This window comes from Amycolatopsis sp. A133, assembly GCF_031082405.1.
Taxonomy (GTDB): Bacteria; Actinomycetota; Actinomycetes; order Mycobacteriales; family Pseudonocardiaceae; genus Amycolatopsis.
In genome coordinates, this window is the sequence record NZ_JAVHJU010000003.1 from 283762 (window position 1) to 341432 (window position 57671).

General features: G+C 73.9%; 45 protein-coding genes and 1 tRNA gene (2 of these 46 only partly in view). 31 read left to right on the forward strand and 15 right to left on the reverse strand.

The annotated features are described in order from the left end of the window. The 3 genes from Q5425_RS04175 to Q5425_RS04185 form a co-directional block, all read left to right on the forward strand. Window positions 1-1848, forward strand: the 3' portion of a protein-coding gene (locus Q5425_RS04175) for an MMPL family transporter (RefSeq protein ID WP_308670732.1). It extends 216 nt beyond the left edge of the window; 1848 of the gene's 2064 nt are visible here — the last part of the coding sequence; its start codon lies off the left edge, out of view; its stop codon occupies window positions 1846-1848. Between the two features lie 88 nt (window positions 1849-1936). Then, window positions 1937-2935, forward strand: a complete 999-nt coding sequence (locus tag Q5425_RS04180) for an RNA polymerase subunit sigma-70 (RefSeq protein WP_308670733.1) — start codon at window positions 1937-1939, stop codon at window positions 2933-2935. A gap of 14 nt (window positions 2936-2949) precedes the next feature. Beyond that, on the forward strand, window positions 2950-3393 hold the full coding sequence (locus Q5425_RS04185; protein ID WP_308670734.1) for a DUF6069 family protein: 444 nt from the start codon (window positions 2950-2952) through the stop codon (window positions 3391-3393). A 381-nt stretch (window positions 3394-3774) separates the two neighbouring features. On the opposite strand, the gene Q5425_RS04190 is transcribed toward Q5425_RS04185, so the two are convergent. The 3 genes from Q5425_RS04190 to Q5425_RS04200 form a co-directional block, all read right to left on the reverse strand. Continuing rightward, a complete protein-coding gene (locus tag Q5425_RS04190) occupies window positions 3775-4173 on the reverse strand; it encodes an ATP-binding protein (RefSeq protein WP_308670735.1) in 399 nt (132 codons plus the stop codon). A 312-nt stretch (window positions 4174-4485) separates the two neighbouring features. Further along, window positions 4486-5652 (reverse strand): VanZ family protein, encoded by a 1167-nt coding sequence (locus tag Q5425_RS04195; RefSeq protein ID WP_308670736.1) that lies wholly within the window; start codon window positions 5650-5652, stop codon window positions 4486-4488. Window positions 5653-5936: 284 nt separating this feature from the next. Further along, window positions 5937-6131, reverse strand: coding sequence for an antitoxin (locus tag Q5425_RS04200; protein ID WP_308670737.1), 195 nt, complete (start codon window positions 6129-6131; stop codon window positions 5937-5939). Window positions 6132-6324: 193 nt separating this feature from the next. On the opposite strand from Q5425_RS04200, the gene Q5425_RS04205 reads away from it, so the two are divergent. The 4 genes from Q5425_RS04205 (at window position 6325) to Q5425_RS04220 (ending at window position 10798) form a co-directional block, all read left to right on the forward strand. Further along, window positions 6325-6774, forward strand: a complete 450-nt coding sequence (locus tag Q5425_RS04205; protein WP_308670738.1) for a PPOX class F420-dependent oxidoreductase — start codon at window positions 6325-6327, stop codon at window positions 6772-6774. 114 nt (window positions 6775-6888) lie between these two features. Then, window positions 6889-8601 (forward strand): sulfatase, encoded by a 1713-nt coding sequence (locus Q5425_RS04210; protein WP_308670739.1) that lies wholly within the window; start codon window positions 6889-6891, stop codon window positions 8599-8601. 421 nt (window positions 8602-9022) lie between these two features. After that, window positions 9023-10150, forward strand: coding sequence for a S1 family peptidase (locus Q5425_RS04215; protein ID WP_308670740.1), 1128 nt, complete (start codon window positions 9023-9025; stop codon window positions 10148-10150). A 102-nt stretch (window positions 10151-10252) separates the two neighbouring features. After that, a complete protein-coding gene (locus tag Q5425_RS04220; protein ID WP_308670741.1) occupies window positions 10253-10798 on the forward strand; it encodes a dihydrofolate reductase family protein in 546 nt (181 codons plus the stop codon). Here Q5425_RS04220 and Q5425_RS04225 read toward each other — a convergent pair. The 3 genes from Q5425_RS04225 to Q5425_RS04235 are packed head-to-tail and all read right to left on the reverse strand — an operon-like array spanning window position 10795 to window position 12930. Next, window positions 10795-11385 (reverse strand): TetR/AcrR family transcriptional regulator, encoded by a 591-nt coding sequence (locus Q5425_RS04225; RefSeq protein WP_308670742.1) that lies wholly within the window; start codon window positions 11383-11385, stop codon window positions 10795-10797. The genes Q5425_RS04220 and Q5425_RS04225 overlap by 4 nt on opposite strands. A gap of 4 nt (window positions 11386-11389) precedes the next feature. Continuing rightward, window positions 11390-12259: an alpha/beta fold hydrolase gene (locus Q5425_RS04230; RefSeq protein ID WP_308670743.1), complete on the reverse strand. Its 870-nt coding sequence runs from the start codon at window positions 12257-12259 to the stop codon at window positions 11390-11392. 38 nt (window positions 12260-12297) lie between these two features. Beyond that, complete coding sequence (locus tag Q5425_RS04235) at window positions 12298-12930, reverse strand: NAD(P)H-binding protein (protein WP_308670744.1); 633 nt, start codon at window positions 12928-12930, stop codon at window positions 12298-12300. A gap of 396 nt (window positions 12931-13326) precedes the next feature. Here Q5425_RS04235 and Q5425_RS04240 point away from each other — a divergent pair, with 396 nt between their 5' ends. Continuing rightward, window positions 13327-13836 (forward strand): VOC family protein, encoded by a 510-nt coding sequence (locus Q5425_RS04240; RefSeq protein ID WP_308670745.1) that lies wholly within the window; start codon window positions 13327-13329, stop codon window positions 13834-13836. On the opposite strand, the gene Q5425_RS04245 is transcribed toward Q5425_RS04240, so the two are convergent. Then, window positions 13833-14258, reverse strand: coding sequence for a DoxX family protein (locus Q5425_RS04245; RefSeq protein WP_308670746.1), 426 nt, complete (start codon window positions 14256-14258; stop codon window positions 13833-13835). The genes Q5425_RS04240 and Q5425_RS04245 overlap by 4 nt on opposite strands. A gap of 432 nt (window positions 14259-14690) precedes the next feature. Here Q5425_RS04245 and Q5425_RS04250 point away from each other — a divergent pair, with 432 nt between their 5' ends. The 14 genes from Q5425_RS04250 (at window position 14691) to Q5425_RS04315 (ending at window position 44272) form a co-directional block, all read left to right on the forward strand. Further along, a complete protein-coding gene (locus tag Q5425_RS04250) occupies window positions 14691-15380 on the forward strand; it encodes a TetR/AcrR family transcriptional regulator C-terminal domain-containing protein (protein WP_308670747.1) in 690 nt (229 codons plus the stop codon). Continuing rightward, on the forward strand, window positions 15377-16498 hold the full coding sequence (locus Q5425_RS04255) for an FAD-dependent monooxygenase (RefSeq protein WP_308670748.1): 1122 nt from the start codon (window positions 15377-15379) through the stop codon (window positions 16496-16498). Before Q5425_RS04250 ends, Q5425_RS04255 begins: the two co-directional genes overlap by 4 nt. Then, window positions 16495-17175: an alpha/beta hydrolase gene (locus tag Q5425_RS04260; RefSeq protein ID WP_308670749.1), complete on the forward strand. Its 681-nt coding sequence runs from the start codon at window positions 16495-16497 to the stop codon at window positions 17173-17175. Before Q5425_RS04255 ends, Q5425_RS04260 begins: the two co-directional genes overlap by 4 nt. 17 nt (window positions 17176-17192) lie before the next feature. Beyond that, window positions 17193-18458: a helix-turn-helix domain-containing protein gene (locus tag Q5425_RS04265; protein WP_308670750.1), complete on the forward strand. Its 1266-nt coding sequence runs from the start codon at window positions 17193-17195 to the stop codon at window positions 18456-18458. A 103-nt stretch (window positions 18459-18561) separates the two neighbouring features. Next, the gene (locus tag Q5425_RS04270) at window positions 18562-18792 is read left to right on the forward strand and encodes a hypothetical protein (protein ID WP_396135124.1); all 231 of its coding nucleotides are present in this window, start codon (window positions 18562-18564) and stop codon (window positions 18790-18792) included. A 546-nt stretch (window positions 18793-19338) separates the two neighbouring features. After that, the gene (locus Q5425_RS04275; RefSeq protein WP_308670780.1) at window positions 19339-22782 is read left to right on the forward strand and encodes a beta-ketoacyl synthase N-terminal-like domain-containing protein; all 3444 of its coding nucleotides are present in this window, start codon (window positions 19339-19341) and stop codon (window positions 22780-22782) included. Window positions 22783-22839: 57 nt separating this feature from the next. Beyond that, window positions 22840-26298, forward strand: a complete 3459-nt coding sequence (locus Q5425_RS04280) for an amino acid adenylation domain-containing protein (RefSeq protein WP_308670752.1) — start codon at window positions 22840-22842, stop codon at window positions 26296-26298. After that, window positions 26295-31610 (forward strand): polyketide synthase, encoded by a 5316-nt coding sequence (locus Q5425_RS04285; RefSeq protein ID WP_308670753.1) that lies wholly within the window; start codon window positions 26295-26297, stop codon window positions 31608-31610. The genes Q5425_RS04280 and Q5425_RS04285 overlap by 4 nt, the downstream gene beginning before the upstream one ends. A 10-nt stretch (window positions 31611-31620) precedes the next feature. Next, entirely contained in the window at window positions 31621-34611 is a 2991-nt protein-coding gene (locus Q5425_RS04290) for an amino acid adenylation domain-containing protein (RefSeq protein ID WP_308670754.1), read from the forward strand. Beyond that, entirely contained in the window at window positions 34608-40007 is a 5400-nt protein-coding gene (locus tag Q5425_RS04295) for a non-ribosomal peptide synthetase (RefSeq protein ID WP_308670755.1), read from the forward strand. Before Q5425_RS04290 ends, Q5425_RS04295 begins: the two co-directional genes overlap by 4 nt. Next, on the forward strand, window positions 40004-41266 hold the full coding sequence (locus Q5425_RS04300; protein ID WP_308670756.1) for an ATP-grasp domain-containing protein: 1263 nt from the start codon (window positions 40004-40006) through the stop codon (window positions 41264-41266). Before Q5425_RS04295 ends, Q5425_RS04300 begins: the two co-directional genes overlap by 4 nt. Beyond that, complete coding sequence (locus tag Q5425_RS04305) at window positions 41263-42534, forward strand: ATP-grasp domain-containing protein (protein WP_308670757.1); 1272 nt, start codon at window positions 41263-41265, stop codon at window positions 42532-42534. Before Q5425_RS04300 ends, Q5425_RS04305 begins: the two co-directional genes overlap by 4 nt. A gap of 272 nt (window positions 42535-42806) precedes the next feature. Then, window positions 42807-43655 (forward strand): TauD/TfdA family dioxygenase, encoded by an 849-nt coding sequence (locus tag Q5425_RS04310; RefSeq protein WP_308670758.1) that lies wholly within the window; start codon window positions 42807-42809, stop codon window positions 43653-43655. Continuing rightward, window positions 43652-44272: an NAD(P)H-dependent oxidoreductase gene (locus Q5425_RS04315; protein ID WP_308670759.1), complete on the forward strand. Its 621-nt coding sequence runs from the start codon at window positions 43652-43654 to the stop codon at window positions 44270-44272. The genes Q5425_RS04310 and Q5425_RS04315 overlap by 4 nt, the downstream gene beginning before the upstream one ends. A 32-nt stretch (window positions 44273-44304) precedes the next feature. Here the strand turns inward: Q5425_RS04315 and bla are convergent, their stop codons facing one another. After that, the gene (gene bla / locus Q5425_RS04320) at window positions 44305-45210 is read right to left on the reverse strand and encodes a class A beta-lactamase (protein ID WP_308670760.1); all 906 of its coding nucleotides are present in this window, start codon (window positions 45208-45210) and stop codon (window positions 44305-44307) included. Between the two features lie 108 nt (window positions 45211-45318). Between bla and Q5425_RS04325 the strand changes: the two genes are divergently transcribed. Further along, on the forward strand, window positions 45319-46188 hold the full coding sequence (locus Q5425_RS04325; RefSeq protein WP_308670761.1) for a LysR family transcriptional regulator: 870 nt from the start codon (window positions 45319-45321) through the stop codon (window positions 46186-46188). Then, window positions 46185-47087, forward strand: coding sequence for a serine hydrolase (locus tag Q5425_RS04330; RefSeq protein WP_308670762.1), 903 nt, complete (start codon window positions 46185-46187; stop codon window positions 47085-47087). The genes Q5425_RS04325 and Q5425_RS04330 overlap by 4 nt, the downstream gene beginning before the upstream one ends. A 171-nt stretch (window positions 47088-47258) precedes the next feature. On the opposite strand, the gene Q5425_RS04335 is transcribed toward Q5425_RS04330, so the two are convergent. After that, on the reverse strand, window positions 47259-47825 hold the full coding sequence (locus Q5425_RS04335; protein ID WP_308670763.1) for a cysteine hydrolase family protein: 567 nt from the start codon (window positions 47823-47825) through the stop codon (window positions 47259-47261). A gap of 51 nt (window positions 47826-47876) precedes the next feature. On the opposite strand from Q5425_RS04335, the gene Q5425_RS04340 reads away from it, so the two are divergent. After that, entirely contained in the window at window positions 47877-48167 is a 291-nt protein-coding gene (locus Q5425_RS04340; protein ID WP_308670764.1) for a hypothetical protein, read from the forward strand. Here Q5425_RS04340 and Q5425_RS04345 read toward each other — a convergent pair. Beyond that, window positions 48164-48376 carry a DUF2795 domain-containing protein gene (locus tag Q5425_RS04345; protein WP_308670765.1) on the reverse strand — a complete coding sequence of 71 codons (213 nt, stop codon included), beginning with the start codon at window positions 48374-48376 and terminating at the stop codon, window positions 48164-48166. The genes Q5425_RS04340 and Q5425_RS04345 overlap by 4 nt on opposite strands. A gap of 58 nt (window positions 48377-48434) precedes the next feature. Beyond that, a complete protein-coding gene (gene selD, locus Q5425_RS04350; protein ID WP_308670766.1) occupies window positions 48435-49427 on the reverse strand; it encodes a selenide, water dikinase SelD in 993 nt (330 codons plus the stop codon). Window positions 49428-49481: 54 nt separating this feature from the next. On the opposite strand from selD, the gene Q5425_RS04355 reads away from it, so the two are divergent. From Q5425_RS04355 to Q5425_RS04365, 3 genes are all read left to right on the forward strand, one after another. After that, window positions 49482-49576: transfer RNA gene (locus tag Q5425_RS04355), tRNA-Sec, on the forward strand. Then, window positions 49576-50859, forward strand: coding sequence for an L-seryl-tRNA(Sec) selenium transferase (gene selA, locus Q5425_RS04360; protein WP_308670767.1), 1284 nt, complete (start codon window positions 49576-49578; stop codon window positions 50857-50859). Before Q5425_RS04355 ends, selA begins: the two co-directional genes overlap by 1 nt. Beyond that, entirely contained in the window at window positions 50850-52574 is a 1725-nt protein-coding gene (locus tag Q5425_RS04365; RefSeq protein WP_308670768.1) for a SelB C-terminal domain-containing protein, read from the forward strand. Before selA ends, Q5425_RS04365 begins: the two co-directional genes overlap by 10 nt. Here Q5425_RS04365 and Q5425_RS04370 read toward each other — a convergent pair. Then, window positions 52571-53410 carry a helix-turn-helix transcriptional regulator gene (locus tag Q5425_RS04370; RefSeq protein WP_308670769.1) on the reverse strand — a complete coding sequence of 280 codons (840 nt, stop codon included), beginning with the start codon at window positions 53408-53410 and terminating at the stop codon, window positions 52571-52573. The genes Q5425_RS04365 and Q5425_RS04370 overlap by 4 nt on opposite strands. A gap of 128 nt (window positions 53411-53538) precedes the next feature. Here Q5425_RS04370 and Q5425_RS04375 point away from each other — a divergent pair, with 128 nt between their 5' ends. After that, entirely contained in the window at window positions 53539-54312 is a 774-nt protein-coding gene (locus tag Q5425_RS04375; protein WP_308670770.1) for an SDR family NAD(P)-dependent oxidoreductase, read from the forward strand. On the opposite strand, the gene Q5425_RS04380 is transcribed toward Q5425_RS04375, so the two are convergent. From Q5425_RS04380 to Q5425_RS04390, 3 genes are all read right to left on the reverse strand, one after another. After that, window positions 54303-55181, reverse strand: coding sequence for an alpha/beta hydrolase (locus Q5425_RS04380; RefSeq protein WP_308670771.1), 879 nt, complete (start codon window positions 55179-55181; stop codon window positions 54303-54305). The genes Q5425_RS04375 and Q5425_RS04380 overlap by 10 nt on opposite strands. 67 nt (window positions 55182-55248) lie before the next feature. Then, window positions 55249-55431, reverse strand: coding sequence for a CsbD family protein (locus tag Q5425_RS04385; RefSeq protein ID WP_308670772.1), 183 nt, complete (start codon window positions 55429-55431; stop codon window positions 55249-55251). 87 nt (window positions 55432-55518) lie between these two features. Next, a complete protein-coding gene (locus tag Q5425_RS04390) occupies window positions 55519-56784 on the reverse strand; it encodes a cation:proton antiporter (RefSeq protein WP_308670773.1) in 1266 nt (421 codons plus the stop codon). A gap of 195 nt (window positions 56785-56979) precedes the next feature. Here Q5425_RS04390 and Q5425_RS04395 point away from each other — a divergent pair, with 195 nt between their 5' ends. Next, window positions 56980-57315 carry a hypothetical protein gene (locus Q5425_RS04395; protein WP_308670781.1) on the forward strand — a complete coding sequence of 112 codons (336 nt, stop codon included), beginning with the start codon at window positions 56980-56982 and terminating at the stop codon, window positions 57313-57315. Between the two features lie 39 nt (window positions 57316-57354). Continuing rightward, window positions 57355-57671, forward strand: partial view of a cytochrome P450 gene (locus tag Q5425_RS04400; RefSeq protein ID WP_308670774.1) — the 5' end (the start) only. It continues 1015 nt past the right edge of the window; 317 of the gene's 1332 nt are visible here — the first part of the coding sequence; it begins with the start codon at window positions 57355-57357; its stop codon lies beyond the right edge, outside the window.

Genomic DNA, 57671 nt, shown 5'->3' on the forward strand with positions numbered 1-57671 from the left:
GTCGCCGAGCGCACCAGCGGCCTGACCGACGGCGACCGGCGGTTCCTCGAGGTCAAGGCGCAGGAACTGGGCAGCGTGCCCGGCGTGGCCGGCCCGCTCGGGAAGCCGCAGCCCGCCCCGCGGGACGACCAGGCCGTGCAGCTGGCGGTGCCGATCTTCGCCGACGGCAACCCCGCCGACGTCGTCGAGGAGGTCCGGGCCCGCCTCGGCGGCGCCCCCGCCGGCCTGAGCGTGCTGGTCACCGGACCGGCCGGGCAGATCGCCGACCTGGTGCAGGCGTTCGGCGGCATCGACGGCATCCTGCTGCTCGTCGCCGGCGGCGTGGTCGCGCTCATCCTGATCGCGGTCTACCGCAGCCCGGTGCTGCCGTTCCTGGTGCTGCTGTCGGCGGTGTTCGCGCTCGGGCTCGCCAGCCTCGTCGTCTACCTGCTGGCCAAGCACGACGTCCTCGCGCTCAACGGCCAGAGCCAAGGCATCCTCTCGATCCTGGTCTTCGGCGCGGCAACCGACTACGCGCTGCTGGTCGTCGCGCGGTTCCGCGAGCAGCTGCGCGACACCCCGAGCCGGTTCGACGCACTGAAACTCGCCTGGCGCGCGACGCTCGAGCCGATCGTGGCCTCGGCGGGGACCGTGGTGCTCGGCGTGCTGTGCCTGCTGTTCAGCGACCTCAACTCGAACAAGGGGCTCGGCCCGGTCGCGGCGATCGGCATCGGCGCCGCGCTGCTGGCGTCCACGACGTTCCTGCCCGCCGCGCTGGCCCTGTGCGGGCGCGGGGCGTTCTGGCCGTTCAAGCCCGCGCTGGGCTCGCCGCACCCGGAGACGGCCGGGAGCTGGGGCCGGATCGCGCGCCTGGTCGGCCGCCGCCCCCGCACGGTCTGGGTGGTCACGGCGCTGGTGCTCGGCATCGGCGTCGCGTTCCTGCCGCAGCTCAAGGCGTCCGGCACCGCGCAGTCCGACGTCTTCCTCACCGAGGTCGAGTCCGGGACGGGGCAGGAGATCCTCGGCCGGCACTTCCCGGGCGGCCTCGGCGCACCCGCGATCACGATCGCCGACGCCGGCGCGCTGCCCGCGGTCCTGGCGGCGTCCACAGTGGACGGAGTGGCGCAGTCCGTCCCGCTGCCGGGCCCCGACGGCCGCCCCAAGGTGGTCGGCGGCCGCGTGCAGATCCTGTCGGTGCTGACCGACCCGGCGGACTCGGAGGCGGCGATCGCGACGGTCGGCAGGCTGCGCGACGCGGTGCACGCGGTGCCCGGCGCGAACGCGAAGGTGGGCGGCCCGACGGCGATCCAGCTGGACACGCAGCAGACGTCGAAGCACGACCGCGCGCTCATCATCCCGATCGTGCTGCTGGTGATCTTCCTGGTGCTGGCCCTGCTGCTGCGGTCGCTGCTGGCCCCGTTGCTGCTGATCGCCACGGTGGTCCTTTCGTTCGCGGCGACGATGGGCGTGTCGGCGCTGGTGTTCAACCACGTCCTGGACTTCCCGGGCGCGGACCCGGTCGTGCCGCTGTTCGGGTTCGTCTTCCTGGTGGCGTTGGGCATCGACTACAACATCTTCCTGATGACCCGGGTGCGCGAGGAGGCACTGACGCGGGGCACGCGCGAGGGCACCTTGCGGGGGCTGTCGCTGACCGGCGGCGTCATCACCTCGGCCGGGGTGGTGCTGGCGGCGACGTTCTCGGCGCTCGCGGTGATCCCGATCCTGTTCCTGGCGCAGATCGCGTTCATCGTCGCCTTCGGGGTCCTGCTGGACACGCTGCTGGTCCGGTCGCTACTGGTCCCGGCGCTGACCGTCGACGTCGGGCGCCGGATCTGGTGGCCCTCGAAGCTGGCGCGCCGGGACGTCTGAGCGGCCCCGTCCGTCCTCCGGTGATGAGTTCTCGCGCCTCCGCCCGTCATACCTGCGACGGACACAACGAGGCGTAAGGATGAACGTGATGAGTGTGGACACGGGGCTGGAGGAGCCGGGCGTGCAGGATCTGGTCGACATCGGCGAGCCGGCGTTCTCGGGGCTGGCGCAGCGGCACCGGCGGGAGCTGCACGTGCACTGCTACCGGATGCTCGGGTCGTTCGAGGACGCCGAGGACACCGTGCAGGAGACGTTCCTGCGGGCCTGGCGGCGGCGGGAAACCTTCGAGGGGCGCTCGACGTTCCGGGCCTGGCTGTACCGGATCGCCACCAACGCCTGCCTGGACCTGCTCGCCAAGTGCCGCCCGGAGCCGGCGGCCGGGGGTGAGGTGCCGTGGCTGCAGCCCTACCCGGACCGGCTGCTCGACGAGCTGCCCGCGGGCGGTGCCGACGAGCCGGAGACCGTCGCCGTCGCGCGGGAGACGATCGAGCTGGCCTACCTGGTCGCCGTGCAGCACCTCGCGCCGCGGCCGCGGGCCGTGCTGATCCTGCGGGATGTGCTCGGCTGGCCGGCCAAGGACGTCGCGGAGCTGCTCGGGGACTCCGTCAACTCCGTGAACAGCGCCCTGCAGCGGGCGCGGGCCGGCATGCGGGAGCACCTGCCCGCCGAGCGGCAGGACTGGACCGGCGGCGAGGAGGACGCCGGGACGCGCGAGCTGGTGCGCCGCTACACCGACGCCAGCGTGGCCCCCGACGTCGGGCGGATCGCCGCCCTGCTGCGGGACGACGTGCGCTGCTCGATGCCGCCCACGCCGGGCCTGCACGTCGGCCGGGACGTGGTGGTGAACGACTGGGTCGAGAGCGGGTTCGAGAGCATGTCGCACCTGCGTGCCGTCGGCACGTCCGTGAACCGGCAGCCCGCCGTCGCCTTCTACCTCTGGCGGGAGCAGGAGGGCGCGTACCTGCCGCTGGCGATCGACGTCCTGCGCATCACCGGCGGCGCGATCGCCGAGATCATTTCGTTCCACGAGGACCGCTTCCCGCGGCTCGGGCTGCCGGCGCGCCTGCCGTCGGACGGCACGGAATAGCCCGGAGGAACGTCGTGACCAGCACGAACGAAACCGCGGTCCGCGCACGCCCGTTCCGCGGGCTCGCCGGCACCGGCCTCGTGGCCACCCTCGCGGCGATGGCGGCCACCACCCTCGCCGCTGCGGTGGCCCGGGCCGCCGGCGTCGGCTTCGAAATCCCCGACGGCGGCGAGACGATTCCCTTGCCCGGGTTCGCCGTGGTGACCGGCTTCTGCTCGGCCGTGGGCGTCGTCATCGCACTGGCGCTCCTGCGCTGGAGCGCCCGCCCCGCCCGGCGATTCGTGGGGACGGCGGTGCCGCTGGCCGCGATCTCGCTGGTCCCGCCCTTCCTCGCCGGGGCGGCCACCGGCACCGCTGCCGCGCTGGCCGGGCTGCACCTCGTCGCGGCGGCGGTGGTGATCCCGACCCTGGCACGGAGCCTGGGCGCCCGCAGCCACACGATCGTCGCCTCGCGGTGACAAGTCTTCGGCTCGCCCGGCCGGGCGAGCCGAAGGCCTGGGGGTTGCGCCGGGCCCGGGAGGCCGTCGCTTCACCGGTGAGGTGGTCGCCCGTGCCCGTGCGCGCGGGCAGCCGGTCGAGCGCCGGAGGGCCGGTTGTCCAGGTGCACCCGCGTCGGCGCCGACGCGGCCTTTGACCAGCTCGGAGAGGTGGGCGCGCTCGCCGGGGACGACGTCGGCCGAGCCGCGGTCGTGGGCTGAGGTCGGCGCCGCGAGGCCGGAGCCGGCGGCGGGGAACAGCAGGCGGGCGGCCTCGTTGAGCGCCCGTGCGGTCGATGACGACAGCTGCGGCCTCAGCCCCGGGTGCCGTCGATCGGGACGGCAGGCGCGGTGGGCGCCGGATCAGCCGCAGGCGCTCGCCGGATCCGGGTCCGTGACCAGTTCCGCCCACAGGGTCTTGCCGCTGGGCCGGCGCAGCTGGCCCCAGGCGGCGGCACAGCGTTCCACCAGCAGGAGCCCGCGGCCGCCGTGGTCGGACGGCGCCCGGCGGCGGGCGGGCTCGCCCCCGCTGTCGTCGACCTCGATCCGCAGCTTGGTCCCGCCGGGCAGCAGCCGGACGTGGTAGGGCGCGCGGCCGTGGCGCAGCGCGTTCGACGTCAGCTCGTCCACCACCATGACCGCCGTGCCGACGACGTTCGCCGGGAAGCCGCGCAGGACCGTCCGGACCCAGTGGCGGACCCGCGCCAGTTCGGAGAGTTCCGGGGAGATGCCGAGCTCGTGCCGGACAAATCGGAATTTCATGTCCGCCTCCTTCGCCGTGCCGGCCCCCTCGGGGAGGCCTTCCCCTTCTTCATGCCCGGAACCGGGCCCGTCGACACGGGTACCGGCGGGCGTCATGCGAAATTCCAGGAAACTTCGACCGTTCCGCGAGCGGGGGGCACGGGCCTGACGCTCTCGTGCGACCAGCCGGCACCGCAGAACCGCTGCCGGGGCCGCGCTGCGTCGGTGGTCATCAAAAGCTCCAGAGTGGGGATCCGGGACACGGGCTGGCGGCTCAACCCGTTCCGTACGCAATCTACCAGCGCTGCCGGCCCCGGGCAGCGTGGTGTCCCGTCACCGTCCTTTGAGGACTTCCTCCGGCCGGGCGGGCGCCGGCGCGGGTTCCTCGGCGGCCGGGGGCACCACGGCGACGTTGACAGTGCGGGTCAGCCGCTCGTAGGGCGCCCGGTGCTCGTTGTCGAGCAGCACCGCCAGCGGCGTCCAGACGCCCACGACGAACACCGACGCGGCCAGCGCGACCGGCAGGAGGAGCTGCTCGGGGTGGTTGCCCGGGTCCCAGCGGTCCAGGCCCAGCAGCAGCCACGCCAGCCACAGCGGCGAGAGCAGGACGCCGTTGCGGACCAGCAGGGCGATCGGCCCGGCGCGGCGGCGGCCGCGGCGCACCACGCGCAGCAGCATCGCCCGCTTGCCGGGCGTCGACCCGGTGACGGCGGGCAGCACCACGAACCAGACGAGGGCGAGGATGACGACCGGCGTGTCGCGGTGGCGCAGGTCCTCGCCGAACAGCGTCAGCAGGCCGAAGAGGAACCCGAGCAGGGCGGCGAACCCGAGCAGGTCCGTGGCCAGCGCGAACAGCCGCCGGGTGAAGGTGACCTTGGCGGCGTAGCGGCGCCGGTCGTGCTCCGGTTCCGGCGACGGGAGCAGCCGGCCGAGCGGACCGGCCAGCAGCCAGCCCGCGACGACGCCGGCGGTGTTGAGCAGCAGGTCGTCGACGCTGAAGAGCCGGTACGGGCACGGGTAGACGAACCACAGGCCGGTCAGCTGCGTCAGTTCGAAGAACAGCGACACGCCGAAGCCGATCAAGGCCGCGGGCACCAGCCGAATCCGCTGGGCGTACCGGGCGTAGAAGCCGAGCGGGGCCAGCATCACCACATTCAGCGCCGTGGTCCAGACCGCCGGGTTGTGCAGCAGCGCACCGGGGCTCCAATGGCCGCGGGCCCGCTGGGAAACCACCTCGACGAAGTAGAACGGCCGCAGCTGCGGGGAACTGGCGTAGGTGTGACCCGTGCAGTAGCCCGGGTCGGCGGGCAGCGGCAGGACCGTCTGCATCGCGATCGCCAGCAGGTAGAACAGGAACGCGTAGAAGACGAACGTCGTCCACCCGCCGGCGCGGCCGCGGCGGCGGTAGCTGACGAAGGCGGCCGGCAGCATCACGGCCAGCGCGACGAGCGGGAACAGGAGGAGGGCAGTCCGGACGGGGACGAGGTAGGTGGCAACCACGGAGCCGGTGGTACCCAGCCACGGGCGAGGCGAAGCGTGGTTCCCCCCAACGGGTCCCGGACCCGATCCACCCGCCCTCCCAGACCCCGCCGCCCACCCGGCAGGAGGCGTCACTTTCCCTACGAAAGTGACGCGCCAGCCGGGCCGAGGCGCCACTTTCCTTACGAAAGTGACGCGCCAGCCCGGCCGAGGCGCCACTTTCCCTACGAAAGTGACGCCTCCCGGGCGTATAACGATCTATACCGCAGCCGGTTTCGGCGGGCTGGTTGCGTGCCGGGACGGGCTCACTGCGGGGGCGGCTCCTGCTGGCCGCCGCCCTGCTTGTGCAGGTAGTCCTTCACCTTGTCCGAGCCCTGGTCGATCTTGTCGGCGTGGTCGCCGAAGCGCTGCTTGGCGGCGTCGGCGGCCTTGTCGACGCCTTGCTCGGCCTGGTCGGGGTGCTTGCCGAGCGCTTCCTTCGCCTTGTCGAACAGATTCATCGCTGGCCTCCGCTGTCGAATCCGAGCTTCCGATGCCCCGAGGAGAACACCGGTGGCGCGAGCCCGCAACGCTTCGTCCCCTGTCCCGGGGAATCCGGGTGTTTCTGCGGGTGAAAGGCGGTCCGCGGGGGTTTGGCGCGAGCCGGTGCGGGTACCGCGGTTCCTTTGGCGTGCGCGTCCGGTCGGTACGGGCATGAGCACTTTCCCGAAGAGAAACGCCGGCCTCGACGCTCGAAGAGCACCCCGGACGACCCTGTCCCTGACCGAAGCCGCCCGCGAGGTCCTCGACGGCCCGCACACCGCCGTCCTGGCCACCTCCAACGCCGACGGACGGCCGCAGTCGTCGGTGATCTTCGTCGAGCGCGACGGCGACACCGTCGTGTTCAGCACCGTCGAGGGCAGGCTCAAGACCCGCAACATGCGGCGCGACCCGCGCGTCAGCCTGCTGGTGGTGGGCCACCCCGGCCGGTACGTCGAGATCCGGGGGAGCGTCGAAATCACCGCGGACCCGGAAAAGGTGCTGCTGCACAAAATGTACGCGCGGTACATGGGCGGGGCGACGCCGCCGCCGGAACCGGACGCCGAGCGGCTGATCGTCCGGATCGTCCCGGAAAAGGAGTACCTCTGGCCGCCCTCGGCGTGAGGGCCACGGCGGGACGTGAACCGCGCGCCGCCGTGGCCCGTATATCCGGTGACGACCGCCGCCCCGCCGCACGGGCCGGCGGTCACCACCGTGCACCACGACGTGAGGCCTGCCATGGTTGGAAACACCGGTCTGCCGCTGGTGCGGCGCGTCCGCCGCCGCACCCCCGTGCCGGGGGCGGCCCTGCCCGACTTCGGGCTGCCGCGGCCGGGCCTGCGGCGGCACGTCGTCGCAAGCCGGGTCCTCACCGCGCTGGCCGCGCTGCTCGTGCTGTTCGGGCTCCTCGCCCCGGACGACCTCAGCTCGCTCTCCGTCGGCGCGCTCGCGCGGGTGCCGGTGGAGGGGCTCGTCGCCGCCGCGGTCCTGCTGGTCCTGCCGCCGCGGGCGCGCCGCGCCGCCGCCGTGGCCGTCGGGCTGGGCCTCGGGCTGCTGACCCTGCTGAAGGTGCTCGACACCGGGTTCTACGCGACCCTCGAGAAGCCGTTCGACCCGATCTACGACTGGAGCTTCTTCCACGCCGGGGTCGAGTTCCTCGCCGGGCAGATCGGGAACGCGGCCACCATCGCCGCGCTCGCCGGCGCCGGGGTGCTCGCGATCGCCGTCGTCGTGCTCATGGTCCTCGCGATGCTGCGGCTGAGCCGCGTCGCGGCCGGACGGCGGACCGGGGCGACCCGGGTCGTGGCCGTGCTCTCGGTGGTCTGGATCGTCTGCTCGGTGTTCGGCGTGGAAATCGCGCCGGGGCAGCCGGTCGCCGCGCAGAGCGCCGCCGCACTGGCCTACGGCGACCTGCGTCAGGTGGGCGCCGACCTGCGCGACCAGCGGCCGTTCGGCGAGGTGGCCGCCGAGGACGCGTTCCGGGCCACTCCGGGTGCGCAGCTGCTGAACGGGCTGCGCGGCAAGAACGTCGTGCTCACCTTCGTGGAGAGCTACGGCCGGGTCGCGCTCGACGACCCGGCCTTCGGGCCGAAGATCGGGGCGACCCTCGACGCGGGCACCGCCGAGCTGCGGGCGGCGGGCATCGGCGCGAAGAGCGCGTTCCTGTCGTCCTCGACGTTCGGCGGCGGCAGCTGGCTGGCGCACTCGACCGTGCAGTCGGGGATGTGGATCGACAACCAGCAGCGGTACAACGACCTGCTGGCCAGTGACCGGCTGACGCTCGGCGGGGCGTTCCAGCGGGCGGGCTGGCGGACGGTCTGGGACGTGCCCGCGCACACCAAGGACTGGCCGGAAGGGCAGAAGTTCTACCACCCGGACGCCTACTACGACGCCCGCTCCATCGGCTACCACGGGCCGGGGTTCGCCTACGCCACCATGCCCGACCAGTTCTCGCTGTCGATGCTGCAGCGCACCGAGCTCGCGAAGGCGGGCAAGCAGCCGGTGATGGCCGAGGTCGACCTGGTGTCCAGCCACGCGCCGTGGTCGCCGCGGCCCTGGCTGGTCGACTGGAACCAGGTCGGCGACGGCTCGGTCTTCGCACCGCAGCCCGCGGCGGGCGAGGCGCCGGAATCGGTCTGGAAGGACCCGGCGAAGATCCGCGACGCCTACCGCGACGCGACCGACTACTCCCTGAAGACGGTGATCTCGTTCGTCCGGCACTACGGGGGCGACGACCTCGTGCTGGTGTTCCTCGGCGACCACCAGCCGCCGGTGGTGACCCCGCAGGGCGCGGTCCACGACGTGCCGATCACCATCGTGGCCAAGGACCCCGGGGTCCTCGACCGGATCGCCGGCTGGGGCTGGCAGGACGGCCTCCACCCGGGCGCACAGGCGCCGGTCTGGAAGATGGACTCCTTCCGCGACCGCTTCCTCACCGCCTTCGCCCGCTGACCGTCCTCTTCGGACACCGACGCCGCGGGCCCGGTTCGGCGGTCGCCGGGCAAGGCGCCGTTCGCGAGCGCGGTGCTGCCGGCCGGTGATGTACCGGCGCGGAGGGACTGCCGGGCACGTCCGGTGCCCGGCAGACTCCCGTTCGGGCCGCCGCCCGCGGCGCCGTGCTCTACTTGGTTCAGACCTTTTTGCAAAGCCGCGAAGAAGGGGTGGCGGCACGGCGCGGGCGAGGCCGGTGGCCGGTCCGCGCCTCGGTCGTGCGCGCGAAAAAGTGTGTCATCCCAACATTTTGCGCTCGAAACTCCATAGTAGACAGACGGGAATTCCGGACAGAAGACCGGACAAATCTGGACCCGGCGCCGCCCCCGCCGCACACTCGGCGGACGGTGTGTTTCTTTCCCCCGGCCTTGGAGGAGTTCCCATGCGTCGAAGAATCGCCCTGGCCCTCGGCGGTGTCGCCGTCCTCACCGCGTCACTGGCCTCCGCTACCCTCACCCCCGCCGCCGCCCAGGCGTCGCCCGGGCTGATCGCCGCCATGCAGCGGGATCTCGGGCTGACCGCCGCCCAGGCGTCCACCCGGCTCACCCAGGAGATGTCCGCCGCCCGGGTGCTGCCCGCCGCCCAGCGGGCCGCCGGCGCCGCGTTCGGCGGCGCGTGGTTCGACCCGGCACTGGGCAAGCTCGTCGTCGGCGTGACCGACCCCGCCGCGGCCGTCGCCGTCCGGCAGGCCGGCGCCGAACCCACCGCCGCCCGGACCAGCGCGGCGAAGCTCGACGCCGCGAAGGCCGCGATCGACGCCTCGGCCAAGGCGGATCCGGCCCCCGCCGCCGTCAGCGGCTGGCGCGTCGACCCGCGGGCCGGCAGCGTCGTGGTCACCGTGCGCCCGGGCGCCCGCGGGCCTGAGGTCGACGCCTTCCTGGCGCGGGCGGCGAAGGCCGGCCCGGTCACGGTGGCGACCGCGCCGGCCGCCGAGCCCTTCTCGGCGGGCACCGTCGGCGGCGACCCGTACTACATCAACGGCAACACCCGCTGCTCGATCGGCTTCTCCGTGCAGGGCGGGTTCGTCAGCGCCGGGCACTGCGGCGGCACGGGCAGCTCGGTCGTCGGCTGGGACGGCTCGTGGATGGGCACCTTCGCCGGATCTTCCTTCCCGGGCAACGACTACTCCTTCATCCGCATCGGCGGTGGCTGGTGGACCGCGCCGGTCGTGCTCGGCTGGGGCACGGTCAGCGACGCGCTCGTCCGCGGGTCGTGGGTCGCGCCGGTCGGCACGTCGGTGTGCCGTTCGGGCTCGACCACGCACTGGCACTGCGGCACGGTGCTGGGCCAGAACGAGACGGTCAACTACGCCCAGGGCGCGGTCTACCAGATGACCCGCACCAACGTCTGCGCCGAGCCCGGCGACTCCGGTGGCTCGTTCATCACCGGTGACCAGGCCCAGGGTGTCACCTCCGGCGGCTGGGGCAACTGCGGCTCCGGCGGGGAGACGTGGTTCCAGCCGGTGAACGAGATCCTGCAGACCTACGGTCTGTCCCTCGTCACGGCGTAGGGGGATCCCGCCGGCGGCGGCCGATGAATCCGGCGGCCGCCGCCGGTAGGTACCGGTGCGGCCGCGCCACCGGGGCGCGGCGCGAAGTCACCGGGAGCGGTCATGAGCGTGGTCGTCGTCGAGTTCACCACCCTGGACGGCGTCGTGGAGGACCCGGACGGCTCCGGCGGCACGGCCACCGGCGGCTGGGCGTTCCGGCACGGCCCGGAGGCGGTGGCCGGGGACAAGTTCCGGCTCGGCGCCCTGCTCGACACCGGGGTCCTGCTGCTCGGCCGGACCACGTGGGAGCTGTTCGCGAAGCTCTGGCCCGGCCGGTCGGGCGAGTTCCCCGACCGGCTCAACGCCGCCGCCAAGCTGGTCGCCACGCGGACCCGCCACGACGTGTCCGCGTGGCAGAACTCGGTCCTGCTGCAGGGAGATCTCGTCGAGGCCGTCGAGCGCGAGGAACGGGACGTCGTCGTCATCGGTTCGATCGGCATCGCGCAGGAGCTCGCCCGCCGCGAATTGGTCGACGAGTACCGCCTGCTCGTGTTCCCCAGCGTGGTGGGCGCGGGCCGGCGGCTCTTCGACGGCGCGGCCGCCGACTTCCGGCTCGTGTCGAGCAGCCGGGCCGGGGCCGCGGTGCTGAGCACCTACCGGACGCGCTAGGTCCGCAGGAGGCTCCCGAGCCACCCGCCGAGGACCTGCTGGACCTCGGCCCGGGTCCGGGCCGGGTCGTCGGCGGCGGCGATCATCCGCGCCGCTTCCATCACCGCGCTGAGCACCAGCTGGGCCAGGGCGCGGACGGGCATTTCGACGATCAGCCCGTCCGCACTGGCCTGCTCCAGCACGGCGACGATCAGGCCGAGCCCGTACTCCGCCTCGATCTCGCGCCAGACGTCCCAGCCGAGCACCGCGGGCGCGTCGGTGAGCGAAATGCGGCGGACCTCCTCGCGCAGGCAGGCGTCGAGGAAGACGCCGAGGCCCTGCAGCATGCCGGAAAGCGGGTCCGCGCCGGCGGCGAACGCGGCGCCGACCTCTTCGGTCAGTTCGCGTTCCAGCTCTTCGACGACGGCGCGGAACAACCCCTGCTTGTCGGCGTAGTGGTGGTACAGCGCGCCTCGGGTGACTCCGGCGGCGCGGGTGATTTCGTCGGCCGGCACGGCTTGGTAGCCGCGGGCGGCGAACAGCTCCCGCGCGGCGGTGACCAGTGCGGCCTTCGTGCCGGCGGAACGGTCCTGCTGGGTACGTCGCACCCGCCTAATCTGCCACGGCGCCCGCGAACCCGACGACGTGGCGGGCCAGCACCGCGGGCTGGTCCTCGGGGACGAAGGTGTAGGAGTCCGGCACCTCCACGAGTTTCGCGTGCGGCAGCAGGGCGGCGAGCCGGTGGGCCAGCCGGATCGGGAACAGCCGGTCCTCCGGCGCCCACGCGAGCAGGACCGGCCGGTCGAACGTGCGCAGGGCCTCGGCGGCGGCCAGCGTGTGCCGCGGGTGCACCTCCCGCAGGAGCTTGCGCAGGTCCCGGCGGACCCCGGCCGACCGGCGCAGCGGCGCGAGGTAGGCCTGCGCGACGGCGTCCGGCAGCGGCCGCTTGACCACCCAGCCGAAGAGGATGGGCAGCGGGTACAGCGCGCGGATGCGCAGCAGCTGCCCGAGCACCGCCATCGCCCCGGGGATCCGGGCCAGCGGCGGCAGCGCCTTGAAGATCGGCGGGAAGAAGTACTCGAAGCAGTCGGACGGGGTGAGCACGACCCGCCCGACCCGCTCCGGACGGCGGCTGAGCAGGATCTGCGTCAGCGCGCCGCCGGTGTCGTTCGCGACGAGCGTGACGTCGCGCAGGTCCAGCGCATCGAGGAAGTCCGCGATGACGTCGGCGTTGCCCGTGGGGGAGAGGTCGGCGTCCGCGCGCATCGGGAGGTCGTGCGAGCCGAGTGGCAGGTCCGGGGCCAGGCACCGGAACCCGGCCGCGGCGACGTCGGGGACGACCTTGCGCCACAGCTGCGCGTTCGTCAGCACCCCGTGCACGAACACCACCGGGGCCCCGGTGCCCCGCTCGTGGTACCGCACTTCGCCGGCGGGCAGCCGGACGCGGTGCTCCTGACCCAGTGCTTCGCTGCGTTCCGTCATGCGGCCAGGTTACATACATGGTGTATGTATGTAAATGCTCAGTAGGCGACGGTGAAGCGGGTCCGGTGGTGGCGCGGCCGTTCGGCTTCGTCCAGCAGGGCGATCGCGAAGTCCTCCATCGAGATCGCCGAGCGGCCGTCGGCGTCGGCGAGCAGGTCGTCGCCGCCGAGGCGGTAGCGGCCGGTCCGCTCGCCGGGTTCCAGGAGCAGGGGCGGGCTGGCGTAGGTCCAGCCGACGCCGGTGTCGGCGCGGTACACCTCGTGCTGGTCCCGGCAGGCCGCGGCGATCGGCCGCAATTCGGTGGGGAAGGCCGGGTCGTCGAGCACCGTCGTCCCGCCCGGGGTGCGCAGGGTGGCCGCGCCGCCGACGGCCACGAGCCGCACGCCGGTTCCGGCCAGGCCTTCGAGCAGGCCCCGGGTGGCCTCGGCGAGTTCGGGCTCGCGGCCCGGCGCCGGTCGGGTCGCGGTGATCACGAGGTCTTGGCCGCGGGCGAGCGAGGTGACGTCGCCGGGCTTCGCGGCGTCGCCGGTGCGCACGGTGGCCGCCGGCGGCAGGTCCGCGGCGCGGCGCGGGTCGCGCACGACGGCGGTGACCTCGTGACCGCGGGTGAGGGCTTCGGCGACGACCCGGCGGCCGACGGCGCCGGCGGCGCCGAACACGGTGATGCGCATGGGGCTCCTTGACTCGGTTGCTTAGCGCTAAGAATTGTACCTTAGAGCTAAGGTAATCGAGCCGAAGGGCGGCGTCGACGAGGAAGGGGGCGCGAGTGGCGGAAGATGCGGTGGTGCCCCGGACGTGGCTTCGGGGAAAGGTCGGATCCGGGGCACCACCGCCCGCGGGACAGCTGACACGGTGTCCTGCGGTGGACCCACCCTACGAATCGTCCGGACCTCTGACCAGGGCCTCGATCCGGTGTCGAAGGTTTGTCGCCCGGTCGGTAGGCGGACGTACCGAGAGTGGGCCTCCGTCGCCCGGGTCGAGCCGCTTGACCGGTCCGGGGGTTCGCGCCTAGCCTTCAGTTGAAACTTCAACCGAATTGCGCGCCGCGCGGACCGTGGAGCACCCTGATGTCGATCTTCCGCCTGAACCACGCCGTGCTCTACGTCCGGGACCTGGCCGAAAGCGTGGCGTTCTACCGGGACGTGCTCGGCTTCGGGTACATCGACGGCGGTGACGCGCACCGCGGCGCGGCCTTCCTGCGGGCGCCCGGGTCGGTCAACGACCACGACCTCGGCCTCTTCGAGATCGGGGCGGACGCCGCGGATTCGGGCGCCGGGCGGACGTCGGTGGGGCTCTACCACCTCGCGTGGGAGGTCGACACCCTCGGCGATCTCGAGCGGCTCGCCGCCCGGCTCACCGAAGCGGGCGCGCTGGTCGGCTCGTCCGACCACGGAACCACGAAGTCGTTGTACGCCAAGGATCCCAGCGGGCTGGAGTTCGAGGTCGTCTGGATCATCCCCCGCGACCTGCTGACCGAAGAGGACCGGGCGAAGTCCCTCGGCCGGCTCGACCTCGCCGCGGAACTGGCCAAGTACGGTCCCGACGCGCGCAGCGGCGTCGGGATCTCCCGCCCCTAGACCGTGGCGCCCGCCCGCGTCGGCTCCGCGGCCCGCTGCCGGACCGGAATGTTGCCGAGGGCGAACCGGCCCGGGCCCACGAACGCGACCAGGAGCAGCGACCAGCAGAACAGCGCGGACGCTTCGCCGCCGTTCTGGATGGGGAACAGGCCGAGCGGCAGGTGGACGACGAAGAACGCGTAGGCCATCGAGCCGGAGCCGAGGACGGCGGCGACCCGGGTGCCGAGGCCGACGCAGACGAGCGCGCCGCACACGAGCTGGATGACCGCGGCCCACCAGCCCGGCCAGGCCCCGACGGCGGCGGTGGACTTCGCGCCGAACAGGCCGAACAGCGTCTTGAGGCCGTGGCAGGCGAAAAGGAAGCCGATGACGATGCGGTAGAGCCCGATGACGTGGTCGCGGGCCGGGTCCAGGCGATGCATGGTGCCTCCGGTGAGCGGGGAGAGGGAAGAGGGCGGCGACGAACCGGCCGGCGGTAACGCCGGCCGGTGCGAATTCGGTCAACAAGATATACCGCCCGTGGAGAGTTGCCACAAGCTCCAATCGTCGTGTAAGCGAGTTTCGAAAATGGGTGGATCGCTTCCGGCGAGGCTCTGGCATCCTTGCTACGCAGGCAAAATAGGCCGTACGGGTGATCTTCCTATGTGGTCCAGACCAGTTGCGAAAGTGGTCCGTGCTTTCGAGATTGTTTTCGAGTCTTTCGATCGAGCTGCTTAACGGACGACTTAACAAAATCGTGGATCCGATTGCCGTATTCCACACCCCCGAATGACGTGTTGTGCGTGTGGTGCAGCTCACTCGAACATGTTCGGCCCGAACGTGCTCGGGACGAACATGTTCGTTAAACTGGAGCGATGGCTCCGGAAAGCACTTACAACCGCCGGGAGCGCCCGGCGAAGCCCGCCTTGACGCGGGAGGGGATCGTGGCGGCCGCCGTCGCGGTGATGCGCGCCGAAGGCGTCGAGCGCGTCACCATGCGCCGGCTCGCCCGGGAACTCGACACCGGGGCGGCCTCGCTCTACGTTTACGTCAAGGACACCGAGGAGCTGCACGCCGCGGTGCTCGACGAACTGCTCGCCGAAGTGGAACTGGACGGTGCGGGGGACTGGCGCGAACGCCTCTGGGCGGTGCTGGGCTCCTACCGGTCGGTGCTGTTCGCCCACCCGAGCCTCGCCCGGGTCGCGCTGGTGACCCGGCTGAGCGGCCCCCGCTTCCTGGCGCTGGTCGAGGCGGTGCTGGCCCTGCTCGACGAGGGCGGCATGGCGCCGGGACAGGCCGCGTGGGCGGTGGACGTGCTGCTGCTGACCGCCACCGCGGCGGCCGTCGAACACGGTAGCCGCCGGGAACGGCCCGGCGCGGCCCGGGAACACGAGGTCATGGCCGAGTCGCTGGCCGGCGTCTCCTCGCGGACGCACCCGCACATCGCCGCGCTGGGCACCGACCTGGTGTCCGGGCCCGGCCCCGTCCGCGCGAGGTGGGCGTTCGACGCGCTGCTGAACGGCGCGCTCGCCACCCCGCGCCCCGATCCCGGGGAGACCCGGTGACTCCGCCCGTCACGATCGTCGGCGGTGGCCTGGGCGGCCTCACGCTGGCCAGGGTCCTGCACACCCGCGGGATCCCGGCCACCGTGTACGAACTCGACGCGTCACCGGCCGCGCGCGACCAGGGCGGCACGCTGGACCTGCACGAAGAGTCCGGCCAGCGCGCGCTGGCCGAAGCGGGGCTCTCCCGGGAGTTCCGCGCCGTCGTCCGCGAGGAAGGGGAGGCGCTGCGGATCCTCGACCGCCGCGGCGCCGTCCGCTTCGAGGAAATCGCCGGCGAAGGCAGCGGGACGCGGCCGGAGGTGGATCGCGGCGAACTCAAGCGGATCCTGGCCGGATCGCTGCCCGACGGCGTGGTCCGCTGGGGCGCCAAGGTGACCGCGGTGTCCGCCGGGACGCTCACCCTCGACACCGGCGAGGTCGTCGACGCCGGCCTGCTCGTCGGCGCGGACGGCGCCTGGTCGAAGGTCCGGCCGCTGCTTTCGGACGCGGTGCCGCGCTACTCCGGGCTGTCCTTCGTGGAAGCCCGGCTGTCCGAAGTGGACGAACGGCGCCCGGCCGCGGCGGCGCTCGTCGGAGCCGGGTCGATGTTCGCGCTCGCCGAAGGGAAAGGGCTGATCGCCCAGCGCACCGGCGGCGGGCGGATCCGGGTGTACGCGGCGGTCCGGACCGCGGACGCGGCCGCCGCCACCGGGCTGGCCGACCGGGACCGGTTGCTCGAGGTCTTCGCCGGCTTCGCCCCCGGATTGCGGGCGCTCGTCGCGGAAAGCGAAGGCGCCCTGATCCCGCGGCCGATCCACGCCCTGCCGGTCGGGCACCGCTGGGCGCGGGTACCGGGGGTGACGCTGCTCGGCGACGCCGCCCACGTCATGTCGCCCTTCGCCGGCGAGGGCGCGAACCTCGCCATGCTCGACGCCGCCGAACTCGCCCTCGCGCTGGCGGACCACGACGACGTCGAAAGCGCTCTCTCGGCCTACGAGACCACGATGTTCCCCCGTGCGGAAGAAGCCGCCCGGGGTTCGGCGGACAACCTCGAAGCCTGCTTCGCCCCCGGCGCCCCCGGCGCGATGGTGGAGCGGATGAAGCGGTTCACCGCCCAGCACGGAGAGGATCTCCCATGACCCCGATCCACGACCTCCTCGACACCGGCCGCGGCGACCCCGCCGTGCTGGTCCTGCACGGCGGCGCCGGACCCCGCAGCGTCACCCCGGTCGTCGAGCGCCTCGCACCGCGCGCCCGTGTGCTGGCGCCGACCCACCCGGGCTGGTCGGGCACCCCGCGCCCGGACTGGTGCACCGGCGTCGACGACCTCGCCGTGGCCTACCTCGACCTGCTCGACGACGAAGACCTCGAAGACGTCGTCGTGGTGGGCGGCTCCTTCGGCGGCTGGGTCGCGGCCGAAATGGCCGTCCGCGACCGCGGACGGCGCCTCGGCGCGCTCGTCCTGCTCGACGCGATCGGCCCGGAGATCGAGGGACACCCGGTGCGGCTGCCGCAGCCGCCGCCCGGTGCGCCGGGACCGGACCCGGCCGACCTGGCCGCGCTGCGGACCTACACCGGCCCGGGCCTGGCCGATGCGAAGCTGCTGCGCCGCCTCGCCCGGGTCCGGATCCCGGCCCTGCTGATCTGGGGCGAAGACGACACCGTCGTCCCGCCGGCGTTCGGCAAGGCCTACGCGGCCGCGTTCGCCGACGCGCGGTTCGAGGTCGTCCCGGGCGCGGGCCACCAGCCCGCCGTGCAAGCTCCCGGAGCGACGTTCGACTTGATCGACGAGTTCCTCGACCGGCTTGATCCATGACCCCCTAAGGTGGCTCCATGGTGGACGAAGAAGTCGTCTCGGAGCGCATCCGGCAGATCGCCGCCACCCTCGAGGGCCGCGCGGGCGAACTGACCGGTGAGCTGGTCCAGCTGTACGCCACCGATCTGCCGCAGCTGGTCAACGACGACGAGCGCATGGTGAGCCTGCTGTCGGCGAGCGTGTACCAGAACATCGAGACCGCGCTGCAGATCTTCCGGCACGGCATCGACCCGGCGACCGTCGAGCCGCCGGCCGCGGCGATGGAGTACGCGCGCCGGCTGGCCCAGCGCGGCACCCCGGTGTTCGACCTGATCCGCGCGTACGACCTCGGGCAGGCCGCGATGCTCGACTTCGGGTTCGAGGAGTGCACCCGTTCGGTCGACGACGCGGCCCTGCTCGGGGCCATGATGCGCCGGCTGCTGCGGGTCGCCTACGAGTTCATCACCCGGGTCGTCCGCCAGCTCGTCGGCGTCTACCAGGACGAACGCGACCGCTGGCTGCTCAACCGCAGCGCCGCGCGGGCGGCGAAGGTGGCGGACCTGCTCGGCGAGAACGGCCCGCCCCCGGACGTCGACGCGGCCGAGGCGGTGATCGGCTACCGCCTGCGCGGCACGCACGTCGGGATGATCGTCTGGCACGCGTCGGCGGCCTTCGTCGACGACGCGCTGACGGTGCTCGAGTCGGTCGCAGGTGCGGTGTTCGAGCGCGTCCGCGGGCAGGGGCGGCCGCTGTTCGTGCCGCGGGACGAGGCCAGCGCCTGGGTGTGGCTCCCGCTCGCCCCGGGCGCGTCGGTCGGCCGCGAGCACCTCGACGCGGTCCTCGCGGAAGCCGAATCCGGCGTGCGGGTGACCGTCGGCGACCCCGGCACCGGGGTCGGCGGCTTCCGCGACACCCACCAGCAGGCCCGCCGGGTGCACGCGCTGGCCCTGGCCGCCGGCGAGCACTGCGACCGCGTGCTGACCTTCCGCGAGGTCGGCACGGTGGCGCTGATGACGAGCGACCTCAACGCGGCCCGGCTGTGGGTCGCGAGCACGCTCGGGCCACTGGCCGCCGACGACGAGAACTGCGGGCGGCTGCGCGAGACGCTGCGGGTGTTCCTGAACTCCGGCGGCAGCTACACCGCGGCGGCCGGCGAGCTGACGATGCACAAGAACTCCGTGCAGTACCGCATCCGCAAGGCCCAGGAACTGCTGCCCCGCGGGCTCGCCGACGGACGCCTGGACGTCGAGCTGGCGCTCGCCCTGTGCCGCCGGCTGGGCGCGGCGGTGCTCTCCCCGGTGTGAGTTTGGTGTCCCGGACCACCGGGGCCGAAGATCGTTGGGTCGGCGGCACGAAGTCCGCGGGCGGATCCTCCCCTACGGTTTTCCCATGGGTGAGAACGGTGGAATGCTCGCACTGGTGCGGCTACGCCGAGGTGTCGTCGGCGAGAGCAGACGCGTCTGCCACCTGATCCCCGTCCCCACCGGCCCGGTCCCGGAGCACCTGACAGCCCTGTGCGGCGAGTCGATCTTCCCCGGCGAAGCCGAAGTGCTCGACGGGCTGCGCGGCATGCCGTGCCACGCGTGCCTCATGCGTAGTGCGCCGTCGGGACAGGGCTTCCTGGCCAACGCGGGCTGAGCCCGGGCTGCAGCCGGGGTACCGGTTCGGCTGGAGCCGGCTGGCCTCGCCTGGCCTCGCCTCGCCTGGCCTCGACACGGCGGTCCGGGCGGGCTGGCGCCGCCGTGCTCGCTCGGCCTCTCCGGCGAACCCACCCTCCGCTGTGGACACCGCAGCCCGGCTCAACCACCCACCTTCGGGCTGAATCGATTTCGTGAAATTGCCACCCCCGTCGCACCGAAACAAAACGGCCCAAACGGATGTCGGTGAATATCCGACCGAATCCGCGACACAATTCCGCACGCGTCACGATGGGTAGCCGAACGAGTGTCCACAGTGGCAGGAGTCCCTGTCCTTAACCATGGATGACGTGGGAACCTGCGGCGACCGGTCCAGGATCGATAGTTCATTCGGCTGAACTCTGCGGATTGCGTACCCGTAGACCGCCTCGCGCCCCTTAACCTTGCGTGATTCTTCGTCAATCGCACTGGGGAGTGAGATGAAGTCCACGTCACCGCCTTGGTTTCCGCGCGCCCATTCGCCGTCGGGGGCCGACTCCGGTCGATGATGCCAGCCGGTTGTCTCAGACGTTTCGCGGAAATTGCCCGGCGGTCGCCCGATCGGGTCGCGGTTTTCGAACACGGCTCGGCCGTGAGCTACGGCAGGCTGGCCGCGCTGGCCGGCGGGCACGCTGCACGGCTGCTCGACGCCGGGGTCCGGCCGGGGGAGTTCGTCGGCCTGGTCACCGGGCACGGCACGCGCGCCATCTCCGCCATCCTCGGCACCCTGGCGGCGGGCTGTGCCTACGTCCCGCTGGACCCGACCTTCCCGCGCGACCGGCTCGCCCACCAGGTCGCGGCGGCCCGGGTGGCGGCCGTGCTGGCCGATCCCGAGCACCTCGAACTGGCCGAAGCGTTGTGCCGCAGCGAGTCCGCCCGCGTCGTGCGGGCGGGAGCGGACGGGGAGGACACCGCGCCGCTGCCGGTGCCCGATCCGGATCCGGACGCGCCGGCCTACGTGCTGTTCACCTCCGGCTCCACCGGGACGCCGAAGGCCGTCGCGCAGACCCACCGCAACCTGCTGCACGTGGTGGGCAACCAGATCACCACCCTCGGGATCACCGGCGCCGACCGGCTCAGCCTGCTGGCCTCCTTCGGTTTCGACGCGGCGATCCCCGACCTCTACCCGGCGCTGCTGACCGGGGCCGCCGTCGTGCCGGTCGACGTCCGCGCCCACGGCGTGGCCCACGCGGCCCGTGAACTCGCGCGGTACGGGGTGACCGTCTACCACTCGACGCCCACGGTCTACCGCTACCTGCTCGACGCCCTCGACGGCGGCCTGCCCTCGGTCCGGACCGTCCTGCTGGGCGGCGAGCAGGCCACCTACGCCGACGTCCGCCGCGGCCGGTTCGCCCCCGGGTGCGTGTACGTCAACGGCTACGGCGCGACCGAAGTGACCTTCGCCGCCCAGTACCGGCTGACCGCCGCGGACGTCGACACCGGCGCCACCGGCCCGCTGCCCATCGGGACCGCGCTGCCGGGCTATACGCTCACCGTGCTCGAGGGCGGTGAGCTCCAGGTCAGCGGCGAATACCTGGTCGAGGGCTACTTCGACCAGCCGGGCCCGGCGTTCGGCACCACCGGCGACGGCGTCCGCAGCTACCGCACCGGCGACCTCGGCCGGGTCCGGCCCGACGGGAACTTCGTCTGCCTCGGCCGGCTGGACCGGCAGGTCAAGGTGCGCGGGTTCCGGATCGAGCTGACCGAGATCGAGGCGCGGCTCGGTGAACAACCCGAAGTGGCCGAAGCGCGGGCGATCGTCCGCGACGGCGAACTGCTCGCCTACGTCGTCCCGGTGGCGGGGGAGCGGCCGGACGGGGCCGCGCTGCGGGCCGCGCTGGCCGAGGTGCTGCCCGGGTACGCGGTGCCCGCGGCCGTGACCGCGGTCGCCGCCTTCCCGCTCACCGTCAGCGGCAAGCTCGACGAGGAAGCCCTTCCGGACCCGCGGCCGCCCGCGCCCGCCCCGGCCGGGCCGTCCGGCCCGGCGGAGCGCCGGGTGCACGCGATCTGGAGCGCGGTGCTCGGGCACGACCGGTTCGGCACCACGGACGCGTTCTTCGACGTCGGCGGGCACTCCCTGCTGCTGGGCCGGGTCCAGCAGCGGCTGGCCGCGGAGTTCGAAACCGACGTCCCGCTGCTGAGCCTGCTGGAGCACCCGACGATCGCGGCGCAGGCCGCGCACCTGGAACGGTCTGCTCCGGACGGTCCGCGGGCGGCCGCGGCCGAACCGGGCGAGGACGAACCCGGCAGCGACCTCATCGCCGTCGTCGGGCTCGCCTGCCGGTTCCCCGGCGCGCCGGACGCCGGCGCGTTCTGGTGGAACCTCTGCGCCGGGACCGACGCGATCCACGACTACACCGACGACGAGCTGGCCGCGCTCGGCATCGGCCCCGGCCTGCGCGCGGACCCCGCGCACGTGCGCGCCGGGGGCCGGATCGAGGGCGTCGAGGACTTCGACGCCGGGTTCTTCGGGTTCACCGCGGAGGAAGCCGCGCGCACCGACCCGCAGCACCGGCTCTTCCTGGAGACGGCCTGGCGGGCACTGGAGGACGCGGGCCGCGACCCGGCGCGGGAAGCCGGCCCGGTCGGCGTGTTCAGCTCCGCCGGCGTGAACCGGTACTTCCTGTTCCACCTGTTCGGCAACCCCGTCGTGGGCGGCGACGTCGACCCCGACGACTGGGAGGGCAGGCTGCTCGGCCGCCAGCTCCCCGACCACCTGCCCGGCCTCCTCGCCTACCGGTTCGGCCTCACCGGGCCCGCGGTGGCCGTCCAGAGCGCCTGTTCCAGCTCGCTCGCCGCGGTCGCGCTGGCCGCCCAGAGCCTCGCCGACTACCGCTGTGACCTGGCGATCGCCGGCGGGGTGAGCATCACGTGGCCGCGCTACCGCGCCGGCGGCATGGCTTCGCCGGACGGCCGCTGCCGGTCGTTCGACGCGGCGGCCGACGGCGCGGGGTTCGGCTCGGGCGCGGGTGTCGTGGTGCTGCGGCGCCTGTCCGACGCACTCGCCGACTCCGACCACATCCACGCCGTGCTGCCCGGCTGGGCGATGACCAACGACGGCGGCGATCGCGCCGGGTACGCCGTGCCGAGCCCGGCGGGCCAGGCGGCCGCGGTCGCCGAAGCACTGGCCGTGGCCGGGGCCGACCCGGCCGAGGTGCGGCTGATCGAGGCGCACGGCAGCGGCACACCGCTGGGCGACGCCATCGAGGTGGCCGCGCTCAACCGGGTGTACCGGGACGTCCCGCGCGGCACCTGCGCGCTCGGCTCGGTCAAGACGAACATCGGTCACCTCGACGCGGCCGCCGGGATCGCCGGGCTGATCAAGACCGTGCTTTCCGTGCGCCACGGCGTGATCCCGCCGAACCTGCACTTCACCGAGCCGCACCCGGAGGTCGACCTGGCCGGCGGGCCGTGTTACGTGCCCGTCAAGGCCGCCGGCTGGCCGGAGGCGCCGCGGCGGGTGGCCGGGGTCAGCGCGTTCGGCATGGGCGGCACCAACGTCCACGTGATCGTCGAAGAACCACCGGCGTCCGGGCCGCGGGTGACCGCGGGCGGCCCGCACGTCCTGCCGGTGTCCGCCCGGGACCGGGACTGCCTGCGCGAGGCGCTTTCCGCGGTGCGCGACCGGCTCGCGGCCGACCCGCCGGACCTGTCCGACGTCGCCTACACCCTCGCCGTCGGGCGCCGGGAGTTCGCCGTGCGCGCGGCCGTGGTCGCGACGACCGCGGCCGAAGCCGTCGAAGCCCTCGAGACGCTGCTGGCGGAGGGGACCGACCTGGCCGGGCCGCCCGGGGCGGCCCGCGAACTGGCCGCCCGCTGGGTCGGCGGCGACAGCGTCGACTGGGCCGCCCGGCACGACGGCGCCCGCCCCGGCCGGGTGCCGCTGCCCGGCCACCCGTTCCGGCGCAGCCGGTGCTGGATCGACCCGCCGGCTCGGGGACACCACCCGTGAGCCGCACGCACGACCACACGGCCGCCACCGCGGCCGTGCCGAACTGGGGAGTTCACGTTGACCGACACGTTGCCCGGCACGGGCATCGACGGCCCGGCACCGGCTTTCGCCGGACAGTCCTTTGTGGACAAAACGGTCGCCGGCCTGATCCTGGCGCAGGCGGAGCGGACGCCGGACGCGCTCGCCGTGCGGCAGGGCGCCACCGAGCTCACCTACGCTGAGCTCGTCGCCGCGGCCTGGGGTGTCGCCGCCGCTCTGCGCGACCGGGGCGCCGGCCCGGAGACCCGGGCCGGGGTGTGCGCGCACCGGACGCCCGCGCTGGTGACCACCGTCCTCGGGGTCCTGCTGTCCGGCGCCTGTTACGTCCCGCTCGAGCCGGGCGGCCCGCGGGCCCGGTTGGCCGGGATCGTCGCCGACGCCGGGGTCTCGCTGGTGGTCGGCGACGCCGCGGTGGCCGAGTTCGGGCCCGCGCTCGGGATGAACGTCCCGCCGCCCGCCGCGCCCGGGGTCTGCCCGGCCACGCCGGACAGCACCGCGCACGTGCTCTACACGTCCGGGTCGACCGGGCGGCCGAAGGGCGTGCTCACCCGCCACCGCAACATCGTCGCGTTCGTGAGCGGGTTCGCCGCCCGGCTCGGCGTCGGCCCCGGCAGCCGCACGCTCGGCATCTCCTCGCTCGGGTTCGACGCGTTCACCATGGACGTCTTCGTGCCGCTGACCGTCGGCGGCTCGGTGCAGCTCGCCGGCTCGGCCGACCGCGCCGACCCGGAGCGGCTGCGCCGGTTCGTCGTCGAGCACGACGTGAACTGGGGCTTCAGCACGCCGACGCTGCTGTCCCTGCTCGACCCCGCCGACGTGCCCGGCTGGCGGACCGTGGCCTGCGGCGGCGAGCCCGTGCCCGCCGAGCTGGCCGCCCGCTGGCGGCCCGGCCGCCGGTTCTTCCACGTCTACGGCCCGACCGAGACGACCGTCGTCGTGGTCACCGACGAGGTGACCGGGATCCCCGCGGACCCGCTGCCGCTGGGCACGCCGACCCCTGGCCACCGCGCGTTCGTCGTCGGCGACGAGCTGCGGCCCGTCCCGCCCGGCGAGGTGGGCGAACTGGTCATCGGCGGCCCGGGCGTGGCCGCGGGCTACCTGAACGACCCGCAGCTGACCGCCCGGAAGTTCGCCGAGGACCCGTTCGCACCGGGGGAGCGGCTCTACCGCACCGGCGACCTGGCCCGGCTGCGCCCCGACGGCAGGCTGGAGTTCGCCGGCCGCGCCGACCGCCAGGTGAAGGTCCGCGGCCAGCGGATCGAGCTCGGCGAGGTCGAAGCCGCCCTCGGCGCCCACCCCGGCGTCGGTGCCGTCGCGGTCGAGGCCGTGCCGGGCCCCGGCGGCACCCGGCTGGTCGCGTTCCTCACCCCGGCCTCGGCGCCGTCCGACGCGGACATCCACGCCCACGCGGGGGACCGGCTCACCGAGGCGATGCGCCCGGCCGTGCTCCGGCGGCTGGACGCGCTGCCCGTCAACGCCGTCACCGGCAAGATCGACCGGCCCGCCCTGCGGGCGCTCGCCGAGAGCGAGCCCGAGAACGCCGCTGCGCCCGGCTCGCCGGTGGAGGCGGTGTGGCGCCAGGTGCTCGGCCCGGGCGCCGGGACCGACTTCCTGCTTTCCGGTGGCGATTCGATCTCCGCGATGCGGCTGGTCGCGGCGCTGCGCGCGGACCTGGCCGCCGACGTGTCCGTCGAAGACGTCTTCGCCGGGCGGACCCTGGACGGGCTCACCCGCCGGGTCGCCGCGGCCGCCCCGCTCACCGGGGCCGGCCCGACGGCCGGGCACGCGCCCGCGCTGTCCCCGCCGCAGCGGCGGCTGTGGTTCCTCGACCAGCTCGCCCCGGACGCGGCGCCGTACAACATCGCGCTGGCGTTCCGGCTGACCGGCCCCCTCGACGTCGAGGCGTTGCGGGCCGCCCTGCGCGCGGTCGCCGGGCGGCACGACGTGCTGCGCTGGCGCATCCGGCCGGTCGACGGGGTCCCGCGGGCGGAGTGCCTGCCGCCCGGCGAGGTCGAGCTGCCGGTCCGGCCGCTGCCCGAAGCCGGTGTCCGCGCCCGCTTGGCCGCCGACGCGGCGACGCCGGTCCGGCTCGACCGCGAGCCGCCGTGGCGGGTGCGGCTCTACGAGCTGGGGCCCGAGGACCACGTGCTCGGCTTCACGCTGCACCACGCGGTGTTCGACGGCTGGTCGCAGGAGCTGCTCTGCGCGGACCTCGGCGCGGCCTACCGCGGTGAGGTCCTGTCGCCGCTGCCGGTGTCCTATGCGGACTACGCGGTGTGGCGCGCGGACCGCGACCGCCGCCGCGAGGCCGTCGACCTCGCCTGGTGGACCGGGCACCTGGCCGGTGCCCCGTCCACTGTGGACCTGCCGCGGGACCGCCCGCGCCCGGCGGTGCAGACCTACCGCGGCGCGAGCCACCACCAGGCGTTCCCCGGCGGGGTCGCCGAGGCCGTCGGCGAACTGGCCCGGCGCACCGGGACCACCCGCGCCGGTGTGGTGCTGGCGGCGTTCGGGCAGCTGCTGCGCCGGCTCACCGGCGGGACCGACCACCTGGTGGCCACCGTCGTCGCGGACCGGCAGCTGGCCGAGGTCCAGGACGTCGCCGGGTTCTTCGTGGACATCGTCCCGGTGCGGCTGCGCGCCGGGGACGCGGACTTCACCGCGCAGGTGCGCAGCAGCGGCGAGGAGCTCCTGGCCGCCACCGCGCACCCGGCGGCGCCGATCGACCGGCTCGTGGACGCGCTCGGCGTGCCGCGCGACCCGTCGCGGGCCCCGCTCGTGCAGGTGATGGTCAACGTCCTGAACTTCACCGAGCCTCGCCTGGACCTGCCCGGGGTGCGTGGAGCGTGGCTGCCGGTCGAAAAGCCGGGCTCGCCGTTCGACCTGACCGTCTACGTCCTCGAGCACGGGGTGGAGCTGCTCTACAACCCGGACCTGTTCGACGCGGCCCGGATGGCCGCGCTGGCCGAGGACTTCACCGCGCTCCTCGCGGCGCTGGCCGCCGAGCCGGACCGGCCGGCCGCGACCTGCGTGCCGGAACTCCCGCGGGCGGCCGTCCGGACCGCCGCGCCGGGCGCGTCCGGTCGCGCGCAGCCCCGCCCGGACCCGGTGCCCGCCGCCGATCCGGCCGCGCTGGCCGCCACCGAGGCGGTCATCGCGGCCACCTGGCGGGAGGTGCTCGGGCTCGGCGCCGTGGGCGTGACCGACAACTTCTTCGACCTCGGCGGGCATTCGCTCGCCCTGGCCCGCGTCCACGCCGAGGTCACCGCCCGGCTCGGCCGCAGCATCCCGATGGTGGACCTGTTCACCCACCCCACCGTCCGCGCCCTCGCCACCCACCTGCACGCGGGGGCCGCACCCAGCCCGGAGCTCGCCCGCGCCGCCGAGCGGGTCGCCGCCCGCCGGGGGCGCACCCCGTCCAGAAGACCCCGCCGCAGTGCCGGCACGACCGGCCAGGAACAGGAGCGACCGCAGTGACCCACGACCTCGAACCCGACTCCGACCCCGGCGCCGAGCCGATCGCGATCGTCGGGATGGCCGCCCGCGTCCCCGGCGCCGGCGACCTGCGCCGGTTCTGGCGCAACCTCGTCGACGGCGTGGAGTCCGTCAAGCCCGCCACCCGCGAGGAACTGCTCGCCCGCGGCGCCGATCCGGCCACTTTGGACGATCCCAGCTGGGTCAACGCCACCACGGTGGTCGAGGGCTTCGACGAGTTCGACGCCGACCTGTTCGGGATGACCAGCCGCGAAGCCGAGATCACCGACCCGCAGCACCGCGTGTTCCTCGAAGCCTGCCACTCGGCCCTGACCGACGGCGGCTACGACCCGGCCCGCTACCGCGGGGCGATCGGGGTCTACGGCGGCACCGGGCGGACCGGCTACCTGGTCGAGAACCTGCTGCGCAACGAGCGGGTGATGGCCTCGCAGCACGGCGGCATCGGGATGTCGACCGGCAACCAGCCGAGCTACCTGACGACGGCGGTGTCCTACAAGCTGAACCTGCGCGGCCCGAGCCTGGCGATCCACACCGCGTGCTCGACGTCGCTGGTCGCGGTGCACCTGGCCTGCGAGGCCCTGCGCAACGGCGAATGCGACATGGCGCTGGCCGGTGGGGTCAACCTGGAGATGCCGCACGGCATCGGGTACATGGGCGTCGAAGGCTTCACCTCGCCGGACGGGCACGTGCGCGCGTTCGACGCCGGCGCCAACGGCACGGTGTGGAGCAGCGGCGCCGGGGTCGTCCTGGTCAAACGGCTGTCCCAGGCCCTGGAAGACGGCGACCACATCCGGGCGGTCGTGCTCGGCAACGCGATCAACAACGACGGCGCCACGAAGGTCGGCTTCTCCGCGCCGAGCGTCGCGGGCCAGACCGAGGCCATCGCGCAGGCGGTCGGCATGGCCGGGGTCGACCCGCGCACCATCGGGTACGTCGAGGCGCACGGCACCGGGACCGCGCTCGGCGACCCGATCGAGATCAACTCACTGTCCACTGTGTACGGCCACGGGGTGCCGGACACCGGCTGGTGCGCCATCGGGTCGGTGAAGTCGAACATCGGCCACCTGTCCCAGGCGGCGGGGGTCGTGGCGCTGATCAAGACCGTGCTGGCGATGGAGCACGGGCTCATCCCGCCGACGATCAACTACGCCGAGCCCAACCCGGGCATCGACTTCCCGCGCAGCCCGTTCTACCCGGCGCGGACCGTCACCAAGTGGGAAGCGGCCGACACCCCGCGCCGGGCGGGCGTGAGCTCGTTCGGCGTCGGCGGCACCAACGCCCACCTGGTGCTGGAGGAGGCCCCGCCGCCGCGGCGGCAGCGCCGTCCGCACCCGGCGCACCTGCTGCGGGTGTCGGCGAAGACGCCGGAGACGCTCGCCACCGCGGTCGAGCACCTCGCCGACCGGCTGGCCGGGGACGTCGACCTCGACCTCGCCGACGTCGCGCACACCCTCGCGGCCGGCCGCACCGAGTACCCGCACCGGGCGGTCGTCGTCGCCCGCGACACCGAAGACGCCGTCGACGGCCTGCGCGACCCGCGGCGCCTGCTGGCCGCGCGGGCGGACGAGCCCCAGGTGGCGTTCCTCTTCTCCGGCCAGGGTTCCCAGTACGCCGGGATGGGCGCGGAGCTGTACCGCAGCGAGCCCGTCTTCGCCGCCGCCGTGGACGAGTGCTGCGAGCTGTCGGGGATCGCGGGCCTGAAGGACCTGATCTTCGACCGCGGCGGGGACACGAAGCTGCGGGAAACCCGCTACACCCAGCCCGCGCTGTTCGTCGTCGAGTACGCGCTGGCCGTGCTGTGGCGCAGCTGGGGCGTGCGGCCCGGGGCGATGATCGGCCACTCCGTCGGCGAATACGTCGCTGCGACCGTGGCCGGGGTGTTCACCCCGGCCGACGCCGTGCGGCTGGTCGTCCGGCGCGGCGAGCTGATGCAGGCGATGCCCGCCGGCGCGATGCTCGCCGTCCAGCTCGACGAGGAGGCCGTCGCGAAGCGGCTGCCCGCAGGACTGGCGATCGCCGGGGTCAACGGGCCCGGCACCTGCGTCGTCGCCGGGCCGTCCGGCGCCGTCGCCGACTTCGCCGCGCTGCTCAAGGCCAGTGACGTCCAGTGCCGGGAGCTGGTGACCTCGCACGCGTTCCACTCGCCGATGATGGACCCGATCCTGGCGGAGTTCACCGAGGCCGTCGCCGCGGTGCCGCGGTCCGCGCCCGCGCTGCCGTTCCTGTCGAACCTGACCGGCGGCTGGATCACCGGCGCCCAGGCCACCGATCCCGGCTACTGGGCCGCCCACCTGCGCCGGGCCGTCCGGTTCGGCGACTGTGTTCGGACGCTGTTCGCCGGGGGAGAGCGCTGGGCGCTCGTCGAATGCGGCCCGGGCCACCAGCTGGCCGGGCTCGCCCGCGCCGCGGTGCCGAAGGGCCTCCCCGCGCCGCGGCCGAGCTTGCCCGGCCGCACCGACCGCGAGGGCGACGTCGAAACGCTCTACGCCGCGGCCGGTCTCCTGTGGGCGCACGGGGTGCCCGTGGAGTCCACGTCCGGCTACCGCGTGCCCCTGCCGGGTTACCCCTACGCGCGCAAGCGGTACTGGATCGACCCCGACCCGAAGGGGACGCTCGCCGAGCCCGAGCGGCCGAGCGGCCCGCTGCCCCTCGACGAGTGGTTCGCCGTCCCGTCCTGGCGTCAAGCCGGGCCGGACCTGCGGCGCGAGCCCTTCACGGACTGCCTCGCGTTCGTCGAAGACGACGTCCTCCCCGGCCTGCTGCGAGACGCCGGGGTCGCCGTCACCGAGGTCCGGCCCGGCGAGCGGTTCGCCGCCGTCGCGGGCGGCTTCACCGTCCGGCCGGGCGTGCGCGAGGACTACGACGAACTCGTCGCCGCCCTCGCGCACCGCCCGGAACGCGTGGTCCACGCCTGGGCGCTCGGCGGGACCGAGACCGGCATGGCCGCGCAGGACCGTGGGTTCTTCAGCGTCCTCAACCTGGTGCAGGCCTGGGGCGAGCCGGTGCGGATCGACGTGCTGAGCACCGGCACCGCCGACGTCACCGGCACCGACCTCACCCGGCCGGAGCACGCCACGCTCGCGGGCATCGCGCGGGTGGTCCCCCTGGAAGTCCCGGGTGCGGTCGTGCGCCGGATCGACGTCGAGACGGTGTCGGCGGAGGTCGTGGCGGAGCTGTTCCACCCGGCGGACGCCCCGGCCGAGGTCGCGGTGCGCCGCGGCCGCCGCTGGGTGCTCGAGCACACCCAGCTCGCGGTGCCCGAGGCCGCGCCGGTGCTGCGCGCAGGCGGGCGCTACCTCATCACCGGCGGCACCGGCGGCATCGGCGTCACCTTGGCCGAAGACTTCGCCCTGCGCGTCCGGGCGAAGCTGATCCTGCTGACCCGTGGTGGCCTGCCGCCGCGGGAAGAGTGGGACGCGCACCTGGCCGCGCACGGCGGCACCGACCGGGCCGGGCGGGCGGTGCTCGCCGTCCGGCGGATGGAGGCGGCCGGCGCGGTGGTGCACGTGGTCGCCGCCGACGTGACCGACCCGGCGCGGCTGCGGGAGGTTCGCGAGCTGGCGGAGCGCGAATTCGGCGGGCTCGACGGGATCGTCCACGCGGCCGGGCTCCCCGGCGGCGGCGTCGCCGAGGTCAAGGAGCGGCCGGCCGCGGAGGCGGTGCTGGCGCCGAAGATCGGCGGCACCCTGGCCCTGGCCGAGGCGTTCGCCGACCTGCCGCTGGACTTCGTCGCGCTGTGCTCGTCGGTCACCGCCGTCTCCGGCGACTTCGGGCAGGTCGACTACTGCGCGGCCAACAACTTCCTCGACGCCTACGCCCGCGGCGACCACGGCTGGCGGGCCCGCGTGGTCTCGCACAACTGGGGCGGCTGGGACGAGGTCGGCATGGCCGCCGAGGTGGCCGCGCCGTCGGCGATCCGCTCCACCCGCACGAAGGCGGACGGCCCGGTCGCGCACCCGGTGCTCAGCACCCGCACGGGCGGGAGCTGCCACGGGCTGGTTTCGGCGGCCGGGCACTGGCTGCTCGACGAGCACCGGATCGCCGGCGTGCCGGTCGTCCCGGGCACCGGGCACCTGGAAAGCGTGCGGGCCGCGGTCGAGGCGGCGCTGCCGCGCCCCGGCGACGGCCACGTCGTCGAACTGCAGGACGTCGTGTTCCTCGAACCGTTCTCGGTGCCCGAAGGCACGGTCGCGGAGTACCGGGTCGCCTTCGACGGCGACGGGTTCGCGGTGACCAGCCGCGCGGCCGGGGTGACCAAGGTGCACGTCCGCGGCTCCGCGGGCTGGGTCCCGGCCCCGACGACGTCCACGGTGGACCTCGATGCGGTCCGCGGCCGGACGCGGGTGCTCGACGACGGCAACGCCTTCGGCACCGGCCGGACCAGCATGGTCACCTTCGGCCCGCGGTGGGCCGCGCTGCGCACCCACCACGTCGGCGAGCACGAAGAACTGGCCTCGCTGGTCGCGCCCGAGGCGGCGGCCGGGGACACCGGCTGGGCGCTGCACCCGGCGCTGCTCGACGTCGCGACCGCGTTCGGCCGCGGCCGGGGCAGCGGTACCTACCTGCCGATGAGCTACGGCCGCGTGGTGGTGCACGCGCCGCTCCCGGCGAGCTTCCACAGCCACCTGCGGTACCGGGACTCCGGCGGGGACCAGGTCGTCTCGGCCGATCTGACGCTGTGCGCCGACGACGGGCGCGTGCTCGTCGAAATCGAGGACTTCGTGTTGCGGCAGGTCGACGAAGGCGCGGTGAGCGGCGGGCTCGCGGCGGTGGCGCCGCGGTCCACTGTGGATAGCGCCGGGATCCGGCCGGTCGACGGCGCCGAGGCGTTCCTGCGCGCGCTGACGCCCGGCCTCGGAGGCCAGGTCGTGATCAGCACCCGCCCGGTGCGCGACCTGTTCGCCCGCCGGGTCACCGCCGAGCGGCTGGAGGAAACCGAAGAGGCGGCCGAGCCGGCCGAGGCACCGGTCCAGGACGGCTACCTCGCCCCGCGCACCGATCTGGAGGCCGAGATCGCCCGGCAGTGGGCGGAAGTGCTCGGCGTCGAGCGCGTCGGCGTCGACGACGACTTCTTCGCCCTCGGCGGCAACTCGCTGGTCGCCATCCAGCTGATCGCCCAGGTCCGCAAGACCACCGGCGCCCGGCTGGCCATGAAGACGCTGTTCGAATCCTCCACGGTGGCCGCCCTGGCCGAGCGGATCGAGGAACTGCGGGGTGCGGAGCTTTCACGTGAAAGCTCCGCCCCGGCCGCAGCGGAGCCGGCCGCGACCACCATCCCCAAGCTCGAGCGCTGAAGCAGGAGACATGACCGACACGAAACAATGGACGTTCCCGGCCTCGTTCGGGCAGGAGCGGATCTGGCTGTCCAACCAGCTCGACCCGGCGTCCCCGGTGTACAACCTGCCCTGCCAGGTGCGGCAGGACCTGCCGCTGTCCGACGGCCAGTGGCGGGCCGCGCTCGGCGTGGTCGTCGGGCGCCACGAAGCCCTGCGGACGGCGTTCCGGCTGGAAGGCGGCGACCTCGTCCAGGTCGTGCACGCCGAGGTGCCGATCGAGCCCGAGGTGCACGACCTGCGCGAGCACCCGGACCGGGAAGCGAAAGCGGCGGAACTGGCCGAGGCCATCGCCCGCCGCCCGATCCCCCTGGACGCGGCACCGCCGTGGCGAGCCCAGCTCTGCTGGCTCGGCGACGCGGACTGGCTGCTCACCTTCGTCGTGCACCACACGGTGTTCGACGCCGGCTCGGTGCCGGTGCTGACGAACGAGCTGAACGAGGCGTGCAACGCGGCCGCCGAAGGACGGTTGCCGAAGCTGCCCGAGCTGGCCGTCCAGTACCCGGACTACTCGGCGTGGCAGCGCGATCAGCTGCCGTCCGTGCGGGCCCAGCTGGACTACTGGCGCGAGCGGCTGGCCGGGCTCGCGCCCGTGCACAACCTGCCCACCGACCGGCCGCGGCCCGCGGAGTTCGGGTTCGACGGCGACCAGGTCGACTTCACCCTGCCGGACGGGCTCCTGGAGCGGGTGGGCGAGGTCGGCCGGGGACTGTCGGCGTCGCCGTTCATGGTGCTGCTCGCCGGCTACACCGCGCTGCTGTCCCGGCTGTCCGGGACGGACGACGTCGTGGTCGGGGTTCCGGTCGCCGGGCGAGACCTGCCGGAGCTGGCGCCGCTGATCGGCATGTTCGTCAACCAGCTGGCCATCCGCGTCGGCTGCGGGGGCGACCCGACGTTCGCCGAGCTGACCGGCCGGGTCCGGACGGCCGTGCTGGACGCGATCGAGCACGGCCGGGTGCCGTTCCAGCTGGTCGCGGACGAGGTGCGGCCCGAACGCGACCCGGCGGTGCAGGCGCTGTACCAGATCGGGTTCAACTTCATCCCCGATTCGGGCATCGAGCCGGTCCGCTACGCCACGGCCAAGGACGACGTCGCCATCGACCTGACCGCCGTCGGCGGCCGGCTGCTGTACCGCACCGACCTGTTCGACCGGGCGACGGCGGAGTCCATGGTGGACCGGTTCCTGCGGATCCTGGTGGCCGCGACCGCGGATCCGGCGACGCCGGTCGCGGATCTTCCGCTGCTGTCGGAAGCCGAACGCCGTCAGGTCGAGGAGTGGAGCGGCTCGTCCACCGGGGACTCGTCGCCGCTGTTCGTCGCGCGCTTCGAAGAGCAGGTGCGGGCGACGCCCGACGCCGTCGCCGTCGACCTCGGCGGTGCCCGGCTGACCTACGCCGAGCTCAATGCGCGGGCCAACCGGATCGCGCACCGCCTCGGCGGCGGCGGGGTGGCCGCGGTCTGCGCGCCGAACTCGGCGGACCTCGTCGCCGGCGTCCTCGGGGCCTTGAAGAGCGGCACGGCCTACGTCCCCCTCGACCCGGCCGACCCGGCGCCGCGGCAGGCGCTGATCCTCGCCGACGCCGGGGCCCGCGTGGTCCTCACCGCGGGTGGTGTCACGCTCGAAGGCGAGACCCTCGCCCTCGACGATCCCGCCGTCTGGGCCGATGCCTCGACCGACGACCCCGAACCCGCCGCGGGCCCGGACGACGTCGCCTACGTGATCTACACGTCCGGCTCGACCGGGCGGCCGAAGGGCGTGCAGGTCGGGCACCGCGCGCTCGCCACCTACCTCGGCTGGGCGCGCGAGGCGTACCCGAGCCTGGCGGGCCGGGCGCTGCTGCACACCTCGGCGTCGTTCGACCTGACGGTGACGACACTGCTGGGGCCGCTCACCGCCGGGGGCTCCATCGTGGACACCGGACGGCCCGATTTTGTCAAGGCCACGCCGACCCACCTCGCGGTGCTGCCGGAGGAGTCGTACCCCACCGGGGATCTGGTGCTCGGCGGGGAGGCGCTGATGGGTGAGGCCGTGCGGCCGTTCTCCGGAATCGCCGTCACCAACGAGTACGGGCCGACGGAAGCGACCGTCGGCTGCGTGCTCCACCGGCTCGGCGGACCCGTCTCCGGGCCGGTGCCGATCGGCCGGCCGGCGCCCGGCACGCGGGCGTACGTGCTCGACGAGCGGCTGCGGCCGGTCCCGCCGGGGGTCGCCGGGCAGCTCCACCTCGCCGGGGCGCAGCTCGCCCACGGCTACCTCGGCCTGCCTGAACTGACCGCCGAGCGGTTCCCCGACGGCCCGTACGGGCGGATGTACGCCACCGGCGACCTCGCGCGGTGGCGCCGCGACGGCACCCTGGAATACCTCGGCCGGACCGACGAGCAGGTCAAGCTGCGCGGCTACCGGATCGAGCCGGGGGAGGTGGAAGCCGCGCTGCGGGAGCTGCCCGGCATCCGCGACGCCGCGGTGGCCGTCCGGGAAGGCATCCTCGTCGGCTACGTCGCCGGAACCGCCGACGGCGCGGCCGAAGCGCTGCGGGCGACGCTGCCGGAGTACCTGGTGCCGACGGTGTTCGTCACCCTCGAAGCGCTGCCCGTGGCGGCGAGCGGGAAGCTCGACCGGGCCGCCCTGCCCGACCCGCAGCTCGGCGGCGCGGCGGAGTACGTGGCTCCGACCACCGCGGCCGAGGAGCTGGTCGCCGAGGTGCTCGGCGAACTCCTCGGCGTCGAGAAGCTCGGGGTGCACGACGACTTCTTCGCCAGCGGCGGCAACTCCCTGCTGGCCATCCGCGCCATGTCCCGCATCCGCAAGCAGGTCGGCGTCGACCTGCCGGTCCGCGGTCTCTTCTCGTTCACCACGGTGGCCGGCCTGGCCGCCGAAGTCGAGCGGCGGCTGGAAGCCGACCTCGACCGGCTCAGCGACGAAGAAGTCCGGGCCCAGCTGGCCGAAGGTGAGCAGGCGTGACCACGATCGACGAGACCGGCAGCGCGGCCGCGCGCCGCGCGTTGCTGGAACGGCGGCTGCGGCGGCGCACCGAGCCGGCCGCGACCATCACCCGGCGCCCGGACGGCGACCCCGTTCCGCTGTCCTACCAGCAGGAACGCGTCTGGTTCATGGAGCAGTTCGCTCCGGGCACGACGTCGTACCACATCCCCGTGCCGATCCGGCTCACCGGACGGCTCGACCCGGGTGTCCTGCAGGCCGCCCTGGACGCCCTGCCGGCGCGGCACGAGGCCCTGCGCATGCGGTTCCCGACCGGAGAGGACGGGCAGCCGGCCGCCCACGTCGAACCGGTCGTCACCGTGCCTTTGTCCATTGTGGACGTAAACGGCGAGGAAGCGGCGCGCGCGGTGATCGACGCCGCGGCCGCCGAGCCGTTCGACCTGGCCGCCGGACCGCTGCTGCGGGCCACCCTCGCCCGGATTTCGGCCGAGGAGCACCTCCTGGTGGTGTGCACGCACCACATCGTCGGCGACGGCTGGTCGGTCGACCTGCTGCTGCGCGACCTCGCGGCGCACTACCACGGCACGGCGGAAGCGCCGCCCGCGTTGTCCATCGGCTACGGCGACTTCGCGCACTGGCAACGCCGGACCCTCACCGGCGCCGAACTGGACCGGCAGCTCGGCTTCTGGCAGGGCGCGCTCCGCGGCGTCGAGCCCCTGGAACTGCCCACCGACCGGCCGCGGCCCGCGACCCAGGCGTTCGACGGGGCGATCCACGAGTTCTTCGTCGAGCAGGACCTCGCGCAGGCCCTCGGCGAGCTGAGCCGTTCGCACGGCGTCACGCTGTTCATGACCCTGCTGGCCGCGTACCAGGTGCTGCTGGCGCGGTACTCCGGGCAGGCGGACTTCGCCGTCGGGTCGTCGTCGGCCGGGCGCGGGCTGCCCGAGCTGGACGGCGTGGTCGGCATGTTCGTCAACATGCTGCCGCTGCGCGCCCAGCTCGACGGCGACCCGGCGTTCGCCGAACTGCTGGAGCGGACCCGGCGGCACGTGCTCGACGCGTTCGACCACGCCGACGTCCCGTTCGAGCGCCTGGTCAACACGCTCGGCGTGCCCCGTGACGTGAGCCGCTCGCCGGTGTTCCAGGCGATGTTCGTGCTGCAGAACTACGAGATGGGCCGGCTCGCCGCGGCGGGGACGTCCGAAGTGGACTTCCGCTGGCTGCCGATGGACCTGCCCTCGACCCGGTTCGACTTCGAGTTCCACGCCATCGAGATCGCCACCGGGCTCATCGGGAAGTTCGTGCACAACACCGCGCTCTTCGGCGCCGAAACGGTCGCCGGCATGGCCGATCGCCTGGTCACTCTGCTGCGCTCGATCGTCGCCGACCCGACGCGGGCACTGTCCGAACTGGACATCCTGGGCGACCAGCGGGACCTGGTGGTGCACCGCTGGAACGACACGGCGGGGGAGATCCCGCCGGGCACGCTCCACGGCCTCGTCGAGGCACAGGTCGCCCGCACGCCGGACGCGCCCGCGCTGACCTTCCGCGGTGAGTCCTTGTCCTACCGGGAGCTGGACGAGCGCGCCAACCGGCTGGCCCACCGCCTGCGTGAGCTGGGGGTAGCACCGGGGACCCTGGTCGGCGTCTTCGCGCAGCGGTCGTTCGACCTGGTCGTCGCGCTGCTCGGCGTGCTCAAGGCCGGGGGCGCGTACGTGCCGCTCGACCCGGAGTACCCGGCGGACCGGCTCGCGTTCATGCTCGAAGACGCGGCCGCCCCGGTCGTCCTGACCCAGGCCGCCCTCCGGGAGACCCTCCCGCCGGGCGAGGCGACCGTCGTCGTCCTCGACGACCTGACCGGGCCGGGCACGCCCGTGGAACCGCCAGCGACCGCGGACGATCCCGCGTACGTCATCTACACCTCCGGGTCCACCGGGCGGCCGAAGGGCGTGCCGAACGGGCACCGCGGCATCGTCAACCGCCTCGACTGGATGCAGCGCGCCTACGGCCTCGACGGCTCGGACGCGGTGCTGCAGAAGACCCCGGCGAGCTTCGACGTCTCCGTGTGGGAGTTCTTCTGGCCGCTCATCACCGGCGCGCGGCTGGTCCTGGCCGAGCCGGGCGGCCACAAGGACGCCGCCTACCTGCGGGAACTCCTCGTCGACGAAGGGATCACGACCGCGCACTTCGTGCCGTCGATGCTGACGTTGTTCCTCGCCGAAGCCGGCCTCGAGGCCGTGACGGCGCTGCGGCGGGTCGTCTGCAGCGGCGAGGAACTGCCGTTGGACACCGCCCGCGAGTTCGTCCGGCGGCTGCCGCACTGCGAGCTGCACAACCTCTACGGCCCGACCGAAGCCGCCATCGACGTCACGGCCTGGCACTGCACCCCCGAAGCGCTGGCCGAGGTGGCGTCCGTGCCGATCGGGGCGCCGATCCGCAACACCCGGATCCACGTCCTCGACCGGCGCGGAAACCCGTGCCCGGCCGGCGTCCCCGGCGAGCTGCACATCGCGGGGGTGGGGCTGGCGCTCGGCTACCACAACCGGCCGGAGCTGACGGCCGAGCGGTTCGTGCCCGACCCGTTCCACGGCGGCCGCATGTACCGCACCGGCGACCTCGCGCACTGGCGCCCGGACGGGACGCTGGGCTTCCTCGGCCGGCTGGACCACCAGGTCAAGCTGCGCGGCCTGCGCATCGAACTCGGCGAGATCGAGACGGCCCTGCGCGAGCAGGACGGCGTCCGCGACGCCGCGGTGCTCGTCCGCGAGGACACGCCGGGGGACAAGCGGCTGGTCGGGTACGTCGTCGGCGACGCGGACCCCGGCGTGCTGCGGACGGCGCTGAAGCGCAGCCTGCCGGACTACATGGTGCCGCCGTCGTTCGTCACCCTCGACGAGCTGCCGCTGACGCCGAACGGGAAGCTCGACCGCAAGGCCCTGCCCGCCCCGGTCGCGGCCCGCGACGCGACGACGGCTCTGGTCGAGCCGTCGACGCCGCTGGAGGTCCTGCTCGCGGACATCTGGCGGGACGTGCTCAAGGTCGACGAGCTGGGCGTGGACGACGACTTCTTCGACCTCGGCGGCCACTCGATGCTCGCCACCCAGGTCGTCGCGCGGATCGCGAAGGCCGGGCACCAGGCGGGCGTGATGGACCTGTTCCAGCACCGCACGATCCGCGAGCTGGCCGAGTTCCTGGACGGCGATCGCGACGACTCGGGCCACCTGCTGTACGAGCTGACCAAGCCGGTCGCGAAGCCGACGCTCACCTACGTCTGCTTCCCCTACGGCGGCGGCAGCGCGATCGTCTACCAGCCCCTGGCCGACGCGCTGCCCAGCGGGTACTCGCTGTTCTCGGTCGCGATCCCCGGCCACGACGTCGGCCTGACCGAGGAAGCCGTGCCGTTCGACGAACTCGTCGAGCGGCTGGCGGAGGAGGTCCTCGAGCGCGTCGACGGCCCGCTGGCCATCTACGGCCACTGCGGGGTCGGCAACGCGCTCGCCGTCGGCGTCGCCCGGCGGCTCGAAGAACGCGGCCGCGAACTCGAGGTCGTCCACATCGGCGCGATCTTCCCGTTCGCGCGGATCAAGGGTGCCGTCGGGACGCTGCGCACGCGGCTGGAGAAGCTGCGCAGCAACCGCTACTACGCGAACTGGCTCAAGGGCATGGGCGTCGACACCGACGACCTCGACCCGGCGCAGGCCGACCGGATCATCAGCAACATGCGCGCCGACAGCCGCGCCGCCGAGGAGTACTTCAGCGGCCTGCTCGACGCCCGCGTCGCCAAGCTGCGCGCGCCGATCGTCTCGGTCGTCGGCTCGGCGGACCCGGTCACCGACTACTACGCCGAGCGCTACCGCGAGTGGGAGTTCCTCACCGACCGCACCGCGCTGGTCGTCCTGGACCAGGCGGGGCACTTCTTCCTCCGGTACCGCGCGGAGGAACTCGCGGAAATCCTCACCCGGGTGTACCCCGCGCTCGACGACCCCGGCGAGCTGCACGTCTCGGCCCGGGGCGAGGACGCCGGCTGGGCGGTGCACGACACCCATCAGGCAGAAGTGGACGAGAAGCCCGCGGTGCAGCCGAGCATGGCCCGGTTCGTCACCGTCACGGTCGGCCAGCTGGTCTCCTCGACCGGCTCCGCGCTGACGTCGTTCGCCGTGCCGATCTGGCTCTACACAAAAACCGGCTCGGTCACCGACCTCGGCCTGCTCTGGGCGCTGGCGCTGCTGTGCGGGGTGCTGGTCCTGCCGGTGGCGGGCGCGCTGGTCGACCGCGGCGACCGGCGCAAGATCATGATCACGGCCAGCGCGATCGCCGGGGCCATCCAGCTCGCGCTGGCCCTGCTGCTGACCGCGGGGAACCTGCAGCTGTGGTTCCTCTACGTGCTGATCCCGCTCGGGTCGGTCGCCGGGTCGATCCAGCGGATCGCCTACCAGTCGTCGGTGGCGCAGCTCGTGCCGAAGCAGTACCTCGGCCACGCGATGGGTCTCGCGCAGCTGTCCAACGGCTTCGCGCAGCTGCTCATGCCGGTCATCGCGGCCGGGCTGCTCGCGGCGATCCAGCTGTCCGGGATCCTGGTCCTCGACATGGCCAGCTACGTCTTCGCCATCGTCAGCCTGCTGTTCATCCGGTTCCCCGACCTGCTGGGCTGGCGCCCGCGCGAACCGCTGCTGACGGCGATCGCGGGCGGGCTGAAGTACTCGTGGAACCACCGCGGCTTCCGCACCATGCTGCTGTACTTCGCGCTGGCCAACGTCTTCCTGGCGCCCGCGCTGGTGCTCGTCTCGCCGCTGGTGCTGTCCTTCGGCACGGTCACCGACGTCGCCAAGGTCGCACTGGCCGAGGCGGTCGGCGCCGTGGCCGGCGGCATCGGCATGGCGCTGTGGGGCGGCCCGCGCAACCGGCGGATGGTCGGCGTGCTGGCGGGCAACGTCGGCATCGCGCTCGGCTGCCTGGTGATGGGGCTGCGGCCGTCGCTGGCCGTCGTCGCCGCGGGCGTCTTCCTGCTGGCCGCCGCGATGGCCGTGTCCCAGGGCATCTACGCGACGCTGGTGCAGGTCAAGGTGCCGCAGCGGTTCCACGGCCGGGTGTTCGCGATCAACCAGACGATCACCTGGTCCACCCTGCCGATCGGGTTCGCGGTGCTGGCCCCGCTGGCCGTCGGCTGGTTCTCGCCGCTGCTCGCCCCCGGTGGCGCCCTTGCCGGCTCGGTCGGGACGGTGCTCGGCACCGGCGAAGGCCGCGGGGTCGGGCTCGCCTACGTCGTCTACGCGCTGGTCCTGCTGCTGATCAACATCGGCGGGTTCGGTGTGCGGCTGCTGCGCCGGTTCGACACCGAGGTACCCGATTCGCTGCCGGACGACCTCGTCGGCGCCCAGGAACGGGAGCGGAAGCTCGCCGGGAAGGAGGCCGCGTGAGCGTCGTGGCCCTGATCAGGGAAGCCCGCGGGCACTGGGTCGGCGAGGTCGCCGCCGCGGTGCACGCGGCCGGACACCGCGCGGTGCTGTTCGCCCCGCCGGTGGACGCGGCCGAGCGCGCGTCGCTGGCCGCGCTGGTGGACGACGTGGTGGCCGTCGACGACGTCTACGACGCCGAAGCCGTCGCCGCGAAGATCCGTTCGGCGTTCGGGTCGCCCGTCGCGGTGCTGACCGGTTCGGACGGGGCCATCGCCGCCACCGCCCGCGTCGCCGAGCTGCTCGGCGTGGCCCGGTGCCCGGCCGAGGTGTTCGCGCGGTGCGCCGACAAGTCCGCCGTCCGGGCGGCCCTGGCGACGGCCGGGCTGCCGGGTCCCGCGTTCGCGCTGATCTCGGCGGCCTCCGAAGCGGCCGCGGTGGTGGAGCGCGTCGGGCTCCCGGCGATCGTCAAGCCGGTCAACGGCGCCGGCAGCAACCTCGTCCGCACGGTGTCCACTGTGGACGAGCTGGCGGCCGCGTACGAGCTGCTGGCCACGCGGCTGCCCGCCTCCCCGGACCCGCGCTACCACCGGCCGCTGGGGGCACTGGACCCGTCGGCGACCTTTCTGGTCGAAAGCTTTCTGAACGGCCCGGAATACGCGGTGGACGTGCTGATCCGCGACGGCGTCGCCGAGCCGGTCGAGATCCTCGACAAGCCGCTGATCGACGAGCGCAAGTTCGAGCTGGTGCTGTCCTGCCCGCCGGCGAACCTCCCGGCGGAGCGGGCGGCGCTGGTGGCCGAAGCCGCGTCCGCCGCGGTGCTCGCGCTGGGGCTGGACAACACCGTCGCGCACGTCGAGGTGATCGACGACGAGCGGCGCGGCCCGACGATCGTCGAGGTCAACGCGGGCCGCCCGGCGGGCTCGATCATGCCGCTGCTGGCCAGGCTGCGCACCGGCGTCGACGTGTTCGCCGAGCTGACGGCCCTCGCCCTGGGCGCGCCGCCGCCCGCACGGGAGCCGGCGAAACTGCCGATCCCGCTGGCGATGCTGATCCTCTACGCGGCCGGGTCCGGCACCCTGCGGAGCATCGGCGGTCTCGACGAGGTCGCCGCGCTGCCGGAGGTGGTCGACGTCGTGACGACGGTCTCGCCCGGCCAGGTGCTCACCGACGAGCAGGAGACGTACGCGGTCAACCTCGTCGTCGCCGGGTTCGCCGATCACGACGACCTGGCCGCCCTGCACGCCGAGGCGAGCAAGCTGATCCGGCTGGAGGTCGGGTGAGGACCGCGTTCATCGTCCGCGAGACGCGCGGCCACTGGATCCGCGACTTCGCCGCCGCGGTCCGGGCCGCCGGGCTGCGGGCCGAGCTGGTCACCGAACCCCTCGACGACCTCGAGCGGGCCGAGCTGGCGCCGCTGGTCGACGGCTTCGTCGTCGTCGGCGACGTCCGGGACGCGGCCGCGGTCGCCGAGGCGATCCGGGCCCGTGATCCCGGGCCGGCCGGCGTGCTCACCGCCGCCGAAGGCATCATCGCGAGCACCGCCCGGGTCGCCGAGCTGCTCGGGGTCGCGCGCTGCCCCGCGGCGGTGTTCACCCTGGCCCACAACAAGTACGCCGTCCGCCGGGTGCTCGCCGAAGCCGGCTTGCCCGGCCCGCGGTGCGCGTTGTTCGCCGATCCGGCCGAGGCGGCGAAGATCGCCGAGGAGGTCGGGCTGCCGGCGATCGTCAAGCCGGTCAACGGCGCCGCCAGCACCCTCGTCCGCACCGTGTCCACAGTGGACGAGCTGGTCGCGGCGTACGAGCTGCTGGCCACCCGGCTGCCGGAGAACCCGGACGCGCGCTACCACCGCCCGCTGCCCGGCGGCCTCGACCCGCGGCGGGTGTTCCTCGTCGAAGGCCGGCTCGACGGGCCGGAGTACGCGGTGGACGTCCTGGTCCGCGACGGCGTGGTGGAGCCGGTCGAGATCGTCGGCAAACCGCTGGTGGACGAGCGCAAGTTCGAGCTCGTCATGGTCAGCCCGCCGTTCGGGCTGGCGCCGGAGCGGGCCGAGCTGGTCACGCAGGCGGTGGCCGACGCCGTCCGGGCGCTGGGGCTGGACAACACCAGCGCCCACGTCGAGGTGATCGACGACGCCGTCGCGGGCCCGACGATCGTCGAGGTCAACGCGGGCCGTCCGGTCGGCGGCGCCACGGCCCTGCTGCTGAAGCTGCGGACCGGCATCGACGTCTTCGCCGAGACGGTGGCGCTGGGCCTCGGCACCCCACCGCCGCCGCGGGAACCGGCCCGGTTGCCCGTCCCCGTCGGTGAGCTCATCCTCTACGCCGCCGGCCACGGCCGGCTGGTCCGCATCCACGGCCTCGCCGAGCTCGAAGACCTGCCCGAGGTGTTCTCGGTGATCACCACCGTGTCGCCCGGCCAGCTGCTGAGCGACGACCACGAGACCTACGCGGTGAACGCGTTCGTCGCCGGGTTCGCCGACGCCGACGACCTGGCCGCGCTGCACGCCGAGGCCACCAAGCTGGTCCGATTCGAACTGGAGGAAGCATGACCGCCGTGACATCCGGGGCTTCGCCCCAGGCCGGGAGCTCCGCCACCCGGAGCCCCCGAAAAGAAGCTGTGACATCCGGGGCTTCGCCCCAGGCCGGGGGCTCCGCCACCCGGAGCCCCCGAAAAGAAGCTGTGACATCCGGGGCTTCGCCCCAGGCCGGGGGCTCCGCCACCCGGAGCCCCCGAAAAGAAGCCGATCTTGCAGCGCCCTGGGGACTACAAGGCAACGAGCACACCGGGATCGCCGTCTTCCCGGCCGCCGACTTGGCGGCGGTGGAAGCTCGGCTGCCGCAGCTGCAGGAGCACCTGCGCGACCACGGTGCGATCCTGCTGCGCGGGCTGCCCGCCGACCTCGGCCTGTTCAACACCGTCACCGAGACGATCGGCGGGGCGCTGCTCACCTACACCGAGCGGTCGACGCCGCGCTCGGCGGTGGCGGGCAACATCTACACCTCGACCGAATACCCGCCCGCCGAGTCGATCCCGATGCACAACGAGAACTCCTACTCGGCGAGCTGGCCGGCGCGGCTGTTCTTCCTGTGCGACACCGCCGCGGAAACCGGCGGCGCGACCCCGATCGCGGACAGCCGGGCGATGTTCCGGCGACTGCCCGAAGACCTGCGCGAGCGGTTCGCGGACGGCGTCACCTACACGCGCGCGTTCCGCGAAGGACTCGGACTGACCTGGCAGGAGGCCTTCCAGACCGACGACCGCGCGGTCGTCGAAGACTACTGCGCGCGCCACGGCCAGACCTTCGAATGGACCGAGGACGGGCTGCGCACGCGGCACGTCCGGCCGTCGTTCCTCACCGAACCGCACACCGGGGACACCGTGTGGTTCAACCAGGCCAACCTCTTCCACATCTGGAGCCTCGGCGAAGAGGTGAGCGAGGCGCTGCTGGAGCTGTACCCGGAGGAGGACCTGCCGCGCAACGCCTACTTCGCCGACGGCAGCCCGATCCCGGCCGCCGACCTGGCGCAGATCCGCGAGGTCTACGACGAGGTCAGCTACGCGTTCCCGTGGCAGGCCGGCGACATCATGGTGATCAACAACATGCTGATGGCCCACGGCCGCGAGCCGTTCACCGGCCGGCGGCGCATCCTGGTGGCGATGACGGGATGACCGGTCCGGTGGTGGTCCTGCTCGCCCATCCCCGGCCCGGGAGCTTCAACCACGCGCTCGCCGCCCGGGTGGTCGACACGCTGGGCCGCGCGGGCACGCCCGTGCAGTTCCACGACCTGTACGCCGAAGGCTTCGACCCGGTCCTGACCGCGGAAGAGGCCTGCACCAGCGGGAGCCGGGCGGAGGAGTTCCTCGCCGCCGAACCGGATCCGCTGGTGCGGCGCCACCGCGACGAGCTGCGCGAGGCGAGCGGGCTCGTCGCGGTGCACCCCAACTGGTGGGGCAAGCCGCCCGCGATCCTCAGCGGCTGGCTCGACCGGATCCTCGTCCCCGGCGTGGCCTACCGCCTCGACGACGCCGGCGGCGCGCCCGAGTCGCTGCTCGCCCTGAAGCGGCTGCTGGTGATCAACACGTCCGACACCACGGAGGACCGTGAGCGGACGTTGTTCGGCGACCCGCTGGATGCGATCTGGCGGCGCTGCCTCGCCCCTTACCTCGGGGAGCCCGAGGTGAGCCGGCTGGTGCTGCGGGTGGTGGCCGACGCCGGGGCGGCCGAGCGGGCCGCGTGGCTCGACGACGTCGAAGCGGAGGTGCGCCGGCTGTTCGGCGGCCGTTGACGTCAGCGTCGATGTCAGTGTCAGTGTCAGTGTCAGCGGAGGGCGTCGAGGACCAGCTTCGCCGCTTGCGCGATCAGCCGGTCGTCGTGCTCGGCGTTCTCCGCCTGGCGGCTGGACATGACCACCAGCACGATCGGCGCCCGCCCCGGCGGCCAGACGACGGCGATGTCGTTGCGGGTGGCGTATTCGCCGGTGCCGGTCTTGTCACCGACCACCCAGCCCGCCGGCGCACCCGCCCGGATCAGGGCCGCACCGGTCTTGTTGGCGCGCATCATGTCCGTGAAGATGGTCCGCTTCTCCGGCGGGAGCGCGGTTCCGAGGGCGAAGGTGCGCAGGCTGCCTGCCATCGCCCGCGGGGTGCTCGTGTCCCGGACGTCGCCCGGCGCGAGGTCGTTGAGGCCGGGTTCGATCCGGTCGACGTGGGTGGTCGTGTCACCGATCCCGCGCAGCGCGGCGGCGAGCCCCGGCGGGCCGCCGAGCTCACGGAACAGCAGGTTCGCGGCGGTGTTGTCGCTGTAGCGCAGTGCCGCGTCGATCGCGTCGCGCAGCGAGATGCCGGTGGTGACGTGCTGTTCGGTGACGGGGGAGTTCGGCTGCAGGTCGGCGCGGGTGTAGGTGAGCACCTTCGCCAGCCCGTCGAGGCTGGTGCGCTGGAGCACGGCGGCGGCGGAGAACGCCTTGTGCGCCGAGGCGTAGCCGAAGCGTTCGTCGGCGCGGTGGGCGAACTCGCGGCCGGAGCCGGTGTCGACGGCGTACACGCCGAGCCGGGCGTCGAAGTCGCGTTCGAGCGGGGCGAAGTCCGGCTGCGGTGCCGCGGCGGTGGCCGACGGCGGTGCCGTGGTCGGCGTCGGTGTCGGCGTCGGCGCTTCTGCGGTGCAAGCGGTGAGCACGAGGACCAGCGCGGCGAGCGCGGCCCGCCGGACGTGGGGGAACGGCACGGGAACTTCCTTCCGGTCTTGATCGACATCCGCAGTCTCACGACGTTCGTTCATGCTGTCCAAGACGGAAGTAGGCGGTTTGATGCCGGAATCGCATAAAGTGAGGTCGTGGACCTGGTCGGCGGCTGCAGGGCGTTCGTGAGCGTGAGCGAGACGGGGAGCTTCACGGCGGGTGCGGCGCTCGCGCGCATCCCGCAGCCGGTCGCCAGCCGGCGCATCGCGGCGCTCGAACGGCACTTCGGGGAGCGGCTCTTCGACCGCTCGACCCGCCGGGCGCGGCTCACCCCGTTCGGCCGGGACGTGCTGCCCTCGGCCCAGCGGCTCGTGCAGCTGGCCGACGCGCTGGAACACGACGCGAAGCGCGCCCGGCTGCGGCCGGTGCGGGTCGCCGTGCCGGCCACCTGCGGCGTCCGCGAACTCGCCGGGCTCGCCGCCGAAGCCCGCGCGCTGGAGCTCCACCTCGAGTTCCGCGCGGCGGGACCGGGGGAGCGGGCCGAGCTCGTCCGCACGGGCGAGGTGCGGGCCGCGCTCACCGCCGTCCCGGCCGAGGACGGCGTGTGGTCCGTGCCGCTGGGTGTCGCGGGGGCCGTGCCGCCGCCGGGCCGGGTGGTGCACCTGGAGACACTGCGGGCGGGCCGGTCCGGCGGCCCGCGGCGGCGCGTCTGGATCCAGCCCGAAGACGACGTCCCGCACGTCCGCGACCGGGTGCTGCGGGTGCGGGACGCCGTCGGCCTGTCCCCGGCCCAGGTGGCCGTGGCCGGTTCGCTGACGTCCGCGGCCGCGGAGGTGTTCGCCTCGGCGGACCTGCTGCTGTGCTCGGTGGCGCAGGCGGACGAGCTGCGGCTGCACTGGCGGCCGATCGGCGAGCTCGACCTCGCCCGCGGCTTCGGCGTCGCCGCCGCCTCGGGTGAGGACGCCGAGCGGTTGCGGACGCCGTTGCGGGCGGCCGTCGGCCGGTGCCTCGGAGCCGGCCGGTGACCGCCGAAGCGCTGGTCCGGGACCTGCGCGCCGCACTGGAGGAAGGCGGGCTGCGCGGGTCGTTCCTGGTCCGCGACCTGCGGTCGGGCGCCGAGCTCGGCATCGACCCGGACCGCGAGTACCCGATCGCCTCCCTGGTCAAGGTCCCCCTGGCGGCGGCCACACTGGAGCGCATCCGCCGCGGCGAGCTCGACGGCGCAACGCAGCTGGAGGTACCGCCCGGCGGCGTCACCACGCCCGGCCCGATCGGCCTGACCCGCTTCCGGCACCCGGCCCGCGTCGCCGTCGACGACCTGCTGTACCTGAGCACGTCGCTGAGCGACGGAACGGCCGCCGACGTCCTGTTCGGCCTGACACCGCCACCGGAGGTCACGCGCCTGCTGGGCGAGTGGGGAGTGGCCGGGATAGCGGTGCGCCACCTGATGCGCGACCTGGTCGAGACACCGGCCGAGCGGTTCGGCGCGGGCGAGGTGGACCTGGCCCACGCACTGGCCATCGGCGCATCGACGGCCGGCCAAGGCCATCGCCTGCCGCAGCTCGACGTCACGCGCGCGAACGCCGCCTCCGCCCGGGCGCTGCTGGGACTGCTGCAGGCGCTGTGGACGCCGTCGAAGATCGACCGGTCGGTGGCCGCGGGCGTCCGCGAGCTGATGGCGAACAACATGATCCGCCACCGCTTGACGCCCGACTTCGCCTCGGACGCGGTCCGCTGGTCATCGAAGACGGGAACGTTGCTGAACTTGCGCCACGAGGCGGGCGTGGCCGAGCACGCGGACGGCGGCGTGTTCGGGGTGGTGGCCCTGACGGAGTCGAGGGTCCCGGCGGTCCTCCAGCCGGAGGCGGAGGTGCTGATGGCCCGGGTGGCGCGCTCATTGCGCGACCACCTGCGCGGCGAGTGAAACCACCGAGTGAGAAAACCGCTTGGGGCGGCCGGATTCGCGGGTGACCGAGCTGGCCGCCCGGCTATGTGGGTCGCGGCGTGGAAGCAGCACATTTTCGCCGGAGAACCCGCCGACGACACCCGCCGCACCCCCGCCCGGCCTCCGGAACCCGCCCGACCGCCCCCGAACTCAAGCCGGTGCCTTCACCCCGAACTCCACCTCGGCCGTCTCCACCGTCCCCGCGGTCCGCCCGGGCGCGCTCTGGAACTTCCAATACATGTTCGTGTGCGCAATGACCTGCCCCGGCGCCGGGGCACCGTACGCGGTCAAATCCTCCGTCGAATGCGCATCCGCCACCAAAGTCACGTCGTAGCCGCGGACCAGGGCGCCGTGCAGGGTCGACCGGATACAAGCGTCCGTCTGGGCTCCCGCCACCACCAGCGCCCCGATGCCGCGGGCGGCCAGCACCTCCTCGAGGTCGGTGTCCTCGAAGGAGTCGCCGTACAGCTTGTGCACCAGCGGTTCCTCCTCGCGGCGCACCAGTTCCGGGACGTACTCCCAGGTCTCGCTCCCGCGCGGCAGCTCGTCGCTGGTGTGCTGGACCCACACCACCTCAGTGCCGGCCGCGCGGGCCTTTTCCACCAGCGTGACGAGGTTGGCGAGGACGGATTCGCGGTCGTGTGCCGTCTCCATCACCCCGTTCTGCACGTCGATGACGAGCAAGGCGGTGTGCGGGCGGCCGGTCAGCGTGGTCATGGCGTCACCCTAACCACGGGCACCGACAATTTCCGGAAGTAGCATGCCCGGATGGACTACGGGATGCTCTTGCTCGGTGTCGTCGTGCTGGTCGCGGTCGTCGCACTGGGGTCATCGTCCACGGACCGCAGGCTCGGCCGGGTCGATCGCCGTCTCGCGCGGGTGGAACGGAAGCTGGACGCGATCGCCGACCGGCTCGGGGTGGCCGTCGAGGAGCCGGTGCCCGCCGAGGTGACCGCGTTGCTGCGGGAGGGCAAGAAGATCCAGGCCATCAAGGCCTACCGCGACCGCACCGGCGCCGACCTCAAGGAAGCCCGCGACGCCGTGGAACGCCTCGCCTAGGGTGCTCCGCCGATGTGCTTGGCGGACACCGCTTCCCAGACGGCGTCGAAGCTGTCGTACCGGTCGCTGTGCGGCAGACCACCGAGCGAGCCCAGCACGGAGTCGCCGCCACCTGCGGCCGCCGCGCGGCGCAGGAGCTCGTCGCGGCCACACGGGTACTCGGTCTCGGACAGGTGCTGCTCGAGGCTGGTCCGGTCCGGAGCGGGCATCGCTCACCTCCTGATCGTGCTCTCCCCGCCGCGTACCCGGCCCGGCCGGCCGGGAAACTCAGCCGACGACGATCGTGTGGTCCGACCGCGGCTCGAGCGATCCGATCACCGGGTGGCCCGGCAGCTCCCCGGCGACCAGCAGGCCACCGGACGTCTGCGCGTCGGCCAGCAGCAGCGCCTCGTCGGCCGAGATCCGGGAGAGGTCGGCGTGCGGGCGGACCCAGTCGAGGTTGCGCCGCGTGCCGCCGCTGACGTACCCGTCGCGCAGCGCCTCCCGCGCGCCCTCGAGGTACGGCACCGCCGCCGGGTCCACCCGGGCCGTGACGCCGCTGGCGCGCGCCAGCTTGTGCAGGTGGCCGAGCAGGCCGAAGCCGGTGACGTCGGTGGCGCACACCGCCCCGGCGGCCAGCGCGGCCCGGGACGCCGCCGCGTTCAGCGTCGTCATCGCGTCGATCGCCTGCCCGAACCGTTCGCCGGTGGCCTTGTGCCGCGAGTTGAGCACGCCGGTGCCGAGCGGCTTGGTGAGCGTCAGCGGCACGCCGGGGCGGCCCGCGTCGTTGCGCAGCAGCCGCGCGGGGTCCGCGACGCCGGTGACGGCCAGGCCGTACTTCGGCTCCGGGTCGTCGATGCTGTGCCCGCCGGCGAGGTGGCAGCCCGCCTCGTTGCAGACGTCGAGGCCGCCGCGCAGGACCTCGGCGGCCAGCTCGAACGGCAGCGTCTCCCGCGGCCAGCCGAGCAGGTTGACCGCCACCACCGGCGTGCCGCCCATCGCGTAGACGTCGGAAAGCGCGTTGGCCGCGGCGATCCGGCCCCAGTCGTAGGCGTCGTCGACCACCGGGGTGAAGAAGTCCGTGGTGGCGATCAGCGCGGTGTCCCCGGAGATCCGGACCGCGGCCGCGTCGTCGCCGGTGTCGAGGCCGACCAGCAGCTCACCCCGCGGATCGGCAGGCGAAGCGCCGGTGAGGCCGGCCACGGCCGCCTCCAGCTCGCCGGGCGGGATCTTGCACGCGCACCCGCCGCCGTGCGCGTATTGCGTCAGCCGGTAACCCACGGGTTCATCCTGCCCGCTCGCCGCGACCTTGGCAGGATGGGCACCATGGTGCAGGGAGGCGTATCCGGCCTGGTGACCGGCGCGGTCTTCAAAACCGTCGAACGGCAGGTTCTGCCGCTGGCGGGTTCGATTCCCGTCCGCCTCCGCCATGCCTGACCCCCGCCGCGCGATCCCGCGGACCGACGCGCTGCTGGCCGAACCCCGGCTCGCCAAGGCCGCCGGGTCGCTCGGGCGGGACCTGGTGAAGTCGGTGGTCGCCGAGGTCCAGCGAGCGGCCAGGGCCGGCGAGATCGCCCCGGAGGACGTCGCCGACGTCGTCCTCGCGCGGCTGCCGGCGAGCGCGTCCTCGCTGCGGCCGGTGGTCAACGCGACCGGCGTCGTCGTGCACACCAACCTCGGCCGGGCCCCGCTGTCGCCGGCCGCGCTGGACGCCCTCGTCGCGGCCGGCGGTGCCACCGACGTCGAATTCGACCTCGCGACCGGGGACCGGGCGCGCCGTGGCCGCGGTGCGCTCGCGGCCCTGAAAGCGGCCGTGCCGGACGCCGGTGCGGTGCACGTGGTCAACAACAACGCGGCCGCCCTGCTGCTGTGCGCGCTCGCGCTGGCCCCCGGCCGGGAGATCGTGGTCAGCCGGGGCGAGCTGGTCGAAATCGGCGACGGCTTCCGCATCCCGGACCTCCTCGAATCGGCCGGTTCGCGGCTGCGGGAGGTCGGCACCACAAACCGGACGAGCGCCGGGGACTACGCCGCGGCGATCGGCCCCGGCACCGGATTCGTGCTGAAGGTCCACCCGTCGAACTACCGCGTCACCGGGTTCACCTCGGAAGCGGCGATCGGCGAACTGGCCGGCCTCGGCGTGCCGCTGGTCGCCGACATCGGGTCCGGCCTGCTGGCCCCGCACCCGCTGCTGCCGGTCGAGCCCGACGCGGCGAGCGCGCTGCGGGCGGGCGCCACGATCGTCACGGCCAGCGGGGACAAGCTGCTCGGCGGCCCGCAGGCCGGCCTGCTGCTCGGCGACGCGGACGTCGTCGAACGGCTGCGGCGGCACCCCGCCGCGCGGGCCCTGCGCGTCGACAAGCTCACCCTGGCCGCCCTCGAAGCGACGCTGCGCGGGCCGCAACCGCCGGTGCGCGCCGCGCTCGAAGCGTCCGTGGAGAGCCTGCGGGAACGCGCCGAAGCGCTGGTCAAGGCCCTCGGAACGGTCGACGCCCGTGCGGTGACGTCGGTCGCGGCCGTCGGCGGCGGGGGCGCGCCCGGCGTCGAACTGCCCAGTGTCGCGGTGAGCCTGCCGGCCCGGTACGCGGCCGCGCTGCGGACGGGGGAGCCCGCGGTGGCCGGCCGGGTCCTCAAGGACCGCTGCCTGCTCGACCTGCGGACCGTGCGGCCGGAAGAGGACACGAAGCTGCTGGAAGCCGTCCGCCGATGCGGGTGATCGTCACCGCCGGGCACGTCGACCACGGCAAGTCCACGCTCGTGCGGCGGCTGACCGGGATGGAGCCGGACCGGTGGGCCGAGGAACGCCGCCGCGGCCTCACCATCGACCTCGGGTTCGCCTGGACCCGCATCGGCGGCGAGGAGGTCGCGTTCGTGGACGTGCCGGGCCACGAGCGGTTCGTGCCGAACATGCTCGCCGGTGCCGGGCCGGCCCCCGCCGTGCTGTTCGTCGTCGCCGCGGACGAAGGCTGGATGCCGCAATCCGCCGAACACCTCGCGGCGCTGGACGCGTTCGGCGCCCGCCACGGCCTGCTGGTCGTCACCAAGGCCGACCGGGCCGACCCGGCCGCCGCGACGGCCCTCGCGCTGCGGGAGATCGCGGCGACGTCGCTGGGAGCCGTCCCGAGCGTCGCCGTCAGCGGCACCACGGGGGCGGGCCTCGACCGGCTGCGCGCGGCGATCGGGGAACTGACCGCCGGCCTGCCGTCCCCCGACCCGGGTGCCGACGTCCGGTTGTGGATCGACCGCGCCTTCACCGTTTCCGGCGCCGGCACGGTCGTCACCGGCACGCTGGCCGCCGGCACGATCGCCGCGGGCGACGAGCTGCTGCTGGGGTCCGCGCGGGTCAAGGTCCGCGGCCTGCAGGCGCTCGGCGAACCGCGCGAGCGCGTCGGTGCCGTGGCCAGGGTCGCGGTGAACCTGCGCGGCACCGGGCGCGGCGACGTCCGCCGCGGCGACGTCCTGCTCACCCCGGGCCGGTGGCGCACCACGCGCGAGTTCGACGTCCGGCTGCGCGGTGCGGCCGCCGCGGACCTGCACCGCGAGCTGGTGCTGCACCTGGGCACGGCGGCGGTGCCGGTGCGGGTCCGTCCACTCGGGACGGACACCGCGCGGCTCACCACGGCGGCCGCGTTGCCGCTGCGCGCCGGCGACCGCGGCCTGGTGCGCGATCCCGGCGAGCACCGGATCGCCGCCGGCTTCGACGTCCTCGACGCCGACCCGCCCGCCTTGTCCCGCCGGGGTGCGGCCCGGGCCCGTGGCCGCGAACTGGCCGATCCCGATCTCGCCCGCACCTACCTGCGCCGCACCGGTTTCGTCCGGGCCGGCGACTTCGCCGTGCTGGGCCTGCCGGAGACGGGGGACCGGCTGGGGGACTGGTGTGCCGACGGGGAGCGCTTCGCGGCGTTGCGCGCGGAGGCGGCCGGGATCGTGGGCGCGTGGGACCGCACGGCCGCGGGCGTCCCGGTGGAGGCACTGCGGCAGCGGCTCGGCCTGCCCGCCGCGGAGCTCGTGGTCCCCGTGCTGGCGGGCACCGGCTTCGAGGTGACGGGCGGGCTCGTCCGCCGGCCCGGCGCCGGGCTCGCTCCGGTCGTCGAGCGGGCACTGGAAACGGTGGCGAAGCGGCTCGCGCAGCACCCGTTCCGCGCGCCCGAGGCGGACGAGCTGCGGTCACTGGGCCTCGGACGGCGGGAGCTGGCGGCGGCGGTCCGGCTCGGCAGGCTGACCGCGATCGCCGAAGGGGTCGTGCTCGGCCCGGACGCGGAAGCGCGCGCGGCGGAGGAGCTGCGCCGGCTGCCGCAGCCGTTCACGGTGTCCCAGGCACGCCAAGCCCTCGACAGCACCCGGCGGGTGATGATCCCCCTGCTGGAACGCCTCGACGCGGCGGGCCGAACCGAGCCTCTCGGCGACGGCACCCGCCGCACGACCGGCTAGGGCCGGTCCTCGACGAGCGACTGCGTCCCGATGACACCCAGCAGCGCCAGGCGGTCGGCCTCCTCGGTGCCGGGTTCGGCGGTGTAGACCATGATGCGCAGGTCGCTGCCCGCGACGCTCAGGACGTCGCAGTCCAGGGTCAGCGCGCCGACGGCCGGGTGGTCGACGGTCTTGCGGGCGGACTCGTGCTGCCCCACGGCTCCCGATTCCCACAGTTCCGCGAAGCGGGGGCTGCGCCGCCGGAGCTCGGCGATGAGCGTCCGGAGGCCGGGGTCGTCGGGGTAGGTGCCGGCGGTGTGACGCAAGTCGGCGACCAGGGCCGCCTGCAGCTTGCCGCGTGATTCAGGGGTGTCGCGCACCCGGGCGTTCGGGTTGAGGAAGGTGCGCCGGACGCCGTTGAGGTCGTCGCCGCGGTGTTCTCCCATGAGCGCCGTGTACAGGGGGTTCGCCAGCATCTGGTTCCAGGCCGCGTTGAAGACGGCGACGGGTGTGCCCTCGAGCCGGTCCAGCATGCGGTGGACGCCGGGCGTGATGTGGCGCGGGACCGTGCCGGGGCCCGGGGGCGCGAGGCCGGCCAGGCGGAACAGGTGCGTCCGTTCGTCCCGGGTGAGGCGCAGGGCCCGGGCCAGCGCTTCGACGACCTGCGCCGAGGGACTCGTCGCGCGGCCCTGTTCGAGCCGGATGACGTAGTCGGCGGAGATGCCGGCCAGCTGGGCCAGTTCCTCGCGGCGCAACCCGGCCGCGCGACGGCGACCGCCCGCGGGCAGGCCGGCGGCCCGGGGCGGGACGCGGTCGCGCCAGTGGCGCAGGGCCGCGCCGAGTCCGGTGGTCGCCATGCCTCGATTGTGCAAGCCGGCCGGCCGTTTGTCCTGGTACTGCCGGTCCCAGGACAACGGGTCCGCTTCCTGCGCCCGCGGTTCGAGCCGATCGTGGTACCCGAACCCCCGAAAGGAAGGGAAAACCCATGAGCCGGCTCGCCCTCGTCACCGGCGCCACCTCCGGCATCGGCCGGGCCTTCGCCGAACGCCTCGCCGCGGACGGCTACGACCTGATCGTCACCGGCCGCCGCGAGGACCGCCTCGCGGAGTTCGCCGCCGCCCACCCGGGGGTCGACGTCCGCACGGTGGCCGCCGACCTGTCGACCGGCGACGGCATCGACACCGTCGCCGCGCTCTGTGCCGCCGAGCCGCTGACCGTCCTGGTCAACAACGCCGGCGTCGCCCACTACATGCCGCTCGCCGAGCTGCCCGCCGCCAAGGCCCGCGAGCTCGTCCACGTCAAGGTCGCCGCGCCCACCATGCTCACCCGCGCCGCGGTCGCGGGCATGCAGGAACGCGGGGCGGGCAGGATCGTCAACGTGGCCGGGATGATCGCGTTCAGCGGGCCCGCCGGCCCGTCGGTCATGCCGCGCCGGGCCGTCTACGCCGGCTCCCTGGCCTACCTCGTCGTCCTGTCCCAGACCCTGAACGCCGAGCTCGAAGGCACCGGCGTCCGGGTACAGGTGCTGTGCCCGGGTGTCGTCGCCACGGAGTTCCACGAGCGACAGGGACTCGACCTGAGCGCGGTGCCCCGCATGACCGCCGCCGACGTCGTCACCGCGTCCCTGCGCGGCTTCGAGCTCGGCGAAGTGGTCACGGCCCCCGGCGTCGAGGACGCCGGCCTGCTCGAGGCCGTCTTCCGGGCCGATCTCGCCGCCTTCGGCGGGCAGAGCCCGGAACTCGCCTCCCGCTACCGCTGAATCCCGCCGAAGAACTCGCTCAGCGCGGCCGCCAGTGCTCCGGGGTTCTCCTCGGCCACGTGGTGCCCGGACTTGATCGTGTGCCCGCGCAGGTCGGTCGTCCATGAGCGCCAGACGCCCAGGACGTCGCCGTAGAGGTCTTCCATGTCGTCGTCGCTCGACCAGAGCACCAGCGTGGGGCAGGTGATCCGCCGCCCGGCGGCGCGGTCCGCGTCGTCGTGGGCGCGGTCGACGCCCAAGCCCGCTCGGTAGTCTTCGAGCATCGCGGTGACCGTGGCCGGGTCGTGGATGGCGCGGTGGAAGTCGGCGAAGTTCTCTTCGCCGAGCCGCTCGGGGGTGTTCTTCGTGCCCACGTCGTACCAGGCGCCGGGATCGGCGGTGATGACCCGCTCGGGCGTTTCCGGCTGGGCGAAGAAGAACCAGTGGTACCACTCCTGCGCGAACCGCGCGTCGCAGCGGGCGAGGGCTTCGCCGATCGGGACGGCGTCGAGGATCGCCGCGCCGCGGACCACCGACGGGTGGTCGAGCGCCAAGCGGGTCGCCACGTACGCGCCGCGGTCGTGACCGGCCACAAAGAACTCTTCGTGCCCGAGGTGCCGCATCAGCGCGACGCAGTCCGCCGCCATGACACGCTTGCTGTAGGGCGTGTGGTCTTCGTCGGTCGGCGGCTTCGTGGACTCGCCGTAGCCGCGGGTGTCCGCGCACACGACCGTGAACCGATCCGCGAGCCGCGGGGCGACGCGGTGCCACGTCGTGTGCGTGCGCGGGTGCCCGTGCACCAGCAGGACCGGCGGCCCGGAGCCGCCGTGGCGCACCCGCAGGGTCACCTCACCGACGTCTACGCGGTCGAGCGTGAAGCCTTCGAACACCAGCGGCCCCCAGACACGAAGATGCTGCCGCACCCCGGCGTCCGGGGTGCGGCAGCACGAGATCGGGTCACTTCTTGTCCGTGACGCCCTTCACGGCGTCCTTGATCTTCTCGCCGGCCTGCTTGAGCGAGCCCTTGGCCTGGTCCGACTTGCCCTCGGCCTGCCACTGCTCGTTACCGGTGGCGTCACCGACGGCTTCCTTGGCCCGGCCCTTGAGCTCTTCGCCCTTGTTTTCCAGCTTGTCGTTCATGAGGGTGCACCTTCCGCTGCGGCGACATTTCCGGATCGGCCAGTCGCCAAAAGGGCCTTGACAGATAGATACCCACTCTGCGCGGACCTACACATCGGCCGGCAAGTGGCCGCCCATCCGCTCGATCCGCTGGATCGCCGGCTCCGCGAGGACGCCGTGCACGAGCACCGACACGGCGACGGCGAGCGCACCGACCCGCCACAGCACGTCCTGCTGCGGCACCGGGAGCCGGTTGAGCGTGTAGGCCAGGTAGTAGAGGGTGCCGATGCCGCGCACGCCGAAGAACGCGATCGCCGCGGCGGCGGGCCGTCCCGGCGAGGGCGCACCGAGCAGGGACAGCCACCCCACCACCGGCCGGACCACCAGGACCGCGACGACGGCGATCACCACTTCGAGGGGCTGCAGCCCACGCAGCAGGCCGTCGCCGATCGCCAGGCCCAGCCCCAGCAGGGCGAGCGGGACGAACAGCCGTTCCAGCTGGTGGCCGAACGCGTGCAGGACACCGTGGTACTCGTGCTCGCGCTCCTGCCTGCGCACCGCGACCGCCGCGACGAACACGGCAACGAACCCGTTGCCGTGGACCACTTCCGAGAGCGCGTAGGGGACGAAGGCGAGGGCGAGCAGAACCAGCCCGTCGGCGTACTCGGCCAGCCGCAGCCGATCCGACGGCGCCCGGAAGATCGCCCAGCCGAGCAGCCGTCCGGTGACCAGGCCGGCCACGACGCCGACGACCAGCGGCAGCAGCAGGTCCACCAGCACCCAGGACAGGTCCAGGCGGGGTTCGCCGCTCGCCAGCGCCAGGCCGAGCAGGACGAACGGCATCGCGAGGCCGTCGTTGAGCCCGGCTTCGGTCGTCAGCGTGAAACGGATCTCGTTGTTCCGGGCCAGCTCCGGCTCGACATCGGGGTGCGGGATGCCGATGTCGCCCGCCAGCACCGGGTCGGTCGGCGCCAGCGCCGCGGCCAGCAGCAGCGCGACGCCGGGGGCGAGCGCCAGCCACCAGTACCCGAGCAGGGCGATCGCGAGGATCGACACCGGCATCGTGATGGCGAGCAGCCGCCAGGTCGAGCCCCAGCTCTTCAGGCCGAACGAGCGGTCGACGGACAGCCCCGCCCCGGCGAGGGCCACGAGCATGCCCAGCTGGGCGAAGGATTCCACGCCGTGCAGGTGGGCGGCCGGGTCGCTCCAGCCGTTGCCGTAGGGAGCGGGCAGCGGCAGCACTCCGAGCACGATGCCGGCGACGAGCATCACCAGCGGCACCGAGAACGGCCGGTCGGCGACCAGCTTCGGCACGATCGCCGCGGCCAGCGCGAGCAGGCCGGCCACCCCCAACAACACCGTCAACGACGACAAAACTTTCCTCCTGCCCGCTCGTACCGGCACCACGCGGCCAGGAGACCCGGTCGAGCGTGAGTCCGGGTTCCACCGGGCGCGCCGCGATCGGCCGGCCACCCGGGAGCCGGGTAGCGTGGCAACCATCAGGTGCGCCGCGGCCCGGATTCCCGGCGCGCGAGCGGCGAAACCGACGAGGAGGCCGCGGTGACGGCGATGAACGGGGCGGGCGGGCCGTGCCGGTTCTGCGGCAGGCGGCGCGACCCCCGGGTGCCCGGCCGGAAGGGCCCGATCTGCGTGGACTGCGTCCGGGCCGGCCTGCGGGTGGCGCGCGACGGCGCGGACCGGGAAAGCGGCGCGGGAGACGTGCTGGCGGCGGTGACGTCGCCGCTGGCCGCGGTCTGCGACTTCTGCGGCCGCCGCGAGCGCCGGACGTTCCTCGGGCTCCGGCGCCCGCTGCTGCGCGTGGACTGCGCGGCGCGGGACGCGGTGATCTGCGTGGATTGCCTGGACCACGCCGGCGACGTGCTGAACGTCGCCCTACGGGGTTGACGGCGGTTTCGGAGCGGCACCCGCGGGTAGCCGGGCGCCATGACGTCCACTCGGGAACCCCGCACGCGACCGGAGACCGCTTCGGTGGCCGAAACCCTGCGTGTTGCGGTCGAGGTGGCGTTGCCCACGTTGGCCCGCGGGGTCATCAAGCGTCGTCCCGCGGTGATGGCGGTGGCCGGGAAGCTGCAGTTCGACCGCCCGGCCGTGCGGCTGCTGCGGCGCCTGCACGACCGCCACTACGGGCGCCCGCTGAAGCTGCGGGTCCCCGGCCGGTCGGTGGAGCTGGCCCTGTCCGGCGCGGACGTGAAGCGGCTGCTGGCCGGCTCGCCGACGCCGTTCAGTCCGTCCACAGTGGA

Bases quoted from the DNA above. Each gene is read 5' to 3' on its own strand.
- Q5425_RS04375 (WP_308670770.1), top strand. From the start codon at position 53,539: ATGAGCCGGCTCGCCCTCGTCACCGGCGCCACCTCCGGCATCGGCCGG.
- Q5425_RS04340 (WP_308670764.1), top strand. From the start codon at position 47,877: ATGGACTACGGGATGCTCTTGCTCGGTGTCGTCGTGCTGGTCGCGGTC.
- Q5425_RS04385 (WP_308670772.1), bottom strand. From the start codon at position 55,431: ATGAACGACAAGCTGGAAAACAAGGGCGAAGAGCTCAAGGGCCGGGCC.
- Q5425_RS04315 (WP_308670759.1), top strand. From the start codon at position 43,652: ATGACCGGTCCGGTGGTGGTCCTGCTCGCCCATCCCCGGCCCGGGAGC.
- Q5425_RS04260 (WP_308670749.1), top strand. From the start codon at position 16,495: ATGACCCCGATCCACGACCTCCTCGACACCGGCCGCGGCGACCCCGCC.
- selA (WP_308670767.1), top strand. From the start codon at position 49,576: ATGCCTGACCCCCGCCGCGCGATCCCGCGGACCGACGCGCTGCTGGCC.
- Q5425_RS04370 (WP_308670769.1), bottom strand. From the start codon at position 53,410: ATGGCGACCACCGGACTCGGCGCGGCCCTGCGCCACTGGCGCGACCGC.
- Q5425_RS04365 (WP_308670768.1), top strand. From the start codon at position 50,850: ATGCGGGTGATCGTCACCGCCGGGCACGTCGACCACGGCAAGTCCACG.
- Q5425_RS04265 (WP_308670750.1), top strand. From the start codon at position 17,193: ATGGTGGACGAAGAAGTCGTCTCGGAGCGCATCCGGCAGATCGCCGCC.
- Q5425_RS04250 (WP_308670747.1), top strand. From the start codon at position 14,691: ATGGCTCCGGAAAGCACTTACAACCGCCGGGAGCGCCCGGCGAAGCCC.
- Q5425_RS04345 (WP_308670765.1), bottom strand. From the start codon at position 48,376: ATGCCCGCTCCGGACCGGACCAGCCTCGAGCAGCACCTGTCCGAGACC.
- Q5425_RS04205 (WP_308670738.1), top strand. From the start codon at position 6,325: ATGAGCACTTTCCCGAAGAGAAACGCCGGCCTCGACGCTCGAAGAGCA.
- Q5425_RS04215 (WP_308670740.1), top strand. From the start codon at position 9,023: ATGCGTCGAAGAATCGCCCTGGCCCTCGGCGGTGTCGCCGTCCTCACC.
- Q5425_RS04290 (WP_308670754.1), top strand. From the start codon at position 31,621: ATGACCGACACGAAACAATGGACGTTCCCGGCCTCGTTCGGGCAGGAG.
- Q5425_RS04230 (WP_308670743.1), bottom strand. From the start codon at position 12,259: ATGACGGAACGCAGCGAAGCACTGGGTCAGGAGCACCGCGTCCGGCTG.
- Q5425_RS04180 (WP_308670733.1), top strand. From the start codon at position 1,937: ATGAGTGTGGACACGGGGCTGGAGGAGCCGGGCGTGCAGGATCTGGTC.
- Q5425_RS04235 (WP_308670744.1), bottom strand. From the start codon at position 12,930: ATGCGCATCACCGTGTTCGGCGCCGCCGGCGCCGTCGGCCGCCGGGTC.
- Q5425_RS04190 (WP_308670735.1), bottom strand. From the start codon at position 4,173: ATGAAATTCCGATTTGTCCGGCACGAGCTCGGCATCTCCCCGGAACTC.
- Q5425_RS04210 (WP_308670739.1), top strand. From the start codon at position 6,889: ATGGTTGGAAACACCGGTCTGCCGCTGGTGCGGCGCGTCCGCCGCCGC.
- Q5425_RS04240 (WP_308670745.1), top strand. From the start codon at position 13,327: ATGTCGATCTTCCGCCTGAACCACGCCGTGCTCTACGTCCGGGACCTG.
- Q5425_RS04200 (WP_308670737.1), bottom strand. From the start codon at position 6,131: ATGAATCTGTTCGACAAGGCGAAGGAAGCGCTCGGCAAGCACCCCGAC.
- Q5425_RS04245 (WP_308670746.1), bottom strand. From the start codon at position 14,258: ATGCATCGCCTGGACCCGGCCCGCGACCACGTCATCGGGCTCTACCGC.
- Q5425_RS04395 (WP_308670781.1), top strand. From the start codon at position 56,980: ATGAACGGGGCGGGCGGGCCGTGCCGGTTCTGCGGCAGGCGGCGCGAC.
- Q5425_RS04335 (WP_308670763.1), bottom strand. From the start codon at position 47,825: ATGACCACGCTGACCGGCCGCCCGCACACCGCCTTGCTCGTCATCGAC.
- Q5425_RS04220 (WP_308670741.1), top strand. From the start codon at position 10,253: ATGAGCGTGGTCGTCGTCGAGTTCACCACCCTGGACGGCGTCGTGGAG.
- Q5425_RS04275 (WP_308670780.1), top strand. From the start codon at position 19,339: ATGCCAGCCGGTTGTCTCAGACGTTTCGCGGAAATTGCCCGGCGGTCG.
- Q5425_RS04270 (WP_396135124.1), top strand. From the start codon at position 18,562: ATGCTCGCACTGGTGCGGCTACGCCGAGGTGTCGTCGGCGAGAGCAGA.